The 42781-nt window shown below is 44.2% G+C and carries 38 protein-coding genes and 2 pseudogenes; 32 read left to right on the top strand and 8 right to left on the bottom strand.

The annotated features are described in order from the left end of the window. A partial coding sequence (locus JCM15548_RS14215; protein ID WP_262487077.1) for a ketopantoate reductase family protein occupies window positions 1–647 on the bottom strand: 647 nt, incomplete at its 3' end. An 8-nt stretch (window positions 648–655) separates the two neighbouring features. Next, window positions 656–919, bottom strand: a complete 264-nt coding sequence (locus tag JCM15548_RS25700) for a ketopantoate reductase family protein (RefSeq protein WP_262487076.1) — start codon at window positions 917–919, stop codon at window positions 656–658. Window positions 920–1380: 461 nt separating this feature from the next. On the opposite strand from JCM15548_RS25700, the gene JCM15548_RS14210 reads away from it, so the two are divergent. The 7 genes and pseudogenes from JCM15548_RS14210 to tssR all read left to right on the top strand — a co-directional run bounded on the left by JCM15548_RS14210 (window position 1381) and on the right by tssR (window position 8843). After that, window positions 1381–2232 (top strand): TssN family type VI secretion system protein, encoded by an 852-nt coding sequence (locus JCM15548_RS14210; RefSeq protein WP_062126726.1) that lies wholly within the window; start codon window positions 1381–1383, stop codon window positions 2230–2232. A 30-nt stretch (window positions 2233–2262) separates the two neighbouring features. Next, window positions 2263–3288 (top strand): hypothetical protein, encoded by a 1026-nt coding sequence (locus tag JCM15548_RS14205; RefSeq protein ID WP_227625849.1) that lies wholly within the window; start codon window positions 2263–2265, stop codon window positions 3286–3288. Window positions 3289–3408: 120 nt separating this feature from the next. Further along, window positions 3409–4389, top strand: a complete 981-nt coding sequence (locus JCM15548_RS14200; protein WP_062126722.1) for a type VI secretion system baseplate subunit TssG — start codon at window positions 3409–3411, stop codon at window positions 4387–4389. Continuing rightward, window positions 4379–4891 (top strand): type VI secretion system TssO, encoded by a 513-nt coding sequence (tssO, locus tag JCM15548_RS14195; protein WP_062126720.1) that lies wholly within the window; start codon window positions 4379–4381, stop codon window positions 4889–4891. Before JCM15548_RS14200 ends, tssO begins: the two co-directional genes overlap by 11 nt. 11 nt (window positions 4892–4902) lie before the next feature. Further along, window positions 4903–5405, top strand: a pseudogene (locus JCM15548_RS26385) (type VI secretion system transmembrane protein TssO). A gap of 116 nt (window positions 5406–5521) precedes the next feature. Continuing rightward, entirely contained in the window at window positions 5522–6439 is a 918-nt protein-coding gene (locus tag JCM15548_RS14185) for a PKD domain-containing protein (protein WP_062126713.1), read from the top strand. Continuing rightward, window positions 6426–8843, top strand: a complete 2418-nt coding sequence (gene tssR, locus JCM15548_RS14180; RefSeq protein ID WP_062126711.1) for a type VI secretion system protein TssR domain-containing protein — start codon at window positions 6426–6428, stop codon at window positions 8841–8843. Before JCM15548_RS14185 ends, tssR begins: the two co-directional genes overlap by 14 nt. 100 nt (window positions 8844–8943) lie before the next feature. On the opposite strand, the gene JCM15548_RS14175 is transcribed toward tssR, so the two are convergent. The 5 genes from JCM15548_RS14175 to tssD all read right to left on the bottom strand — a co-directional run bounded on the left by JCM15548_RS14175 (window position 8944) and on the right by tssD (window position 14317). Further along, window positions 8944–10926 (bottom strand): AAA family ATPase, encoded by a 1983-nt coding sequence (locus JCM15548_RS14175; protein ID WP_227625848.1) that lies wholly within the window; start codon window positions 10924–10926, stop codon window positions 8944–8946. After that, entirely contained in the window at window positions 10919–11440 is a 522-nt protein-coding gene (locus JCM15548_RS24230) for a Clp protease N-terminal domain-containing protein (RefSeq protein WP_227625847.1), read from the bottom strand. Before JCM15548_RS24230 ends, JCM15548_RS14175 begins: the two co-directional genes overlap by 8 nt. A 90-nt stretch (window positions 11441–11530) precedes the next feature. Then, window positions 11531–12913, bottom strand: a complete 1383-nt coding sequence (locus tag JCM15548_RS14170) for a DUF5458 family protein (RefSeq protein ID WP_227625846.1) — start codon at window positions 12911–12913, stop codon at window positions 11531–11533. A gap of 183 nt (window positions 12914–13096) precedes the next feature. Further along, window positions 13097–13543: a hypothetical protein gene (locus JCM15548_RS14165; protein WP_062126708.1), complete on the bottom strand. Its 447-nt coding sequence runs from the start codon at window positions 13541–13543 to the stop codon at window positions 13097–13099. 384 nt (window positions 13544–13927) lie between these two features. Then, window positions 13928–14317 (bottom strand): type VI secretion system tube protein TssD, encoded by a 390-nt coding sequence (tssD, locus tag JCM15548_RS14160; RefSeq protein ID WP_062126705.1) that lies wholly within the window; start codon window positions 14315–14317, stop codon window positions 13928–13930. Between the two features lie 452 nt (window positions 14318–14769). Here tssD and JCM15548_RS14155 point away from each other — a divergent pair, with 452 nt between their 5' ends. From JCM15548_RS14155 to JCM15548_RS14140, 4 genes are all read left to right on the top strand, one after another. Continuing rightward, a complete protein-coding gene (locus JCM15548_RS14155; RefSeq protein ID WP_062126702.1) occupies window positions 14770–15213 on the top strand; it encodes a GPW/gp25 family protein in 444 nt (147 codons plus the stop codon). Window positions 15214–15259: 46 nt separating this feature from the next. After that, window positions 15260–17104 carry a type VI secretion system baseplate subunit TssF gene (locus JCM15548_RS14150; protein WP_062126699.1) on the top strand — a complete coding sequence of 615 codons (1845 nt, stop codon included), beginning with the start codon at window positions 15260–15262 and terminating at the stop codon, window positions 17102–17104. 205 nt (window positions 17105–17309) lie between these two features. Continuing rightward, window positions 17310–17648, top strand: a complete 339-nt coding sequence (locus JCM15548_RS14145) for a type II toxin-antitoxin system HigB family toxin (RefSeq protein WP_062126732.1) — start codon at window positions 17310–17312, stop codon at window positions 17646–17648. A gap of 1 nt (window position 17649) precedes the next feature. Beyond that, window positions 17650–18210, top strand: a complete 561-nt coding sequence (locus JCM15548_RS14140; RefSeq protein WP_062126696.1) for a helix-turn-helix domain-containing protein — start codon at window positions 17650–17652, stop codon at window positions 18208–18210. A gap of 20 nt (window positions 18211–18230) precedes the next feature. On the opposite strand, the gene JCM15548_RS14135 is transcribed toward JCM15548_RS14140, so the two are convergent. Further along, window positions 18231–18632 carry a hypothetical protein gene (locus tag JCM15548_RS14135; protein WP_157482778.1) on the bottom strand — a complete coding sequence of 134 codons (402 nt, stop codon included), beginning with the start codon at window positions 18630–18632 and terminating at the stop codon, window positions 18231–18233. Between the two features lie 386 nt (window positions 18633–19018). Here JCM15548_RS14135 and JCM15548_RS14130 point away from each other — a divergent pair, with 386 nt between their 5' ends. The 21 genes and pseudogenes from JCM15548_RS14130 (at window position 19019) to JCM15548_RS26380 (ending at window position 42138) form a co-directional block, all read left to right on the top strand. Further along, window positions 19019–19783: an ABC transporter ATP-binding protein gene (locus JCM15548_RS14130; protein ID WP_227625845.1), complete on the top strand. Its 765-nt coding sequence runs from the start codon at window positions 19019–19021 to the stop codon at window positions 19781–19783. A 115-nt stretch (window positions 19784–19898) separates the two neighbouring features. Further along, window positions 19899–20927, top strand: a complete 1029-nt coding sequence (locus JCM15548_RS14125) for an ABC transporter permease (RefSeq protein WP_062126690.1) — start codon at window positions 19899–19901, stop codon at window positions 20925–20927. A 14-nt stretch (window positions 20928–20941) separates the two neighbouring features. Then, a complete protein-coding gene (locus JCM15548_RS14120) occupies window positions 20942–22693 on the top strand; it encodes a M1 aminopeptidase family protein (RefSeq protein WP_062126687.1) in 1752 nt (583 codons plus the stop codon). After that, window positions 22690–23238: a golvesin C-terminal-like domain-containing protein gene (locus JCM15548_RS14115; protein WP_062126684.1), complete on the top strand. Its 549-nt coding sequence runs from the start codon at window positions 22690–22692 to the stop codon at window positions 23236–23238. The genes JCM15548_RS14120 and JCM15548_RS14115 overlap by 4 nt, the downstream gene beginning before the upstream one ends. A gap of 45 nt (window positions 23239–23283) precedes the next feature. After that, the gene (locus JCM15548_RS14110) at window positions 23284–24750 is read left to right on the top strand and encodes a TolC family protein (RefSeq protein ID WP_157482776.1); all 1467 of its coding nucleotides are present in this window, start codon (window positions 23284–23286) and stop codon (window positions 24748–24750) included. A gap of 38 nt (window positions 24751–24788) precedes the next feature. Next, window positions 24789–25751, top strand: coding sequence for an efflux RND transporter periplasmic adaptor subunit (locus tag JCM15548_RS14105; RefSeq protein WP_162198250.1), 963 nt, complete (start codon window positions 24789–24791; stop codon window positions 25749–25751). Then, window positions 25679–25843, top strand: a complete 165-nt coding sequence (locus JCM15548_RS26740; protein ID WP_500778318.1) for a permuted SH3 domain-containing protein — start codon at window positions 25679–25681, stop codon at window positions 25841–25843. Before JCM15548_RS14105 ends, JCM15548_RS26740 begins: the two co-directional genes overlap by 73 nt. Window positions 25844–25872: 29 nt before the next feature. Then, the gene (locus JCM15548_RS14100; RefSeq protein WP_062126673.1) at window positions 25873–28821 is read left to right on the top strand and encodes an efflux RND transporter permease subunit; all 2949 of its coding nucleotides are present in this window, start codon (window positions 25873–25875) and stop codon (window positions 28819–28821) included. A 121-nt stretch (window positions 28822–28942) separates the two neighbouring features. Continuing rightward, window positions 28943–33315, top strand: a pseudogene (locus JCM15548_RS14095) (efflux RND transporter permease subunit). Beyond that, a complete protein-coding gene (locus JCM15548_RS21735) occupies window positions 33309–33668 on the top strand; it encodes a hypothetical protein (RefSeq protein WP_062126663.1) in 360 nt (119 codons plus the stop codon). The pseudogene JCM15548_RS14095 and the gene JCM15548_RS21735 overlap by 7 nt, the downstream one beginning before the upstream one ends. Beyond that, window positions 33652–34395 carry a hypothetical protein gene (locus tag JCM15548_RS14080; RefSeq protein WP_062126661.1) on the top strand — a complete coding sequence of 248 codons (744 nt, stop codon included), beginning with the start codon at window positions 33652–33654 and terminating at the stop codon, window positions 34393–34395. The genes JCM15548_RS21735 and JCM15548_RS14080 overlap by 17 nt, the downstream gene beginning before the upstream one ends. Before the next feature lie 234 nt (window positions 34396–34629). After that, window positions 34630–35121 carry a hypothetical protein gene (locus JCM15548_RS24225; RefSeq protein ID WP_227625844.1) on the top strand — a complete coding sequence of 164 codons (492 nt, stop codon included), beginning with the start codon at window positions 34630–34632 and terminating at the stop codon, window positions 35119–35121. 15 nt (window positions 35122–35136) lie between these two features. Then, window positions 35137–36840: a S41 family peptidase gene (locus JCM15548_RS14075; protein ID WP_227625843.1), complete on the top strand. Its 1704-nt coding sequence runs from the start codon at window positions 35137–35139 to the stop codon at window positions 36838–36840. A 216-nt stretch (window positions 36841–37056) separates the two neighbouring features. Continuing rightward, complete coding sequence (locus JCM15548_RS14070) at window positions 37057–37575, top strand: hypothetical protein (protein WP_062126659.1); 519 nt, start codon at window positions 37057–37059, stop codon at window positions 37573–37575. 191 nt (window positions 37576–37766) lie between these two features. Further along, window positions 37767–38768 (top strand): FISUMP domain-containing protein, encoded by a 1002-nt coding sequence (locus tag JCM15548_RS14065; RefSeq protein WP_083985155.1) that lies wholly within the window; start codon window positions 37767–37769, stop codon window positions 38766–38768. Between the two features lie 162 nt (window positions 38769–38930). Next, window positions 38931–39554 (top strand): hypothetical protein, encoded by a 624-nt coding sequence (locus tag JCM15548_RS14060; protein WP_062126652.1) that lies wholly within the window; start codon window positions 38931–38933, stop codon window positions 39552–39554. A gap of 197 nt (window positions 39555–39751) precedes the next feature. Beyond that, the gene (locus JCM15548_RS21185; RefSeq protein ID WP_083985154.1) at window positions 39752–40678 is read left to right on the top strand and encodes a GNAT family N-acetyltransferase; all 927 of its coding nucleotides are present in this window, start codon (window positions 39752–39754) and stop codon (window positions 40676–40678) included. 121 nt (window positions 40679–40799) lie between these two features. Then, complete coding sequence (locus JCM15548_RS14050; RefSeq protein ID WP_062126648.1) at window positions 40800–41132, top strand: hypothetical protein; 333 nt, start codon at window positions 40800–40802, stop codon at window positions 41130–41132. Window positions 41133–41156: 24 nt separating this feature from the next. Beyond that, window positions 41157–41477 (top strand): nucleotidyltransferase domain-containing protein, encoded by a 321-nt coding sequence (locus JCM15548_RS14045; RefSeq protein ID WP_062126644.1) that lies wholly within the window; start codon window positions 41157–41159, stop codon window positions 41475–41477. Beyond that, window positions 41449–41784, top strand: coding sequence for a HepT-like ribonuclease domain-containing protein (locus JCM15548_RS14040; RefSeq protein WP_062126642.1), 336 nt, complete (start codon window positions 41449–41451; stop codon window positions 41782–41784). Before JCM15548_RS14045 ends, JCM15548_RS14040 begins: the two co-directional genes overlap by 29 nt. Before the next feature lie 195 nt (window positions 41785–41979). Continuing rightward, a complete protein-coding gene (locus JCM15548_RS26380; protein ID WP_227625851.1) occupies window positions 41980–42138 on the top strand; it encodes a type II toxin-antitoxin system ParD family antitoxin in 159 nt (52 codons plus the stop codon). Window positions 42139–42781 lie beyond the last annotated feature (643 nt).

Genomic DNA, 42781 nt, shown 5'->3' with positions numbered 1-42781 from the left:
ATCTTCCTCGCCCGTTTCTCCATCAACAAAAGCGAATGATAAATGAAGCGGTTCACCGGCACATCCACCCCGGCCTTTTCAGCCAGCCGCACCACCGTACCGTTTTGATACTCCAGTTCAGAGGGCTTTCCCTCCCATATATCGCGTGTGAGCGACGAAGTGGAATCATAGGGGAAAGTATCAATAAAACCCATGGTCTTAGTCACAAAATCCGCTTCAATATTCACCCCTAAGGCACGGCCCACATCGGCCACCTCATCAAAAAGCCGATGCATCATGCTACGGGTTTCTTCGCACTCACGCACTTCCCCATAAGTAGCACGGGTCACTGCCAGCAGGGCACTGACACAAATAGAAATATACTTCTTCCACAATTCCGATTCAATATCATCGGCCAACTTAGATTTTATGTTGGAGGAGGTAAAAAGTTCCTGAAGCGGAAGTAAGCGCTCCCTTTGTGAGTTATCCGGCAAGCCAAAAACAATGGTGGGCTCCACAGCCACATGACTGATAACCCCCGGCGCCTCAATATAGCTAATAATGCGGCACAAGCCGCTCAGCACATTTTCGGCAGGGACAAAAGCCTTCAATTCGTCACTGGCCAGAACACCATTCTGCAAGGGAAGAACCAAGGTGTCCTTGTCCACAATTGACTTCAACAATGGCCCACCTCCCGCAATTGCCAGGCCTTAACAGCCAAAACAACCAGATCGGCCCGCCCACTTTTTTCAATATCACTCGTGGCCTTCACCTTGTCCAGATGAAAGTCGCCATTGATGCTTTTCACTTGTAAACCTTGACTATTCATAGCTTCCAGGTGCTTTCCCCTGGCAATAAAAGTCACATCATTTCCAGCTTGCGCCATCCGCGCCCCAAAATATCCGCCTACACCACCTGTTCCAATAATTGTAATTCGCATAATTTATTTTTTACCCGCTAATTTACGGTTTTTGTCCCTAATTAATGCCATGTATAATGCCTTACCGAAAAAACGGTTGATTTTTATTTTTTTTATAATGTCAATTTTATATATTTGACCCGTCAAACTATTATTTTCAATAAGAACGGGTTTATTGGTTGGAGAAGTCCAACTTAAAACCTGTTGTCAAACCAGTATTGTAACCCAAACCCAACGTTATGAAAACCGCCTTAGTATTGTACGGACTAAAGAAAAAATGTCGAAACGCGATATCTTTCCTCCCTTTTTCCCTTGAGACAAACAATCATTATACACCTTACCAAGAGAGCATTAATAATTATTTATAACACACAAATCATCTCTCGACTTGTTTCCTATACCAAAAAAGAGTCCTCTTTGATATAGAAATTCAAATTTGAAATTCATTATTTTGCAAGCAGACAACCTTAACCCAAAAAACCATGTCTTTGTTAACATTTTATTTATTATGGCCAATAGTTGGATTAATACTCCTGATTTCAGGGGTCTTCATTGCCAAAAAAATTAAAATTTCCAACAGGAAAAAGCTGTTGTTGTATATATTGGTGGCCCTACTTCTGATGACAGCCCCGGCTCTGTCGGGCTTCCTTCATGTCAACTTCATGCCTCACGCCTACCTTCTGATTGCTCTGTACGCCGGAATATTGGGCTATATTAATATCACCGTCATCCATAATCTTTTTAACGATAAACAACACTACGGCAAAGATATTTTTCTTTTCCTGCTGATCCTCCTGCCCGCTTACTGCCTGTTTGTCCTGATATTTAACCTCACCAACGAACTTCAATACGGAGTATGGGCAGGAAGCAGTTTGTTGGCTTTTATCTTTCCTTCCCTTTATTCCAAAACACATGCTTTATTTGTAACCATCCCGGCCGAGGTGTTCAAAATCTGGTACTACAAAAGCAAAGAAGATGACCTGGACGGATTAGACATCGATTATCATTCGCTGATTGTATTAGAGGTTGAATTAATGAAAAGGAAAGGCGACACTTACCCCGCCAGAATAAAAGCCAAAGCACCCGACCAAATGCCTTTTGGTATTTGGTTCAAGCGTTTGATCACCGACTATAATATTAAATCGCCCCTCTCGCCCATCAAACATTATTCTGATAATGACGACTTAGGATGGATCTTCTACTTCAAACCTTCCATTTTGAGGCCCAGAAAGTACATCGACTGCGATAGAACATTTCAATCCAACAAAATAAAAGAACGAAATACCATTATAGCGAAACGTGTAAAAAAACAAAACTCCACTCAAGCCCAATAAGTTATGAAAGAAGCCGCAAAAACGAAACTGGTGAATTGGCAAGACTGCATGAATGTATCAGCTCATCACTTTATGCAAACAGAAGATTATTTTCTCAATGCCATCAGGGAAACCGTGCACCAACATTTGAACAAACACAATTTTGGCCTTTTACCTGCACCAGCCAATTTACAGCAAACAGATGGCATACGTATCAGTGAACATCCAACAGGACATATTGAAATAAGGCTTTTGCATTGCAATGCCATCACCCAATCGGGTATTCGCATCAACTACCATCCCGGCGCAGAGAACTTTCTGGTTGAAACCCATGATCCCCAGAAAGACAAAGTCAAAGGCAGAGACAAGGAAATTAAACTCTGGGACATCATCCTGGCAGTAGATCCCTTTAAAAGAGTGCCAACCGGAGTGCCGAATGTCAATGAAACACCTCCCAGGCATCCGGATGCTGAAAAGGCTTTCTCTTTAGTGGTGGTACCCTCAGGCGAATTAGACACCATCGAGTTTGGGCAACACCATTTAATCATTGGACGGGTGCGGAAAAAATCAGACCAATACGAGGTCGACGGCAATTTTATCCCGCCCTGCACATCCATGAACAGTCATTTCGAACTAATTGACTATCACAACAAATTTGGCCATCAATTAATTGACATTGAAAGAAATTCAAAATCCATCATTGCCAAAATATACAGCCGATCCAATGAAACTAAACTGGCTGAAAACATTAAGTACATCTGCAACGATGTCCTGCGCTATTTAGCAGGCATCTATTTCAATTACCGTAATCTGGCCTTATACCAGGCTCCCATCCAAACGGTCAATTATGTTTCTTCCCTGGCCCATACCATTTTCATCAGCATTAACACCCTAAGCGGTCCCGAAAAGGAAGAGTTGCTTAATTATTTCTATGAATGGAGCGATGTCACACCCGGGTCATTTGAGGATCTATTGGCCAAATCGATGGAAATATTGTACGAACATGGGAATATCCGTGCCACCATGCTGGAAATCGATATCCTGCTGAGTTCCTCTCGGGTTTATGGAAAAAACTGAATCAACTCGAATACATCGGGCAACACAAGGAGAGCATTGTGGTTTCTGAGAGATCTCAATTTGAAGCACCCATCTCCAAAAAGGGCAGCGATTATAGCATTTTCGATTAGCACAACCGATATGAAACTAAAAAACGACACAAATCACAGGCAGCATATAAATACTTGTGAGACCGATTACAAGGCAGAAGTAATTGCCGGTCTGATGGTTGAACTAGGCCATTCGGCAGATAAACTATTGATTGTCCGCAAAGGCGCCGGAAAAAGAGGTGTATCCAAAGACATCGCTGAAGTGCACCATGGCAGGTATAAAAACACAAACACCTCCTTTGTACTGCACACCAACCGCAAAAGCCTTTATGACCATTTGCCGGAAGGCTTATTTCATCAATCATCCCATGCCCATGGAGAAAGATCAAAGGAATCGGTATTGGCGGATATGAACCGGCACAGGGCGGACGAATTTTTTATCAGGGACTTTTTCAGATTGTTTGAAACAGAAACGGACATCGTCCGGATTCTGACCCAGACCAGAGAGTTTCAATATGATAAGAAGAACAGCCACCACCTATACATCAACATCTATGATAGTTTCTGGCCCATCCTGAAACAGATGGAACTATCAAAGGCGGTACTGTTTATGAAAATGATTCCTTTGGTATCAAAAATCAGACTGAGCAAAATTGAGGTGGCTCAAGCGCTATCTCTGATATTGGATGTTCCCGTTCAAATCAGTTCAGACACACCAACAAAAATGGCAACCTTCCCCCTCTCACTACCAAACCTGGGAGAGGCCCGGTTAGGCCGCAACCTGATAGCGAAGGGAGATCATAGGAAGGCAACCAGAACGCTGAAGGTAAGGGTCGGACCAATAGCAACCAAAAACATGGAGGGCTTCATGGTTGGTCATCACAGTCATAATGTACTGGAATTGATTCTGGACAATTTGCTTCCTGCGAATAAGGAACGGCTCATCCAACTGGTTTCATCACCTGAGGCCAGTCACTTTTCTTTAATGGCTGACAAAGCCGAAAGAAAAGTCTTTCTGGGTATCAACACCTGGCTTCATACAACCCCTAAAACCCGAATCCATGCAAGCTAAAAACAAAAAAGAGGTAACTGCAGCCTGGCTGAAGTTTTCCCTAACACTCATTGTAACGGTCATATTGGCCATCACCATGTTCTATTGCTTTGTCCAGACCTCCGCCATAGAGCTCAGTGAAATCGAGAAAAAAAACCTGGAGTATGACCAAATTTACAGTCTCCAACTTGAAACAACGGCAAAAGTTGACACACTGGTCCATTTGATACAATTGCTCAACACCAACGAACGCATCAACGATGTGCTCTTACAGAATATGATCAGTAATAAAAAAATGAACTTGATCCATCACCTGGAGAAAATGCCCGAAAGAGACACCCGCGTATATAAAATGCTGGCCATGCAATTCAACACCTTTTTAAACGCCAAAGACTCGATACGGCTTTTAACCGTGGAGGAGCAGTTAGTAAGAGAAGATTTGATACAATGCATCAACAATAATAAAGTGGCAGCCCGCCAACTATCGATTGGTTCCGCCACATCCGGACTTGAACACCCGTAAAACAAATAGCTATGGAACAAATAAAACACATCAATAAGCGCGAACGCGTCATTGGCTTTATATATGTGTCACTCCTTTTCATGGTGGCGTGTGGCCTAAGTCTGTTCTTCCTTTTCAGACACCATCAGGAATTGTTGACCATTCCCGAAAAAGCCCTGATCATAAAAAAGATGGAACGCATACATCAGTTTCAGGACATCCAAACCCGTCAGGCTGCCATTTGTGACTCAGTATTCACAAAGATAGTCCGCTACAATCCAGCATTAATGCCAGTTACGAAGAAAACGATATCAAGTTTTTAATCAACGACATCAAAATCAGGTATGCCGACAATATTTGGGACAACAGGTATAAGGCCTTTTTGCATGTGTCTGATCTTTATGAATTGTTGTTGACAGACAAGAAAAAAACATGGACCATTGGTCAGAACATCAACAATTTCAGACAAAACCTCGAAGCCTGCGAAATTGGCCTCGAACAAAAAAATGAAGAACTCAATAAAATACGACACTAAACAAACCCTAACAACCCATGAACCCAAACAACCCCATCAACCCTATCACCCCTATCAGCCCTATCGACCTCTTAACCTATCGACCTATCGACCTATTAACCTAACAACCTAACAACATGTCAAAATACATCCACATCCTCATCCTATCCCTACTGACTTACTTGTTGGTATATGTCCTGTTTATTCGATCTTGCTCCCATGAGAGAGCCATAAAGGCCAGCCTTTCCGACACAGAGCTCCTGGTTAACGAACCCTTTATTTTCAAAGATAGCACCCGCGGAGCCAGCCACTGGAAGTGGGAATTTGGAAATGACGATCAATACCAAGTTCAACAAGGAGAATACGCCTTTAATCAACCCGGAAAATACCGAATTAAGCTCACCGTTGACCAAAAACATGAAAAATACTTTGTGGTCAACGTAACTAAAAAAAATGAAAGTGCGGACGACCGGAAAATAACAGTACTTGCGCCAACAATGGCCATACAAGACGAATACATTGTATTCAAATCGGAGGGTGCGGCCAATCTTTACCGATGGGAGTTTGGCGAAACGGGTCTCATCGACTCCAGAGAAAAAGACCCCATTTATGCTTATACTGAACCCGGGAGTTATGAGGTTTTGCTGACAACAGATAAAAACCATTACCCCATCCGGCATCAGATTGAAATAGTCTCCCGTTATAACGACAATGATTCGAGCGATGTTTTAACACTGATAGGCATCGATATTAAAAACAGACTTCAGGCATTGGCAGACGGAAAGCCCTTCAACAACAATTACAACTATGTATTATCCCGCTATCTGTGCAATGATCCTAACACGATGATCATTGTCAACAACAACAAATTCAATGATTTCTACTCCTACTGTCAGGGACTCAGAATAACTGGCCAAGCCAATAAAACAGCCATCGAAAATGTAGTGGTGGATACCAATGCAGATGAAAACACCTCCTGCCTGTCTGTTATATATGTCATGCAAAACGACCGTTTCAAAGGAAATAAAAACGAGGCTCCCCATGAAATACAATAAAACCTTCCTAATCTATATATTGGTGGCCATTGTCACCTTTTGCGCGTGTGGTCCGGTAAACAGACTGACCACTCTGGAGAAAACGCCGCGCGCCTATTCCATGAACTATTGTGCCACAGACATTAAAGCACCCAAATCCATATTGAACAATGCAGCATGGGTGGTCTATTCTGACCGGGAAAATAATGTGAGTTATCGCAAACCGGGCAGTAGGCACAAACAAAGCGAAATTGGATTTCTGGAGCCTTTTCTGGTCATCGGACAAAAAGGCGACTTCCTGCAGATCATCAAATACGATCCGGAAATCACTAAAGACGACCAATTAACAGACCACAAGGCTGCGGAGTATTATGGCTGGATTCACAAATCCAGATTAATTTTAAGTCCCAAAGGTTCAACCAACATGGCGAACAATCTTGCCAACAAACAGCTGATCACCTTAACCGATACCACCACACTTCAACATCCTGCGAACTTTTTTTCAGGTGATTCGGTGAAGCTGTATAAGGATCCCCATTTGCGATTGGAGGGTCGCCTGGTGGCCTTGCATGAAGTGGTTTATCTGCTGAAATATTCGGACGACCAAAAGCGGGTCTTAATCGCCCGCAGGTCAGAACTAACGCCAGAGGACGCAGAAACAGACGTTTTGGGTTGGGTGAGCAAAAAATTAATTCAGAGCATTGGTCAACAATTGTTCTGGGACATGACAGCCGTTCTAAAAAACGAAAAGCGTGACGATTTAAACTATGTAAAACCCCCTGCCCTCCAATTCAACCCGGTTTATGACCGAAACTCTGTGGAAGGGAAAAAAGTGATTGAATCTGGCCTGCTCGCCCCCTTGGTCGATAAAAGCGATAATTATGTTTTCAACGTCAACGGAAAGGCCATAACTTACAACCAAAGTCAAACCATTGAGGCCAATCTGAAACGTCTGAACATTGTGTTTGTTATAGAAGCAGGAGAAGTCACATATGACCAATTCCCAACCCTGGTAAATGCCGTTCAAAATATGCAGACCACTTTTGAAGAAAACGAGCGTCGCTTCAACTATCAATTTGGTTCCGTGATATCCATGACAAAAAACGATACGGTTCCGGTGGTCCATTCAGCGCCTCTTCATCATGAATTTCCAAGGGTTTTGGAAACACTCATCGACAGGTCGGCCAACATGGAAGCCTACACACCCTTGTCCAGCGAGCATGCATGGAAGGGACTAAAAGAAGCCACGAACCTTCTAAGGAACGAAACTGAGGCCACGAACATCATTCTCCTACTTGGGGAAACGGGCAATCATCTGGAATGGCCCGATGCGGAAATAAAACAGCGGCTGTCGGCCACCAACTGTCGGCTCCTGGGACTCCAGATGTATTCAGGAAGCCCTAATTTCTACAACAACTTTGTATTGCAAATTTCTCAGATCATCGAGGGCTACGCGAATAACCTGTCAGAAAAGAAAAAATCCATCATTCTTTTCCCCAACCAATTACGGGAGGAAAATGCTTTTAAGGAAGACGGAAAAAATGCATACATGTTGAATTTTCCGGATAGAAGCATGACACAGGGCGGCATCGTATTCCCTGAAAAGGAAGAGCGGCTGGCACTGGAAGTCATCACATCCTCCATTGATACCTTCCTGCTTCAGATTAAAGCAGATAACCTTGGTCTGATCAACAACCTGCACGCAGCTTTCAACACATTTGGCAGCCACCGCGATAAATACGATTCGCTTCTGGTAAAGACGTTTCAATTCTATCCTGAAAACAACAACCTGCATGTCTTCAAAGAGCATTTTGAAACCTTGCCAGGTTGGTTCAAGACCGAACAAGTTGAAACAAGTCTGACCGATCTGCCATACCACTTACTGGTATCTGGCGTGGAATTTGACAATCTCATCTCCTTCATGGAGAAGTTAACCGCCTTTAAAGTGGAGAAGAAAGAAAAGCGCCCCCTATTCTTTAGGACTAAAAAAACCAAAAGCACTGAACCCGAGAGTTGTGATTGCGCCATTCTAACCGATAGCAGAGGATACGATGAAGAAACCGGGACTGATATAAAATGGAAATACCGCTCCACAAAAAAGATTCGAAAAGAGATACAAGAAATACTACTGACAGAGTTGCGGCAAAACAGCTACGAACAAAAAAAGAAGCGGGTGCTCAAAAAATACACCCTTAAGCAAGCACTCAATACCATCACCCATTCACCCAACGTGTTTGACACCTCCAATCCGGTAACCATCAAGAGCTTGTCGAAAAAAAAGAAAATATCCGACGCGCGTCTGGAGCTGCTTCTGGAATATTTCAATGTCAAGAAAAACGATATCGAAAACAGCATCTCCGATAAAAACAAATTCATTTCATTGGAGCAGGAATACTTCTGGATAAACAGCATACATCTGCCCTAAACCACCTGTCTTCCCGGTCGATTCATGCCTTTGCCGGACGCAACCAAAAACAATGGGCGGTCTATAACAGACCGCCCATTGTTTTTGTCCTTCCTTTAATCTAGTTCGCGACCACCGCCTCTTCCACTTTGACATCCCAATGCAGTTCACCTGTAGCATCTACATCCACGTAAAGACAACCCCCACGCTTCAGTTGACCGCCAATCAAAAAACGTGAAATGGGCCGCCTGATGTAGTTACGAATAACCCCCGCCACTTGTCGGGCACCATACTTGGGCGTAAACCCCTTATTGGCCAGCATTTTTCGGGCATCCTCTGACATTTTCAATTCTATCCCCTGACGCTGAAGCAATTCCGAAACACCCTTCAGCTGAATATCAAATATTTTCATCAAAACCGCTTCCGTTATCGGATAAAAAGGAACAATTTCGGACAAGCGGGCCAGAAACTCGGGACGGAAGTATTCCCCCATCACATCCATCATTTGGATGGTGGTCGGATTTTTTCCCTCCTCTTTTTGTTTGAGTAACCATTGACTGCCAACATTGGATGTAAAAAGTATAATCGCATTCGAAAAATCTCCTTCTTTTCCCAGACGGTCGTGCAATTTCCCTTCGTCCATAACCTGCAAAAAAATATCATAGACAGAACTGTGCGCTTTTTCAATTTCGTCGAAGAGCACAACGGCATAAGGCTGTTGACGGATTTTATTAACCAGCATACCCCCTTCCTCATAGCCTACATATCCGGGGGGGGCCCCGTATAACAAGGCGGCTGAGTGTTCTTCCTTAAACTCAGACATATCAAAACGAATCATCGCTTTCTCATCGTTGAACAGTGCTTCGGCCAAAGCCTTGGCCAACTCCGTTTTTCCGGTACCGGTTGGTCCTAAAAGAAAAAATGAACCAATGGGCTGACCGGGCTTGTTCATCCCGCTGCGCGATTCAAGGATGGCATCAACCAGAGACTTTAAAGCCGTATCCTGTCCCACAACCCGGCGCCTGAGTAATTCTTCCATATTCAACAAGCGCTCCTTCTCTCCCGATTGAATTTTCCCTATGGGAATACCTGTTTTATTCGAAATAATGGCCGCCATTTCATGCGTCGTCACCTTAGAAATTTTCTCCCCTGTAAAAAGACGCAGGGTGTCCAGAGCCTGGTTCAGATACTTGAACCAGGCCTCGCTGCTATCTATCTCTTTCGTATCCGTTTCGCTGATAATAACCCCCAACAGAACCGGACTCAACTTGCTTTGCAACGAAAGGTGCAATAGGCGAAGTTCATTGACCAGCTCCTCCTCTGCCTTATCGAAACTACCCTCCAATTCGGCCAACCTGCCTGTCAATTCAGCCACATCACCAACAGCGGTTTCATTGATCATTTTCACGGCCGACATGGTGCGGTCCAATAAATCAATGGCTGCATCCGGTAGCTTTCGGTCCTTCACATAGCGCTTGGCCAACCGAATGCCTTCTATCACCGACGCATGGTCTACTTTTAACCCATGAAAATCAGAATACCTGCCAATGACCGAAGCGACCATACCAGCAGCCACATCCACCGTCGGTTCCTGAAGGGCCAGCACCTCAAAGCGCCTGTTGAAAGCCTGGTCGGGCTCAATTATCTTCCGGTACTCGTCCACCGAAGTCGCACCAATTACCGTTAAATCGCCACGTGAAAGTTCCGGTTTAAGTATGCCTCCTGCACCACTGTTGCCTTGTTTTACATCCAATAAGGTATGTATGTCATCAATAAAAAGGATGGCCCTGTTTACGCGGCGTATCTCCTTAATAATGCCTTTCAGTCGGTCTTCAATTTCCCCTTTATAAGTGGCACCCGCCACCAATGAGCCTGTATCCAGCTCAAAAATAACAGCTCCTTCGAGATAGGAAGGTACATTTTGATGAACAATATCAAAGGCCAGACCATCCACCAGAGCGGTTTTTCCAACGCCGGAATCACCCGTTATGAGAACATTGGGGCGACTGTGGCGACCAAGTATTTCAATCATCATTCGGCTTTCACTGTCACGTCCCACGATGGCCCCAATGTGGCCCTCGCTGGCCAAAGCCGTTTTATCCATGCAGTATTTGAGCAAGGAAGTCATGGGCCCCACTGCCCATCATGCCATCCTCCATTCCTTGAGAAGCTACCGATTGCCTGGTTTCCCTGGCCGAAAAGTACAACTCATGTATTTCATTCTCCCGTATGGGAAAACTTTTGAGGTGACTGGCTTCAAAACCAATCCCTGGTTTTGAAAGAGCCGCCAGCACACAAATGGGGTTGACCTCTAACAAGCCTAGTTTTAACCGGACGTTATCAGACTCTTCAAACACAACAGCAATTTCGGGCGAAGCAACAATCTCGGCCGACACCCCCGCCTTGGGCACCTCATCCATTCTTACCTCAGCCCATTCCTCCAGATACTCCAGATCCTTATCCAAATTTCGAATAAATCCGTGCATCCCAATCTCTTTGTGCAACAAAGCTTTCAGTAAATGAGCCGGCGTGTAACAGCCATTTCCATACTCACGCGAAATCCCCTGAGCAATGCGGATGGCTGTTTTAACAGATTCATTAAGATTAAGAAAATCCATTATGTAGTTTTTAATAGAAAGTCATTAAGATGCCAATAGCTGATGACCGGTTTCAGGCATCAGCTATTGGCATTTGAATAGTATACATCATTAACCCTGCTCGTAGTCGCTGTTCCAGGTAGCACCATCATCCCCTTTTATGCCATCCAGTTTGATCACAAAACTTTTGGCCGGAAAATAAGGGGTTAAATGGATGTCCAAAAAGATGCGGTCCTTTTGATTCGGATCCTGCTCAAAGCGAAGAATTTTAAACTTCTCAATTAAGCGATCCGGTCCCTGCACCCCATCCAAAAACTTAACAATTTGCAAACGAAGATCGCGTTCGGTTTTGGTACTCCAATTCTCAAAAGACCGGCGGTTTAAAAAATCGAACAACACTTTGGTGATGTAGTCAAAAACGCGCACCACAGAATAAGTCTGCAGGCCCAAATTATCCCCGTTAAACAATGTTTTGGCTGAAAAGGCCATTACTTTACCGTACTCATTGACCATGGGGATGAGGCCCATCTTCTCCAGCTGAGATATTTCACTCTTCTTTAGCTGGAAAACCACGCCATCCACTTCGTTGATACCGCCATACTTTTTACCTGCCGTTACCTGCGACATCAATGTTTTATGCACCTTTCCGGCCAGGGCTGCAGAAGGTGAAACACGCAAATCATCCTCTTCTCCAAGCTCTTTATAAGCACCTCTGCCAATGAGCCAGTTGCAGGCCATGGTGGTGTTACTTTTAAAGGTATCCCCTCCTGCCAGGTTGGACAAAAAGAACATTTCCACCACATCATCCGGTTTGTCCAGATCCGCGAAATCAGTGAACAACATGACCTTGTTGTCATGGGCAATTTTCGACCATTTTTCCACTACCTTATTAGAGCCCATATACCCTGGGATGGCCAAAATGGAGTAATTCATTCGCAAATCCAGTTTGTCAAAATTCTGCTTCAATTCAGCAGCCACAAAATCAATAAATCGGGAATTGTCCAAATCTGTTATTTGCTCGGGAGCTGCATTTACAATGGTTAAATTGGAAAGTTTATCAAGTTCGGTGTTTTTGTAGAACAACATCACCGCACGATACGATTTTTCAAGATCGCGAACTGAATTAATGGCCTTCAACTGGTTCTCCTGCAGCTTCCCTGTGACCGAGGCTCCTTTGGTTTTTGAGGTTTCCAGCATTTCAGTAACAGAATTGGAATTGCTGAGCAATTCAATCCACAAATCAATATTATTTTTTAGATGATCTCTTTCCGATGCTTTTTGCTCATCGGTTAAAAAGATTTTCTTCCGGGCTTTTCGCTCCGGATTAAGATTTTGTATGCCATCCACCGAAGATTCCAGGAAATTAAATCCCCCAAAACGGGAAAGTTCATGTATCGATTCGGTTAAAATATCCTGATTGGGCTTGGGTGCATCTGCGACCATCACCTCAGGTGTTTGATTGTTTTCTGCTTGTTGAATTTTTTCGCTTGCCATAGTCAAAATTATTTAAGTCATATTCTATTTTATTTAATATTTATCCTGTCCGAAAAGAAACACTACTTCCCCCATGCAAACAAATGCATAATTATGCATTTATATGTTTGAAGACCTATCGAAAGTTCTGACTAACATATTAAAATATTATTATATATAAACGCACAAGAAATAAAATGAAGTTTATTGGCCTAATTCCTTTCGAAGCTCTGTCAAGGCTTGAATGAAAGCATTTTTAGAAACAGGATCTTCCAGTGCTTTTTGCAAAACTTTATTGGTCCGTAATTGCTTGACCAATGATTCGTAGAAATCCTTTTGCTGGTTGAGCGATCTCAGAAACTGGCTTTGGCCGGTCATGTTTTTCACACCAAAATCACCTACATTTCCAAACTTAAAGTTCTCCTTAACCGTTTGACCGCTTTCATCTTCAAACTCCACATTAACATTTGGCTTGAAATGAGCAAAAACATCTTCAATGGTATTCAATTTATCAACGGACTCGGGGTTGACGGGATCGTCTGCCGTTAATTTTTCAACAAGTAGTGTTCGGTTTTCAGGAATATCAGCAATTCCTTCGGCAGCATCAATTTTTACTTCATTGCCACCAATTTCGTAATCCAGGATTCCCATAATAAAGGTTTTATATTTCAATCAAAAGTCAGATTGAAAAGGGTTAATTAAAATAGGAGCTGCCCCAACAGATTATTCTGTACAAAGAGAATCCAAATCACCTTATTTAATCCTTACAATTACAAAAAGCATAGAGCCATCAATAAGTGACATGCCAATCAACCACACCTTGTTTTGGAAGGCATTAATTTCATCGCACCGGGTTAAAGATCAAGGTTTTTTGAGCTCTGCGAAATAAATCAGCATCTAAAGAAACCAACAAATAACGCATTAAAATGATGGAGACAGCCTCCCTGCTAAAAAATCAACAGCGAAAAACTGTCATTCTTGTCAGCGCCACCAAAAAGTATCCGCATACAATGGATAACGCGCAAGTGCCAAATATTACTTCGGCCAATTTTGCTCAAACTGAGCACCACCCATCTTCAGTACCTGGGCAGACACAGTAAATGAGGTGGTCATGGGACGTGACCCGACAATATCAATGGATTCATCAAATTCAACGATGTAACCATTTTCCCAAATCAATTCCTTCATCTTGGCTTCTTCATCGCCCTTCTTGAAAACGATGCTGCCCGAAATGGGCTTGAATTGATTAACCATCTGCTCAAGTATGGATGTATCCTCGGTTGACTCAACCTTAACACGGATTTTTCCACCATAAACATTGGAGGCTGGACGTCCCTTGGTATCCACATCTCTTTCTAATTTGTAGTCGCAATCCAGCACGTCATACTCTTTGCCGGCTAGCTGCAATGATGCTCTAAAAGCCATAAATTCTAAATTTTAAATTAAACATACAATTGAAATTATTACGTAGGCCTGGTAATACAAAACAAATACCAACAGACACCCTGCATTCAACCACATTTATTATCATAATCATTATTTATTAACAATAACAGAAAGTATTGCCATAAAAAAACGGATGTCTATTTTCAAATTCAGGTCAAAATTAGTGATAATATTCATAGGAATGAAAATTTTTATTTAACTTTGTACAGAATAGTTCAAAAAAATGAAGACAAATATTTATAAACTCAAATAAAATTATGTAAAACAGTAAACATTTTTTAAAAGCATAAGAAGGAGGAATTTCCCCACCAGACTGGTGAATCGGCGGGATTAATATCCCCTATACTTTCCTTCAAATTCTTTAAAAAATCAAGCCAAACGGCATCAAAACTTTTGCCCCAAATAAATACAACCTTAAATACCCTAAGTAAATGCATACCACCTATTACAAAACCCCCTTGAAGCTAAAGTCCTTTTTCGAGGACAACAATACCCAGTTAGCGCATTGCTCATTGTTGGAATCCATAGACCAAAACATTGAGTTGATTCTTACAACTTGTCCGGGAGAACACGGCTTCAATACCGACTTTGGCTGCAAAATATGGGAAATGGATTTTGAACGTGTGCTTTCAAAAAGCAAATGGGAAGAAGACTTTTCGGTACATATTGAACAGGCGGTAAAGGAGAACGAAAAGCGTTTAACCAATTTAAAGATAAAAATAATGATGCGCGATGTGCAATGGGAAGACGGTATTTCTCAAACAACTACCATCCGCAAAAAGGTCGATGTAATTATCCTGGGAAATATTGGAGAGACCGGTCAGAACTGCGGATTCAAATATTCCCTGTTTATGGGCCCCCTGGCCTCCGATTAAAAATATTCACTTAATAAATTTTAACCCAACTCAAACCATCCCCCCTATGAATCAATACGGCTATACCAAAGAAAACATTAAAAACAGAATGTATAAAAGGGCTGCAGCTCTTTGGGACATCAGAGATGTCGACAATCTTGACCCTATTGTGAAACTCATGATCGAATCTCTGGCCAGTGAGGTTTTTGGGCTATCAGGAGAAATGCAGGATATGGAAGGACGCCTGCTAAGCAAAATGGCCAACGAGTTAACCCCCACAGCCATGGCTACTGCCATGCCTGCTCATGCCATTGTTCATGCCACCTCCACAGGCAATGAAACACCCATAGACGGCAAAACCGAATTTCACTACAAGAACCCGGCCTTCATGCAAAAGCATGGGTTAAAAAGGTTGGTTTTTTCTCCGGTTGTCAACACCAGACTCGTTCAGGCAAAAGTCGGGTATTTTATTGCAGACGGAGACCTATATGCACTCAATGCCAAAATGATGAAAGACAAAATAGCACGTCCCCATCAAAAGCTGCCACTTTTCAACAACAGTATCTGGATTGGGTTAAACATCGCCAAGGAAGTCGCCTCCATCAACCACCTCTCCTTTTATTTCGATTTTCCATATATCGAAAACAAAGAAAACTACTTCCACCTCCTTCCCTACACCAAATGGTCGCTCAAGGGAGAACCACTCACGACGGAAGCCGGCATATATCAAACAAAACCCGGAAACAAAAATGCCGACCGGGCATTTTTGGACAACTATGACATCCTGTCAAAAATTGATAAAGACATCACAGCCCTGTACAATCAACGCTACATTACGATCCATCAACCCATTGACAACACCAAAAACAACCAGTCCATCCTTCCGGCTGAAGTGGCAGACATGTACTCAAAGGAAATAAATGAGGTGATTCAAAAACCCCTCATCTGGATAAAAGTTGAATTTCCACCCTACTATACCAATAAGGAGATCAGTGAAGTCTTCGTGAGCTGCAACGCTGTTCCTACAGCCAATAAATACCTCCATGAAACCGAACATCAAATCGATCCATTCAACACCATTCTACCATTACCCAAATATAAAAATGAAGCTTTTCTAACCATCGAAATGGTTTCGGATGAAAGAGGCAAAATATATTTCGAAGAACACGCCAAAAACTTTCATGAATCAATTAATGGCACCTATGCCATTCGTCGCGGAGGAGCAGAAAGATTCAACAGCACCGATGCCCGACAATTTTTGATACGTCTGCTGGATTTATTGCGTGATGAAAGCGTCGCTTTCACCAATGTTGAAAGAGATACACTGGATCAAAACACGAACAGTCTGATAAAGCAAATCAACCATCTCGAACACAAAATAAACCTGAACAACGATAAGGAGGAAGTTCCCAATTACCTGATTATTGACCATAAAGAAGCCAGTCAAATTTTGGTATTGGCAAAATTCTGGCTGACCAACGGTCCCATAGCCAACGGACTTAATGCCGCAGAGCCATTGAGCTATAATGGATATGACGACATTGACAAAACCGACATCATGTTTCTGTCGGCCTCGAAGGGGGGCAAAAACGCACCTGATGAACTCAGCAAAACGCGTCTATTTAAAAACACCCTCATCTCAAAAGGATCCATTTACTCTTCCGAGGATATTTCCTCCTACTGTTTGGCCCAATATGGCCACCTCATTACAAAAGTAGAGGTCAAAAAAGGCTACGACATCGGATCCGGCCCCCAGGAAGGACTCATCAGCACCATTGACGTTTACCTTAAACTGAAACCCCATACCGACCTCGACGAACAAAACGAAATCAGATACAACCTCATTTCAGGACTCAAATACAATGCCCCCGATGATTTCAATTTCAGATTGTTCATTATATCGACCCCCTAGAAAGGATAGTTGCTACCTTAATTTAGGTAATGCATACAACTGTAATGGTGATACGGCAGAGACCATGGAGATGAATGTTCAATATGCTGATTGGATGAAGTTATCGATTTAAACGGGTCTATCAAGACCTTTGTTTGAAAAACGAATAGCAGTTTCATAATTAATGGAACTTATTTCTTATGTTTACGTTATAATTACAAGTATTTTGGAATTATTAAGGAAGAACAAACTGGTAAAACTTAAAACCAAGAATCGTGGCAATACAAAATTGATCAAAGCGATTGATCAATTAATTTCTGATATTGAAAAAGCTAATTGGACAAAACAGACTGAGATTAAGGAAGTCCGACACGATGCCGATTGTGTCCATAGCGACGGATTTTTCTTTTTTGATATATATATTCATCGTACAATGATTCTGATAGTGTTTGAGGCTAACGAGGCGACTGTTATCTGGACAGGCTCACATGATGAGTATGTTGCAACCTTTAAAGATAATAAGGCAACGATTGAAAAATGGTTGCGTTTTCAAAAACTAATTTAAAATGGAAAAATTTTCGATACAAAATATACAGAAGATTGTTTCGCTCAATAGTGAACTTGATCTTGAAAAAGCATCATCCTTATATCTAAGACTTCGGGTTTTAGCAAAAGAAGATAAATCATATGAGGCTGTTCGCAAACATTTGCGCAAACTGATTTCAGATTATGAAGAAAAGAATTGGTCGGATGAAAACAGTATCACAGATAATCAAATAAGGGAGAGCGATTTAGCCGAAGTAATTGTACAAGCTGAAAATGAGTTTTATCAAAAAAGGAAAGGACTGATTAAAGCTAAATTAAAAGGTGCCGGATTAAATCAAAATGACTTGGCGAAAATTCTTGAACATAGAAAAGGGTATATGTCGGAGCTGATTAACGGACTACGACCGTTTTCTAAAGAGGATTTAGTTGTAATCAACAGATTGTTCAAAATAAAATTTGAGGATTTAATCCCTGCATTCATACAGCCAGAAAGAGCTTCACATATAAAAAAAACCTTAGAGTCTTTATCAAGTAATAAAATTAAGCTGACAACAAAGGATTTTGATTTACAAAAGGCTTGATACCGGATTTAATTTTCATGTCAATGGGCTTCATTTTCCAATTCAGCCATTCTGTTTTCAAGATAGGACAACCTGGATTGTTTTTCTATTGAAAATGATTGGGTGTCTTTAATGATAAATTCTAGCAAGAAGCGCGATTTCTGATAATACTCGAGACTTTTGTTATAATTCTTTTGAGCGTAAAACAATTCTGCTTGGGAATAAATCAGTTCTGATAATATTTCTAAATGACCGTTTGTATAATTATGTTCTTGCACAAGACTGTCAGTTAATTGATTCAAGGGGATTTTGTCAAAAAATCCAGCATCTTGTTTTAATAAATCCTGATAAGCATGATCGATGGATTGAGATGCCCTTTTATAATCGCCTTTTCTGATTAGCCCAAGTATACCAGCTACTAATTCGGCCAGCATCTCAATCATTCTTAGTATGTAATCTCTCTGATACATTATTCAAAATCTTATTTGTTATTTTACCAATATAGCCACCTGCACCCACTTTTGTAAAGGAAGACGAAGCGAGTTTCCGGAATGGGTGTCCAAATGATTCCAGAATTTGAAGCGAGGCATCATCTCTTGGCATTCTTCAGAAACCTGCATTAATCTGCCACTGAAGCATCATTAAAAATACAAAAGTCTTCATCAAGTTTAACCAAAAAATAATATATTTGAATCAAATTGTCAAAAGCAGGCCCATTTAAACCAAATTAACCAGTCAAAACCCTAAAAACACCCCTTATGCCAATCCACCCCCACCAATTAGAGAAAATATCTCCAAAAGCTACATTAACCTTAATTCAGAATGTATTTTGGAACTAACCATAAACCATTTATATAAGATATACGACAATGGTCATCAGGCCTTGCGGGATATCAATCTGACCATTGGAGAGGGTATGTTTGGACTGCTCGGACCCAATGGGGCCGGCAAATCCACTCTCATGCGGATATTGGTGACGCTCCAGGCTGCCAGCTCGGGAGAGGTGATGGTCGATGGCTATTCGCTTTCCAAACATCGAAAAGAAATCCGGCAAATGATTGGTTATCTGCCGCAGGATTTTCGCTTTTTTCCGAAGTTAAAGTCCTGGGAGTTTCTGGATTATGCGGCTTCACTGGCGGGACTGAAAAACAAAAAGGAAAGACGCGCGGAAGTGGACCGTTTGCTGCATCAGGTGGGACTTATTCATGTGCGCGACCGCTTTGCCAATAAACTGTCGGGAGGCATGAAGCGCCGCCTGGGCATTGCTCAGGCGCTGATTGGCAACCCCAGATTGATTATAGTGGATGAGCCGACCACCGGACTTGATCCTGAAGAGCGCATCCGGTTCCGGAATATTTTAAGTCATCTGAGCAACAATGGCGTCATCATCATCCTGTCCACGCATATTGTGGCCGACATTTCCAGCACCTGCCGATCCATGGCCTTGTTGGATGAGGGGGAAGTGCATTATCAGGGAAGCCCGGATGAGTTTGTGAATCGGGCCAAAGGGATGGTCTGGCACGCCGATGTGGGTTTTGATGAATTGAAAACCATCAAAGAGAAATACCCGGTCATTACCACCATCCTTCGGTGAATGGATATGAGGTGGAGTTGATTGCCAGGGAAAAACCAGTACAAGGCGCCCGGATTATAGAACCCGGTCTGGAACACGCCTACGTCTGTTTTATGGAAAGGGGGATGTTGGTTAAATGAACGATCAATGGTACCATATCTCCCGGATAGGGAATTTTGAAGCCCGCATACTTTGGCGCAGCTGGCTGTTCCGGGTATTTGCCATACTCATCCTCAGCCTGCTCATCTTTTTCGACCTCTTTGGGGTGTTGGGACTGGCTGGATCGGGCTCCTGGCCGGGACGACATATACCCGGCAACATTGCCTACATGAACTTTTTTCTTTTCACGGTCGGGCAGGTCATTATCGCCTCTTTTTTATCGGCTGATTTTCTGGGACGCGAGAAGAAAATGGATACCACGGAAGTGTTTTATACCCGTCCGGTATCCAACCTGCAATATGTACTGGGAAAAACCTGGGGGGCATTAATGGTGTTCACCGGGCTCAATATGGTTGTGATGCTACTGGCCATGCTGGTATCCCTCCTTTCACCTGACACCACCTTTGTCCTTGCCACTTTCTTCTTTTATTTGCTGGTCTATTCCCTGCCCTCTCTCCTGTTCATTCTGGGCTTCTCCTTTGTACTGATGGTCGTGGTTCGCAACCAGGCCGTCACCTTCGTACTGGTGCTTGGATTTGGCGCTACGGTGCTGTTTTATCTGCAAAACAAGCATTGGGGTGTTTGGGACTTTATGGGCTTTTATTTACCGGCCCAATATTCCGGTTTTTCCGGATTCAGTCATTTGCGTGAAATCTTCATGCAACGGGCTACTTTTGTATTACTGGGTATTTTGGGCATTTTGCTGACGGCCTTTTTCCTTCCGCGTCTCCCCGGCACCCGGCACCGATCAGTTTATCTGGTTATTTTTAGTGCCTTAGCGCTAAGCGGAGCCGTATTTTTGGTGTACACCACCGTTTCAACCGGTTTCAAAGGTCAGAAACTGAGGGAGCAGATTCGGCAACAGGAAAGCCTCTTGCCTGCTTGGCCGGAATCCCTCATAGACTCGTGTCACCTGAACATTCATCATCGGGGGGATGTGCTCGAATGTGAAGCCATTTTAAAAATGGCGCATCCGCAACAAAGTGATTCCATACGGATGCTTTAAACGCCGGATTTCAGGTGGAGGCGATTTTCGTCAACGAAAATCCGGCCGGGTTCACCCACCATCTGGGATTGCTCTCGGTGGCGACGGATGGACTCACAAGAGACCGTGATTCCCTCTTGCATTGTCGGATAAAATATCGGGGCGCACCCGATCAATCATCCATATATCCCTATGTCAGTGAAGAGGACCGACAGCTGCTCAACCGTTTTGATCCCTTGGTGGCCGGTAAAGAATACGCTTTTGTCCAGTCCGACTTCCTGTTACTAACCCGCGAGGCAGGCTGGTATCCGGTGGTGGCCTGGCGCAACTACCGTCAACAGGCCGCCTTCACTTCCTATTCCCTGCAATTTTCCTCCAGCCATAACTTGCAGGTATTTTCGCAGGGAAGGGGCCATCAACAGGAAGGCACCACCTATTTTGAAAACGACCAGCCCTTGAATGCCCTAACCCTTTTGTCGGGCGAGTACTCGGTCGATTCATTGGTGGTGGATGGCATAGAATACCAATTGGGGGTGCATACCCACAATTTACTGCTTCAAAATAATTTTGACCAGATTGGGGATACCCTTCCGGCACTCATTCGTGACTTGAAAAGCCATTACGAACGAAATCTGAAACTGGAATATCCCTTCAGGCGACTAAAAATCATGGAGGTACCCACCCATTTTTTCACCTACCTGCAAAACTGGACCACCGCCACGGATCATATTCAGCCCGAATTCATTTTGCTGCCCGAATATGGCGGGGGACAATGGTTTTTGAATGTGGGCAGAACCCGCAAGGAATTTGAAGATGAAGCCAAACAGCAGGGAGAAGAACCCAATGAGCAGGAGGTACAGGCACGTATGTTTGTGACTCTGGCCGGCAATGCCTTTGTGTTCCCGGGATGGCAAATTATTGATCGGGGACAGGAAATAAAAAACAATCCCGGCGGCTGGAACCGCGTTCAGGTTTTCCCGCTGTATGTCCACCATGCCTACCAAATACAGGAAGAAGGATGGCCGGTTTTCCAAATCATGCTCGAAGAAGCTCTGCGCAATAAGGCGCGTAAAGGAGAAGTCGACGTGTGGCGTTTAAACCGCGACCAGTACATGGGCCTTTTGGCGCTTAAAAAGAAAAGCCTGTCGCAATGGATGGCACAAGCCACGGCCGATGACACCATTGCACGCATTTTACAGTTAAGGGGCATCCAATTCTTTAAAGAAATATCCGCGCTTTCCCCAACAGGTGATTTTACCGAGGAACTAAAAGCGTCGTTTGTGGACCGGAAATTTCAAGTCAGCCACCCGTCCGGATGGCTCCGGCATGTTCAAGTGTCCTTCAACGCCTATGAGAAATACCAAAACATTCAGAAGGGGGATCAGCTTCCGGCCTTTGAATTTGGTTGGGTTCGAACGTCAGAATTGACCGGAAACGGAAAAAATCAATACCTGGTGTCACTGGATGTGTCCAATGTGGGGGGCACAGATGGCATACTGGATGCGCAAACGACCTTTTTGGACCTGTCGGAAAACCGAAACCAATCGTATTCCCAATGGATGTACCAGAAAATGGACAGCGAAAGCAATGAGGACAAACGATTGCATTTGATACCGGCCGGCACCAAAGTGCGGATCGATATGCTCTTCGACCAACTGCCGCGTCAACTGACCATCTTCACCGGGATAGCTCAAAACATTCCGCCCGTTAAAACATTCGATTTGCGGAATTTCGACAAGGGGGTCGGTCCCCTGCACAAGAGGGGGTCCATTTTATCGATTCGGTGAAAGAGCGCACCCTCCCCCAAAACGAAATCATCATCGACAATGAAGATCCGGGATTTTCCATAGCCAGCAGCGAAGAGGTCAAAACGCTCAAGGAGTGGTTGTTAAAACGGGAACGCGGACGCGCTCAGGCCTACAGCTTTTTTGAGAGTCACAATCCGAAACCGGTATGGACCACCACTTTGGGGGAAAACTATCATGGCGGATTTTTGCAGTCGGCTGTTTTAAAAGCGGCCGGAAATGGAGATGACCTTGCCCGGTGGCAATGTCAGTTGCCCGAAGAAGGCATTTATGAAGTCCAGGTCTATATCCCCCGCCACATGAACGTGGGATGGAGACACAGAAACTCAAAGGGAGGTTTTCATTACGAAATCCTTCATGCCAATGGCATTGAAGAGGTGGAAACACCACCGGTCCGGGAAAAGAATGGCTGGGTTTCTCTGGGGCACTATTTTTTCAATCAGGGTGAAGCCGCTGTGGAACTATCGGACAAAACAGATTTTCCCTACGTGGCTGCCGATGCCGTTAAGTGGGTAAAAACAAAGTAAACGACATGCAAAAACCAATCAACAATACACTTAAATCCTAAGCAAATGATGAGATTATTGATCCTCCTGATCCTTTCCCGGGGTTTTATCTCCCTAACAGATGCACAGGAAATTTTAAGCCTTAAAAATGCCCTGGAAATCGCCAGGATGGAAAGTCCGGAGATTCAAAAAGCCCGCTTAAACCTGACACAGAACCGGGAATTATTGATTGCCAGACGCGCCTCTCTTAAATCCAGTTTCCGGCTGAGTCTGACCCCCTTTCAATACCACAACAACCGGCAGTACAACGAAACGCTTTCTGAATGGTACAACTATGAGAGCATGAGCAGTTACGGATCATTCACCGTGCAACAGCCCATTGTGCTGACCGATGGAACCATCTCCCTGACCAACCGGCTCACGTATCAGGATTCAGAAAGCACCAGTTCTTTTAGTGGGCCCCCGACATCCGTGTTTAACAACCAGCTGTCGTTGCGACTGAATCAGCCCATTTTCACCTACAACCGCACCAAACTGGAGCTTAAGGAGCTGGAATACAATCTTGAAAACGCTGAAATCAACTACGCCTTGCAGGATCTCAGTCTCGAACGTTCAGTATCGAGTGCCTTTTATCAGGTTTATGAGGCACAAATGGCCCTCAATACGTCGCGGGAGGATTTTGAAAACCGCTCAGAAAGCCTGAATATTGTGCAGAACAAAGTAGATGCCGGTTTGGTGGCCCGTGAGGAGCTGTTCCAGGCCGAAGTCGATTGGATGACCAGCCGGTCCAATTACCAGGACCGGGAAGTGGAACTGGCCAACCTTAAAGATCGCTTTAAGCAATTGTTGGGTTTAGATCTGGAACAAGACCTTCAGGTGAAGGCCGAAGTCAACGTTAATCCGGTGCAGGTGGATTTGAACGATGCCCTGGACCGTGCTTCGGGTAACCGTCTGGAATTGCGACAACGCCAGATTGATATTGAAACAGGGCGCTTTGACATGATTCGCACCAACGCCACCAATGAGTTTTATGGAAACATTGGGGTGGATGTGGGATTGTTTGGGCAAGATGAAGAGCTGGTCAATGTTTTTGACCAACCTACCGGCAATCAAACCATTGGCTTTTCACTTGAAATACCGCTGTGGGACTGGGGCGAGAAAAAAGCACGCAAGAGAGCTGTGGAAGCTGCTCAGCACATCCGGGAAATAAATCTGGAAGACGAACGAATAAGGATCGCCCTCTCGGTGCGCCAGTTGCACCGAAATTTGAACAATCTGCTGACGCAGATTGAAATCGCCGGTAAAAACCTCGAAAATGCAGAGCTGACGTATGCTATCAACCTTGAGAAATATAAAAACGGAGACCTCACAAGTATGGATCTCAATCTGTATCAGAACCAGCTGACCGGGAAGAAAACCGACCTCATCCGGGCCCGCATCAGCTATAAACTGGAATTGCTGAACCTCAAAATACAGACCCTCTATGATTATGAAGCAAGCGTAAGCGTTGTCCCTGAAATGCAGTATTATTGAGAACTCCGACCGAAAATCATTTAATGAACCATCGTATTATGAAACCAATCCTTGTTGTCACTTTATTTTTAATGGTCCTGGCTGCCTGCCAGAATCGCAGTTCAAGATTCAATATGGACGTGGCCGTTGATGTCACGGTCCAGACCGTTTCGGCCGGACCGGTCAGAGAAATGGTGACTGTTACCGGTGATCTGATGCCGGCGGCATCCGTCACCCTGAAAAACGAGATGAGCGGGACTTATCTTCTGCAGAATAACCCGGCCACAGGACAACCTTTTAAAATGGGCGACCCGGTGGATAAGGGCATGGTGGTTATAAAACTGGAAGACAAGGCTTACCGTAACACCACCAACATTGAGGGAGAAAGAATCAATCTGGAAATCGCCGAACAGGAATATGAAAAACACCAGGCCTTGTTTGAGAAAGGGGGCGTGACCCGTCGCGAATTGGTCAATGCCGAAAAAAATCTGGTCACCGCCCGCAAAACCTATGAAAACGCTCAGCTAAATCTGGATAAAATGTCGGTCAAAGCCCCCTTCAACGGAGTGATCACTGCCCTCCCCTATTATTCGCAAGACGTTAAGATTGAGCAGGGGCAGGAAATGGTAGGAATCATGGATTTCGACCAACTGGTTTTGGACATCACTCTGCCTGCCCAGGCCTTTGGAAAAGTAGTCGCCGGTCAGGAAGCCCTCATCACCAATTATGCCGCCTCCTCAGATACCATAGAGGGCGTCGTCACCCAGTTATCGCCCGTATTAAACGTTGAAACACGTTCCTTCAAAGGCCGCATGTCGGTCACCAACCATAACCAGTTGCTGCGCCCCGGCATGTTTGTCAATGCGGACATTGTGGTGCAACAAAAGGACAGCGTACTAACGGTGCCCCCCGAAGTGTGCTGTCGCAAATGGGGGGTCGCTTCGTTTACATCATTGAAGGAGAAACCGCCAAAAAACGAATCGTACAAACGGGACTGGAAACCAAGGACCGCATGGAAATAGTGGATGGCATTGAAGCCGGAGAGCAGGTCGTAGTGAAAGGTTTTGAGACACTCAGGGATGGTTCAAAGGTTAAGATTGCGGACAAAAGATAGCCATTGAAAAGCATTGCAAATAAAAAATAATGAGAAGTTTACCCCGTTTTTCCATCAAAAACCCCGTCACCGTATCCATGCTGGTACTGGCCGTTCTGTTGCTGGGTTTTATCTCCTTTTCCCGTCTGGGCACCAACCTCATGCCGGAAATCGACAACCCACGCTTGTTCGTAGAAATTGATGCCGGCGAACGACCGCCTGCCGAAATCGAAAAACAGCTCGTGATGCCCATTGAGGCATTGATCGTGCGACAAAAAGGGGTGGTCAATGTGGGCTCCCACATCATGTCGGGCCAGGCCCGCATCACCATTTCCTATGCCTGGCAAAATGAAATGGACCAGGCTTTTTTGGAATTACAAAAAGTACTGGCACCCTATGCTACCCGCAACGATGTAGAAGAGCTGACCATTTCGAGGTACAATCCCAATGCCGACCCGGTGGTTCAGCTGGCGCTGTCCGACTCTTCAGGAAAAAACCTAAATCAATTGCGCTTGCTGGTCCACAACGTCCTCCGTCCCCAACTGGTACGCCTCGAGGGCGTAGCCGATGTGGCCCTGGCAGGCGAGCGGGAACTGGTGGTGGAGGTGCAGACCAATGCCGAACAGCTGCTCGCCTATGGCGTGACCTTATCCCAGGTGGCCAATACCATACAAAGCTTCAACCAGAATGTGAGCGGTGGTTACATTGAGGAAAAGGGACAGCGTTTCGTGGTGAGAGGCAGCAGCGCCATCACCCGTCCCTCTGATCTGGACGATCTGGTCATTAAAATGGCCGGAAGTAACCCAAACGCCGGTCGGGCCGGCTCACCGGTATTCCTGAAGGACGTGGCCTACATCGAAGTGCTGGAAGGCCGGCCTTCCAGCATTGTGCGCATGAATGGCCAGGAATGTCTCGGACTCTATATCTACAAAGAGAACCGCTACAACACCGTAGAAATGGTGGGTGCCGTGTTTGATGCCCTCGATGATTTCACCCGCAACCATCCCGGTGTCCATTTGAGCATCGTCGAAAATCAGGGCGAATTCATAGAGGCCTCCATTTCTGAAGTCAGTGACAGCGCTCTGCTCGGCATCTTTTTCGCCATTGTGGTGCTGTTTCTCTTCCTAAGAAACTGGGGAGCTACCCTTGTGGTCAGCATGGCCATTCCCCTGTCGGTCGTGGCCACCTTCGGCCTCATGTATTTCAACGACCTCACCCTCAATTTAATGACACTGGGCGGTCTGGCTCTGGGAGCCGGAATGCTGGTGGACAATGCCATCATTGTCCTCGAAAACATCTACCGGCACCTCGAATTGGGAAAGCCGGTCAAAGAAGCCGCCATTGAAGGAGCAGGTGAAGTCGGCGGGGCCATTATGGCCTCCACCCTGACCACCGTCGTGGTTTTTCTGCCCATCGTCTATTTACAGGGCATATCCGGAGAATTCTTTAAGGACCAGGCGTGGACAGTGGCCTTCAGTCTCTTCTGCTCTCTGGCCGTGGCCCTCATGGTGGTTCCCCTGCTAAGCACCAAACTGATCCGGCACAAGCGCCGTCCCACCACCCGTCAGCCCATGAAATCCGAATTTTATCAGAACCTCTTGCTGAAGGCATTGAACCATAAAGTCTGGGTGCTTGGTCTCGCCCTCCTGCTCATGGCCGGCAGTTATGCCCTGCTCCCGGTGATCGGCTCCTCCTTCCTCCCCGTAGCCGCCTCAGATGAGCTGGAAATAAACATCACTTTACCGGCCGGCATGCGCCTGCAGCGCACCAATGAGACCCTGGCCTCCATGGAACGCTCCATCCGGCAATTGTTATCCCCCGAAGATCTGAAATGGATCTATTCACATGCCGGTCCCTCCGTGGCCGGCTCCGACCAAAGCTTTACGCGCAGTGAGCATGAAGGCTTCATGAAACTGGCCTTTTCTGAAGACGCCGCATTTATACCCGGAGAGCTGGTGCTACAACTGGACAGCCTGTTTACCGGTGTTCCCGGATTGGAGGTACAATACAGCCAGACCGAACCCGCCCTTCAGGCACTGGCCGGTGATGACGACGCCCCCTTTGTCCTCGAAGTCCGCGGACCAGACATGGACCAATTGCAATCCCTTACGGCAGAAATCGGAGAACGGCTGCGACAGTCGCCCGACCTGCTGAATGTGTCCACCTCCTTCGAAGAGGAAGCCCCGGAAATAGACATCCGCATCGACTGCCTGAAGGCGGGCATGCTGGGCCTCGATATCCCGGGCATCATCTCACAGGTACAGGCCGCCTTGCAGGAGCAGGAAGCAGGTTCACTGGAACAGTATGGCGACCGCACAGCCATCCAGGTCGCCGGTGAAGACCTGTCCATTCGCGATCTGCAGTCCCTTAAAATACTTCAGAACGACCAGACCTATCTGCTCAGTGAACTGGCTGAGGTGGTGGTGGGCCGGGAACCCGGACAAATACTGCGCGACAACCAAAGCCGTGTGGGGAAAATCTATGCAGACGTCACCCGTCATAAGCCCTTCGACCAGGTGGTAGAGGATGCAGAAGCCTCCGTGGCATCCATCGGCCTGCCCGTCGGTTATAGCGCCCTGGTTACCGGAGATGAACAACGGCGTAAGGAATCCTTTTCACAACTATTTTTTGCGCTCATTCTTTCCGTGGTATTGGTTTACATGGTGATGGCTGCTCAGTTTGAGTCGCTCATCCATCCCTTTACCATTCTGTTGACCATCCCCCTGGCCGGAGTGGGCACCATCCTGGCCTTCTGGCTGTTGGGCACCTCCTTTAATGTGATGGCCTTCATCGGCGTGGTGATGCTGGGCGGTATAGCCGTGAATGATTCCATCATATTGGTAGATGCCATCAATCAGTATAAAATAGAAGGACTACCTCTAAGAGCATCCATTATGCAGGCGGCGCGGGATCGTCTCCGCCCCATTCTGATGACCTCCCTCACCACCATGCTGGCCCTGCTTCCGATGGCCCTGTCGATTGGAAGAAGTGCTCCTTAAGGTCGCCACTCGCCATTGCGGTGATTGCCGGACTCTTTACCTCAACGCTCCTCACGCTCGTGGTCATTCCAACGGTTTATGAACTGTTCGATCGGTCCGGACGCCAAGAAAAGAGCACGTTATGAGGCAGCTGACTCGCAGAAAAGTACTTGTAAGTATGCTCTTTGTCGCCCTCACCATGCTGGGCGTCATCAGTTACCGCTCCCTGCCCGTGGAGCTGATACCCGCCATGGAATTGCCCGTCCTTTTTATTCGTGTGATGGCACCTGTGGAGCGCGATCTTCAATATGTGGAACAAGAAGCCATTGTTCCGCTGGAAGGAGCTGCCGGTCGGCTCGACAAAGTCGAGAAAATTGAATCGCGCGTAACGGCCAGTGGCGGAATGGTATCGGTCTATTTTGCACAAAAGGCCGATATGCGTTACAGTTATCTCAAACTGAGCGAACAGGTGGACGCGGTCCGCAGTCGCCTGCCCGACGGGTTCATGGCTGAGGTGGTCCGTGTGGACATGGAGCAAATCAACACGGAATTTATGCAGATTCAGGTGAGCGGAGAAGGTGGTTCCAACCGCATCAGAACGCTGCTGGAGCAGGAAGTCAACGACCGTTTAATGGCCGTGGATGGTATCGCCTCCGTGCAGATTTTTGGCGGAAGGCAGAAGACCATCACCGTGACCCTCAACCGGAATGTCGTTGAAAGTCACGGACTCACCATGAACGATGTGCGACAGGAAATCCGGCAGGGTCAGCAGTCCAAAGTCTATGTAGGGGAAATAAGGGCGCACGACACCCGTTACTTTGTCAATGCAGGCGCCGAGTATTTGTCGCCGGCCGACATTGGGCAAATTGTTATCCGTCCGGAAGGCCCTCTTTTACTGTCCAACCTCGGGGAAATCAGTTACGGTTTGCGCGAGCCCGATTCCCACAGCCGGGTCAACGGACTGGATGTGGTCACCCTCTCACTGGTGCGCGAATCACAGGTGAACCTCATCGATCTTTCGGATAAAGTGAAAGATGAAATAGAACGCATCAACGCCGATTTTGAGGCCAAGGGCATCGCCCTTGACATCCAATTCAACAGTGCCGAAGAAATTGAAAGCAATATCGATCAAATCATCCAACTGGCATTGATTGGTGGCCTCCTGGCCATTTTTATGCTGTGGATTTTTCTGTCGAACCTCCCCTTGGTCGCTGTGGTGATGCTGGCCATGCCGGTTTCGGTTTTCGGCGCTTTTAACTTTTTCTATGCGGCCGACATCACCATCAACATGCTCACCCTAATTGGTTTGGCTCTGGCCATGGGCATGCTCATCGACAACGGAGTGGTGGTGATGGAGAACATCTACCGCATGGCCGGACGAGGCGGCAACGCCGAGGACGTCGTGGTCAAAGGCACCGCCCAGATTTGGCGGTCGGTCACCGCCGCCACCTTCACCACCATTGTGGTATTCGTCCCCTTTATCTTTGCCTCCAATCAAGTCCTGAGCGAGATAGCCCGCCACGTCAGTGTTTCCATTGTATCCACCCTCTTGGTATCTCTGGTCGTTTCTCTGGTATTGATTCCCACCATCGTGCATGCCATACTGCGTCGGCAGACCGGAGAGACATGGCGGCTCTCACGCCTGCCGCTGCACAATCATTTTGTTCAAATGTATGTGCAACTGCTAAAAGGCGGATTGCGCCATCCGGCCCGCCTGGTATTGGGCGGATTGGGTATCTTTTTCCTCGTGGCCTTTATTGCGTTTGCCTTCAGTATGGCCGGTAACAAACCCGTCGAAAGATCCAAAGTAGAAGTCAACATTGATATGTGGGAAGGCGCCACGCTCCAAAAAACAGATGAACTGGTCCGCACCATGGAAGAGCGCCTACAGGAACTGGAACTACCGGCCGATGTCATCAGCCAAATTTATGAGGATCGCGCTTTGCTGACCGTTGATGTGGATCAGGACCTGATGGCCCATCAGGACATGAGCCTGGCAGAAGTAAAATCCAAAGTCGAAGAAAAACTATCCGGCAACTGGCCCGGTGCTTCAGTGAGCTTTGACACCAGTGCCGATAGAGGTGGTGGTGGCGGCGGTGGCGGAGGAGCCTTGTCCATGCTGGGACTTGGAGACGAACAACGCAAAGTGCTGGTGACCGGAGAGAATTTTCAGGACATGCTTTATACGGCCAATGATTTAAGGAAGCTCATGGCAGAAAACCTCACCACCCTGAATGGCGTTTGGATTGAAGGCAACTGGCAACGACCGGAAGTCCTGCTCTCACTCAACCCTCTCTGGATGGGCATGAATGGCGTTCAGCCCATGCAGGTGGCTTCCCAATTGAGCACCCTGTCGCCCCAAACCAATTCGGGCGGAACCTTCAAAGCCGATGACCAGGAATACGAGATCATGCTCACCTACAACGAGCCCCTTGCAGATTCCCTGAAATCGGTCCGGGCACCCGACCTCGATGACCTGAAAGAAGTCAAAATCCGAACAGCCTCCGGTGAAACTGTCCCGCTGGAATTCTTTTCAGGGATGGCCATGAGAAGCAGTGTATCGCAATACAGTCGGGTCAACCAGGAAAAACAACTCGTCCTTCGCTTCAATCTCAAAAAAGAAGTGGAAAGTTCCCGCGATCTGGAAGCCCTGGCCCTGAAAGAAATAGAAGAACTCTTGTTAAGCTCCGGAACCGTTGAAGGTGTTACCGCCACCCTGCATAAAGAGGAAAAAACCAAAGAATATTACTTTCTGGCCAGCATGGCCATATTGCTCATATTCATGATTTTGGCCTCGGTCTTTGAGTCCTTTACCGCGCCTGTAGTCATGCTCTTTACCATCCCCCTGGCCGCCATCGGCTCCATGCTGGCCTTGCTCTTTACCGGAAATTCCCTGTTGAGTTTTAATTCCTTCATTGGCTTTTTAATCCTGTTTGGCGTGGTGGTCAACAATGGCATCCTGCTCATCGATTATGCCATGCAATTGCGGCGCTCCGGCGTCTCCGTCGTTCGCGCTTACATGGAAGCCGGCATGGCCAGATTACGGCCCATTCTTATTACCGCCGGCACCACCATCGTGGCCATGCTCCCCCTCAGTCTGGGAGAAGGTGAATACGTCGGCGCCCTGGGTGCCCCCTTCGCCATCACCGTCATCGGCGGACTATGCTTTAGTTCTGTGCTCACCCTCGTTCTGGTTCCGGCTTTCGGACTGGGACTGGAACAGTCGCTGAATTGGATCCGGTCGATCTCCACCCCCCTTAAAATCTCCCTGATCACCGTTTGGGTCCTTTTGTTTACCTGGATTTGGTGGGGAAGCTCCCTGTCCGTGCTCTGGCAACTCGTCACCACCGTACTCATCATGGCCGGTGTGCCATGGCTCCTGTGGTTTGTGCTCAACAGTCTCAAACGCGCCAACAGCCAACTCATTCCCGATGATCAAAGCATCCACATCACCATCCGCAATCTGGTAAAAGTTTACGGGCGCGACAACCGCTTCAAACGGGAGTGGAAACAACGGCTGCGACTGCGTCAGAAAATACAGGACCAGCCTTTGAATGCCCAGGCATTCAAAGCCGGACTCATCTGGCAAATCCCCCTTCTCCTGTTCTTTAGCTGGTTCTCCTTCATTTATGTCGAGACCGGTTTCTGGCAACTCTTTTTCTGGGTGCTCTACTATAATGTTCTCAGCAGCTATTTCAACACTTGGCACCAACGCTGGGTCCGCATTCAGTTGCCGGACCGACACATCCTCAACAACCAGCGCCTCTTAAAATATGTCCGTTACACATGGCGACTGGGCTACCCCGTCATGCTTCTCGTACTGATGCTGCAAAGCTGGGAGAGCACCGGCGGCGCCATTACCCTCTTTGTCCTTTGGTTGATCACCGGCACCATCCTGTACTCCAGTCGGAAAACCCGTACCGGTCAGCTGAACCCGGAAAACATCACCGGCAGAATGAAAGGCCTGCGCCGCCGTTTGGTCAAGTGGCTCATGGTAATATCTTTGGCAAAGCCCTCCAAGCCCCCTTTCAAAGCAGTCAAAGGCGTTTCCATAGAACTCACCAGCGGAATGATCGGATTGCTTGGTCCCAATGGAGCCGGCAAAACCACCGTGATGCGGACCCTTTGCGGCATACTGGACCAGAGCTATGGAAAAATTTTCATCAACGGTCACGATACATCCTGCACCGGGAAGAACTTCAGGGCCTCATCGGCTACCTGCCCCAGGAATTCGGCACCTATGAAAACATGACCGCCTGGGACTTCCTGAATTATCAGGGCATCCTCAAAAACATACTGGATAAAACCCTGCGCGAAGCGCGGGTTCAGTACGTTCTGGAATCCGTGCACATGTGGGATCGGCGTAACCATAAAATCGGCGCCTACTCCGGAGGCATGAAGCAGCGCATCGGCATCGCCATGATTTTGCTGCATCTGCCCCGCATATTGATAGTCGATGAGCCACTGCCGGCCTCGACCCGCGCGAGCGCATCCGTTTCCGCAACCTCTTGGTAGAGCTGAGTCGGGAACGCATTGTCGTATTCTCCACCCACATCATCGAAGACATTTCCAGTTCCTGCAACCAGGTAGCTGTCATGTCCGACGGCCACCTCCGCTATTGGGGCGAACCCCGAAACATGATGTCCATCGCCAATGGCAAAGTATGGCAGGTAGAAGTCAACCCCGGGGAAGTCGAAGCCATGACCCAACAATTTGTCGTCATCTATCACATGAAGCAGGGCGATAAAGTCCGACTCCGCTGCCTTTCCTCCGAAAAGCCCGACCACCGCGCCATAGAAGTAAAAGCCGTTTTAGAAGATTCCTATCTTTGGTTATTAAAAAAACAGGATCATGAGCAACACCAGTAAAACAACCTCCCTTAAGGCTCTGGCAGGCATCCTGCCAGACCTGATACGCTACAACATACGCGTCATATTCGGCAGTAAATTCATATATTTTCTGGGCGGCAGTCTCCTCTTCTTCTTCCTGATCACCGGCATCAGTCTGTTCTCCTCCTCCATACCCGATATGGGTTCCCTCTATTATCAGCTCCTCTTCCCCGCCTTGCTCCTCATCTTCTTCCCTACCGTTTATGGCATCCAGAACGATGAAGACGTGCGCATGCTGGAGATATTATTCAGCATTCCCAATTACCGTTTTAAAGTCTGGATGGTACGCATGCTCATCATCCTGCTCATGGTTTGGGGGGTTATTCTCTGTCTATCCCTGATGGATTATTTCCTATTGATGCAGCACAACATATTCCACCTTTCCCTGCAACTAATGATCCCCGTCACTTTTTTCGGAACCATGGGCTTCTTCTTCTCCACCATCATCCGCAACGGCCACGGCGCCGCCGTTGTCGTCATCCTTCTGGCCCTCATCGCCTGGTTCCTCCACGGCGCCTTCACCCACAACCCCTCCGCCCTCATCTGGAGCGTCTTCCTCAACCCCTTCGACATGCCCGATACCACCAGCCACCTCGTATGGGACCAGTCCGTATCCCGCAACCGCACCTATATGCTCGCAGCCTCCGTAATTGCAGTACTCTGGGGCCTGCTGAATCTACAGAAGAGAGAGCGGTTTATGAGGTGATGGTAAAGGAAATAATTTAGGCCTAAGCGCAATGCGGTTAAGAATACGTATGGCAATCATAAAAGACAGCGAAATCAATGAAAATAAACTTCCTATAATGAAATATAAATATTTAGCTCAAAGATTTGCAATTGCATCTTTACTAGCTGCAGGAGAAAATTTGAAAATATGGGATAACAGTTTAAAATGGCTAAAGCCATAACTAATTGAATTGCACAATACAAGATTTCACACATGAAACTGAAAATAATATTAACCACTATATTGACCATCACTGCATTAAGCTCACAATCTCAAAAGATTGAAAAGTATAATCTTGACTTTGAAATACAAGAGGATGAATCCAGTCTTTCAGAAGGATGGTTCAATTGGGGTACTTATGACCTAACCATAGATGACATAGCGCATTCTGGAAATAAATCTGGAAAAATCACTTCCACTGATAATGGTAGTTTTGGAAGCATGGCCTATAAGATTCCAGCCAATTATGTGGGTAATACAATAAAACTGGAAGGCTATATGAAAATCGAGAATGTAGAAAATGGGTTTGCAGGTTTATTATTGCGAATTGATGGAAACGGGAGTTCATTAGCATTTGACAATATGCAGAACCAAAACATTTCAGGAACAAAAGATTGGCAGAAATATAGCATCACTCTAACCTACCCTGATAAAGCAGAAAATATTTTTGTTGCAGGAATCTTAGTTGGTAAAGGAAAAGCCTAGTTTGACGATTTTATTGTGACAATTGATGGTGAAAACATTCAGACTTTAAACGAAGTTGAAAAGGAAGTGGCAAAAGCAACTCTTGATAAGGAGTTTGACAACGGTTCCTTACTTAATTTATCTCGGTTGACAAGAAAAAAAATTGAGAACCTGGTATTGTTGGGCAGAGTTTGGGGCTTTCTTAAATATTTCCATCCTGAAATTGGGAAAGGAAATTTCAATTGGGATTATGAGTTATTTAGATTCCTACCACATTACCTTGAAGTAAAAAACAACACAGAAAGGGACAGTCTTATCATCCATTGGATTGAGTCTTTAGGGCAATTAGAAAAATGTTCAAGTTGTAACTCAACAGATAAAAACGCTTTCATCAAACCTGATTTAAAATGGATTGAGAAACAAGGAGAAAATTTAAAAAACAAATTACTTAACGTATACAATAACCGTTCACAAGGCAAACATTATTATATAATATTGACTCAGAATGTTGGAAACCCTCAGTTTGAAAATGAAAACCCATATTCAAATATGTCTTATCCAGACGATGGGTTTAGGCTTTTATCTGTTTTCAGATATTGGAATATGATAAATTACTTTTTCCCCTATAAACACCTAACGGATAAGGACTGGGATACAACTTTGAGTGAATACATCCCGATTTTTCTCAACGCTAAAACCGAACTACAATATGAAATGGCTGCTATTCAGATTATAGGGGATATACAAGATACCCACGCTAATCTTTGGGAAGGAGCTGATAAAATTGATGAATGGAAAGGGGTTAACTATCCGCCTATACACGTTCGGTTCATAGAAAACCAATTGGTGGTAACGGATTATTACAACGAGGAATTAAGAACTGAAGTTGGAATAAGAACAGGCGATATAATTTCAAAGGTAAATGGCATGCCAATTGAAATAATTGTTGAAGAAAAATCTAGATATTATCCTGCTTCAAATACCCCAACAAGGCTAAGAGATATTTCCGCAGACATTTTACGCTCAAACTCAAACGAAATTGAAATTGAATTCTTTGGAGAAAATTCTAAGAAACAAAATAAGATACTGAAGCTCTATCCAAAAGACAGTCTCGACATTTTCCGTTGGTATAAAAAAAGTGATGACAAATCATTTAAATTGCTAGACAATAACATTGGATACGTTACTCTTCAAACCATCAAGGAAGATGATATTCCCCAAATAAAAAAAGAATTTAAAGACACTAAAGGAATTATTATCGACATACGGAACTATCCCGCATCTTTTGTTCCATTTAGCTTAGGCTCATACTTTGTTTCTTCTTCGACACCATTTGTGAAGTTTACAATTGCTAATGTTGACAATCCTGGTGAATTCAATTTCACAAACAATATAGAAATCCCAAGCCAGGGAATAACATACGGAGGAAAATTAGTTGTTATAGTTAATGAATTTACCCAAAGTCAGGCGGAATATACAGCAATGGCATTTAGAGCAGGTGACAATACTACAATCATTGGAAGCACAACTGCTGGTGCGGATGGAAATGTATCGAGAATTTCTCTGCCCGGTGGACTTAGGACATGGATATCAGGAATTGGTGTTAACTATCCCAACGCAAAAGAAACCCAAAGAGTTGGTATAATACCAGACATAGAAGTAAAACCAACTATCGAGGGAATAAGAACAGGTAAAGATGAACTACTTGAAAAAGCTGTTGAAATAATAATGAATGAATAACACTTATGGAGAATATAAAATATTGCATTCTAGTCATTAAAGAGTTTCTTTTTGCCCGCACCAGTTTTCCTAATGACAGACAATGACGACTCTCGCAATACCCAAAGCCTTGGCAGACTGCATATGGTTGCACGTGAGCCGTAATATTGCATCTGCATAGCATCCCATTAATGTTGACCTAAAATTGAAAAAAATAAATCAACCAAAATAAAAAAAATGAAGACCATTGGAATACTGGCATTATTAACTGTAATCACAGTAATTTCCATTTATGCAAAATCGAGCAATGATAACAAGGAAAAAATCGGTAAGAATTTCAAAAACATAAGTCATTATGGACAAAGGGATTTTATAAATATGGATTTGGGAGTAATTGGATATTTTCCCTCCAACACAGATTGGGAAAATATTGACAAAAAAATGGAAATAATTCCGTTAGATTCTCTTAGATATATTGATTCATTAGACATAAAAAAAATCGCAGATACATTATACATCAAGGTTTATTCTCAAAATCATGTCTACCAGAGCCAAAATGTATACTCGATTGCTGAAAACTCAAATACAAGTACCGATACGTTGATGATATTCAACATTAATTTCAACCTGGAAATGAAAGATATAATTTCCGATTCAGAGACATTTAGAGCCAAGGATTTCACAACCAACTACATTGTAAAATATAACATAGACGAAATGGATAAAAGAATAATAATAGACAAAAACTTCCGCTAGCACATAGGATTTACCGCACCTACATGCCCGCAGCCTCTGTAATTGCAGTACTCTGGGGCTTGCTGAATCTACAGAAAAGGGAGCGGTTTATGAGGTGATGGTAAAGGATATAATTTAGGATTAAGCGCAATTTAGTTAGGCATACATTTAGAAAAAAATAGTAATGAGTATTAATTATTGAATTTAGAAGAATGAAAAAACAAAACAATTTGATTTACCCATCCCTATTAATGAGCTTATTCTTAGTTTTTGCAAACAGCTGCGAAAAAGAGAATGATGAGATTACCGGACAACAGCACGTTCCGGTACTTGTCACTACAGAGGTAACAGATATTTCCCAAACAACAGCCACTGCTGGCGGGATAATAACTCTCGATGGCGGAGAACCAGTAACAGCACGTGGTGTTTGCTGGGGTACTACGGAAAGCCCAACTTTTAGCGACAGCAAAACCGAAGAGGGCACAGATGCTATTAGTTTTACAAGCAGCCTTACCAACCTAAAACCCAATACCAAATATTATGTAAGAGCATACGCTGCAAACAGTGAAGGTATGGGTTACGGATGTTCCGTGTCATTTACCACACAAGTGGGCGGCGATAACAAAAGTAGCTTTACGGACCCTCGCGATGGCAATATTTACCAGACCGTAACAATAGGCAAACAGGTATGGATGGTAGAAAATCTAAGATATTTGCCGAGTGTTGTGGGGGCTGAAACAGGCTCACTAACAACACCCTACTATTATGTTTATGATTATTATGGCACAAACCTAGAAGATGCTAAAGCAACAGCTAATTATGAAACTTATGGCGTTTTATATAATTGGGAGGCAGCCAAAGCAGCCTGCCCTGCTGGTTGGCATTTACCAAGCCATGCTGAGTGGATTGAATTGTCTGAATATTTAGGAGGAACCAGCGTTGCAGGTGGCAAACTGAAAGAATCCGGAACAGCTAATTGGTTTTGTCCAAACCTCCATGCAACAAACGAAACAGGTTTTACAGCCCTACCAGGAGGTTATCGTGATTACGGAGGTTTCAGCGGTATTGGCCGCAACGGAAACTTCTGGAGTGCCACAGAAAGCCGTGACGATGGCGTCTGGAACTTGAGCATGGCCTACGATTACAGCAAATTATTCATTAGTGAGTGGGGCAGTAAAGAATCTGGGTTTTATGTCCGTTGTGTAATGGATTAATAGCATAAAATTTAGACCTGGCTTTTTATAAACCAACATGCAATTTGATTTTGACTATTTAGACTTCAATCATCGTCATAGTCCTACATGCATGGTGGTTATGAATACGTTTGGCATAATATAAAACACGACAATAAACATTAATAAAATAAAACAAAACGAATGAAAATAATACTTTTTACAATTATCACAGGAATATCAATTTCATTGACATCTTGCGGACAAGTAGACCCGAATAAAAATATTGATGAAGGGAAAGTAGAAGAGAACATCTATACAAGTGAAGAAATTGGTTGGACAATCGAAATGCCGAAAGGGTGGACTGTAATCGATAAAGAAAAAACAAAAGAAATTAACGAAAAAGGAATTAAAGCTTTAGAAGAAACAATGGATGCTGAAATTGACTATAGCGGACTTAAAATCCTAATTTCATTAGAAAAAGACCTATTCAATAATTTTCAGTCAACTTCAGAGCCATTTATACTTGAGTATGAAGGAGAATGGGAAGAAAACAATGCAGCACTCAAAGAAATTATTTATACGACCTATTTAAACCAAGGTATAAAAACAGACTCGTCAGCAACAACAATTGAAAAAATTGACGGATTAGAGTTTCAGAAATATAGTTTTACGATTTACAGTCCAAAAGGTGAAGTTATTTTGAAACAATTAATGTTTAGCAGACTAATTAACGGTATGGACTTTGGAGTAATTATTAACTACAATAATGACAAAAACAGAGATGAACTGTTAAAAGTCTTTAGGAACTCGAAGTTTAAAAAGTAAAAAAAACGTGCAATATCAGCGAATTATAACTTATGGTCGTTCGTAGCCCCTAAACCTACATGCCCGCCATCCTCTGGGGCCTGCTGAACCTACAGAAAAGGGAACGCTTTATGAGGTGATGGCATAGTTATTATTTTTTGGTCTAAGCGCAATGCGGTTAAGAATAAGTATGGCAAACATAAAAGACAGCTAAATCAATGAAAATTAGAGAGTTTAAACTTGAAGATTTGAATATTTTGAGGGTGTGGTTAGAACAAAACTACATTCAAGAATTTTGGGGCGACCCGCAGGTTTGGATTAGAGAAATATCTGAAAATATTTGTATTGAATGGGTTAAATATTTCATGGTGGAATGTGACAAACCAATCGGTTTTCTGCAGTATTATGAAACAGACAAGGCGCCACAAGGAGAATGGTCGGATGAACCAATCGGAACCGTCGGAATTGATTATCTTATAGGAGATAGTGAATATTTAGGGAAAGGATATGGCACCGCAATCATTCTTTTATTGGTTGACTTCATTAAATCAAGCAACCAGTATGATTACGTTGTAGCAGATCCAATTAAAGGGAATGTATCATCCATCAAAGCGCTTGAAAAAAATGGTTTTAAACAAAACACGAATGGACTTTTTGGTTTGGATTTAACGAATACGGGAATAAAGATTTATAGAGCTTCCAAACAAGATGTCAGTATGATAACTCAGCTATTTAGAGACACGATACAAAATGTGAACTCAAAAGATTATCCAGAAGATGAAATAGAAGACTGGTCATCATGGTGGACTGACACCGACAAATGGCAGGAAAGAATAGAAGAACAGTATTTTATTAAAGCTATGATTGGAGATAAAATTGTTGGATTTAGCTCGTTAGCTTCGGATGGCTATCTTGATTTCATGTTTACCCATAAAGACTACCAAAGACATGGAGTTGCTGGTAATTTGTTAAGGAAAATTGAAAGAAAAGCCAAAGAACAAGGTAATGATTTGATATATTCAGATGTCAGCATTACAGCGAAAGGCTTTTTTGAAAGACATGGATTTATTGTTAAAAAGCGGCAATTCAAAAAGTCAAGAAACAAAGAATTGATAAATTTCAGGATGACAAAGACTATAAAATAACAGCACCAAATATCGAATGTAAAACATTTGCATAGTGCGTCATAGAGCATTTCAGCTCAGTGCCCACTGCCGGACTAGGGTTATGAATGCGTGATGGCGCATTAAAAATAAAACTGAAACCATGAGAAATGTATTGATTTTTTTAATATCGAGCATTGTATTTGCAGGTTGTGAAAAGCCAGAAGAGACCTACAAGGATTTTAAGGACTATCAAATCGCAGACATTGTACATTCCGAATTTCCACATTTACTCCCCCAACCTGTATATTTTGTAGGCGAATACCATCATTCTGACTCCATTTTCTTCATAAATAATATCGATGACTTCAATGAATTGATAACCAACAGGCGCTTAGAGTTTATACAGCCAATAGATTTCGATTCTCAAACGCTTGTTGGATCACTTTCGCAAAAAAAAGGAGAAGCAAGGTTTCTCTTTAAAGCATTATCCTAAAAAAAGTTGTATTTTTGGTTTACGATGAAAATAATAGATCAACATATTGAGCAGATTAATAGGCTTTGTGAAATAAACAAAGTCCGAGTTCTGTTTGCATTTGGCTCTGTAACGAATGACAGTTTTAATTCAGACAGTGATATCGATTTGTTGGTAGATATTGATGATAATGATCCGGTATCGTATGCTGACAAGTACTTTAACCTAAAGTTTCAACTAAAGGAAATTTTAAAGAGAGAAATCGACCTGTTAGAACAAAAGGCAATTAGAAACAAGTACCTGAAGAGCGAAATTGAAAGAACAAAAATTCAGATCTATGCAGAAAGAAATCCAAACCTGGCTTGAAGACATAAAGCAGTCAATAGAAGAAATTGATAGCTTTCTGCCCGAAACAAGACATTTCTTCGAGTTCCAGAAAGATTTGAAAACAAGAAAAGCGGTTGAAAGAAATATCGAAATAATTGGGGAAGCTGTAAATAGGATATTGCAATTTGACCCTGAGATACAAATAAGCCATGCTCGAAAAATTGTTGATACTCGTAACCGAATAATTCATGGCTATGACTCCGTATCCGAGGATATAATTTGGGCCATTGTGACAAGAGACCTTGGGCAACTTCAGAAAGAAATTAACTCCCTCTTAAATTACTGATAAACATGCTACAACACGCGTAATAATGCATTTACAGCAAGTTAAATTTACGGAAGAGTATTCTTAACGACCAGAAAATATCTACCAGGAAGATTAGCCACGCACCATATCGCTGGAAGTTATGTGGCATTCAAAAAAAAACAGACTTGACAGAAATACCAAAAATTGGTACATGTGAAGAAAAAATTCTTGATTATGAATAGAAACTCTTCAGTATCGTTAGGATGCTATTTTGACAGTTTTATTCAGAGTAGAATCTCGGCCGGAAGGTTTAAGAATGCAAGTGAAGTTGTTAGAGCAGGATTAAGACTGTTGGAAGAAGCGGAAAATAAAATAATTGTGCTTAAAGAATGAATTGATAGTGGAGTCGCTTCTGATTTTAATCCACAGAATCATTTGCAAAACCTAAAAGCACAAAAGAATCTGAATGATTAGATATAAATTCACAAATAAAGCGGTTGAAGATTTAACCAATATTTGGAAATTAAAAGGATACTTCCCGAGCAAATGGATCTAAAGAATACATTAAAACGAAAATAACAATATACCTTAATAATGAATTAAGTATAGAGTCCAGTCCATAGACCGCAACCGCACCTGCATGTTCGTAGCCTTCATAAGTGCTGTGCTTTAAGGCTTGCTCAATTTACAGAAGAGATAGCGGTTTATGAGGTGATGGCAGAAGCAAATTTTCGTGTGCTTGTTTTGAAAATGCTAAACAGCACGGACCCGATAAACAAAAAAATAATATCTTTATCTCAAAGTTTCCAAAAGCAAATTTATATCTATTAATCTCTAAACTTAGCTTATGGCACTACACTCCCCCCTTCAACCAAATATATTTTCAAAAGCTATTTACCCGTTAAATCAAACACATACAACATTTGGAGATTGAGCATTTAATAGTCCTAAACGCATCGCTGTAATGAATACGTTGTGCTTCATGGTGGGAGAGCTATATTAGAAAAACATTAATTTTAAAAATCTTTATGTAATT

The sequence above is a fragment of the Geofilum rubicundum JCM 15548 genome (genome assembly GCF_000974365.1).
GTDB classification, from domain to species: domain Bacteria; phylum Bacteroidota; class Bacteroidia; order Bacteroidales; family Marinilabiliaceae; genus Geofilum; species Geofilum rubicundum.
This window is presented reverse-complemented; position numbering and strand designations above follow the sequence as displayed.

What these genes read in the sequence shown, in the direction of transcription:
- JCM15548_RS25700 (WP_262487076.1), bottom strand. Translation starts at nt 919, where the DNA reads ATGCGAATTACAATTATTGGAACAGGTGGTGTAGGCGGATATTTTGGG.
- JCM15548_RS14210 (WP_062126726.1), top strand. Translation starts at nt 1,381, where the DNA reads ATGTCTTTGTTAACATTTTATTTATTATGGCCAATAGTTGGATTAATA.
- JCM15548_RS14200 (WP_062126722.1), top strand. Translation starts at nt 3,409, where the DNA reads ATGAAACTAAAAAACGACACAAATCACAGGCAGCATATAAATACTTGT.
- tssO (WP_062126720.1), top strand. Translation starts at nt 4,379, where the DNA reads ATGCAAGCTAAAAACAAAAAAGAGGTAACTGCAGCCTGGCTGAAGTTT.
- JCM15548_RS14185 (WP_062126713.1), top strand. Translation starts at nt 5,522, where the DNA reads ATGTCAAAATACATCCACATCCTCATCCTATCCCTACTGACTTACTTG.
- tssR (WP_062126711.1), top strand. Translation starts at nt 6,426, where the DNA reads ATGAAATACAATAAAACCTTCCTAATCTATATATTGGTGGCCATTGTC.
- JCM15548_RS14175 (WP_227625848.1), bottom strand. Translation starts at nt 10,926, where the DNA reads ATGGATAAAACGGCTTTGGCCAGCGAGGGCCACATTGGGGCCATCGTG.
- JCM15548_RS24230 (WP_227625847.1), bottom strand. Translation starts at nt 11,440, where the DNA reads ATGGATTTTCTTAATCTTAATGAATCTGTTAAAACAGCCATCCGCATT.
- JCM15548_RS14170 (WP_227625846.1), bottom strand. Translation starts at nt 12,913, where the DNA reads ATGGCAAGCGAAAAAATTCAACAAGCAGAAAACAATCAAACACCTGAG.
- JCM15548_RS14165 (WP_062126708.1), bottom strand. Translation starts at nt 13,543, where the DNA reads ATGGGAATCCTGGATTACGAAATTGGTGGCAATGAAGTAAAAATTGAT.
- tssD (WP_062126705.1), bottom strand. Translation starts at nt 14,317, where the DNA reads ATGGCTTTTAGAGCATCATTGCAGCTAGCCGGCAAAGAGTATGACGTG.
- JCM15548_RS14155 (WP_062126702.1), top strand. Translation starts at nt 14,770, where the DNA reads ATGCATACCACCTATTACAAAACCCCCTTGAAGCTAAAGTCCTTTTTC.
- JCM15548_RS14150 (WP_062126699.1), top strand. Translation starts at nt 15,260, where the DNA reads ATGAATCAATACGGCTATACCAAAGAAAACATTAAAAACAGAATGTAT.
- JCM15548_RS14140 (WP_062126696.1), top strand. Translation starts at nt 17,650, where the DNA reads ATGGAAAAATTTTCGATACAAAATATACAGAAGATTGTTTCGCTCAAT.
- JCM15548_RS14135 (WP_157482778.1), bottom strand. Translation starts at nt 18,632, where the DNA reads ATGATTGAGATGCTGGCCGAATTAGTAGCTGGTATACTTGGGCTAATC.
- JCM15548_RS14125 (WP_062126690.1), top strand. Translation starts at nt 19,899, where the DNA reads ATGAACGATCAATGGTACCATATCTCCCGGATAGGGAATTTTGAAGCC.
- JCM15548_RS14110 (WP_157482776.1), top strand. Translation starts at nt 23,284, where the DNA reads ATGATGAGATTATTGATCCTCCTGATCCTTTCCCGGGGTTTTATCTCC.
- JCM15548_RS14105 (WP_162198250.1), top strand. Translation starts at nt 24,789, where the DNA reads ATGAAACCAATCCTTGTTGTCACTTTATTTTTAATGGTCCTGGCTGCC.
- JCM15548_RS14100 (WP_062126673.1), top strand. Translation starts at nt 25,873, where the DNA reads ATGAGAAGTTTACCCCGTTTTTCCATCAAAAACCCCGTCACCGTATCC.
- JCM15548_RS14080 (WP_062126661.1), top strand. Translation starts at nt 33,652, where the DNA reads ATGAGCAACACCAGTAAAACAACCTCCCTTAAGGCTCTGGCAGGCATC.
- JCM15548_RS24225 (WP_227625844.1), top strand. Translation starts at nt 34,630, where the DNA reads ATGAAACTGAAAATAATATTAACCACTATATTGACCATCACTGCATTA.
- JCM15548_RS14070 (WP_062126659.1), top strand. Translation starts at nt 37,057, where the DNA reads ATGAAGACCATTGGAATACTGGCATTATTAACTGTAATCACAGTAATT.
- JCM15548_RS14065 (WP_083985155.1), top strand. Translation starts at nt 37,767, where the DNA reads ATGAAAAAACAAAACAATTTGATTTACCCATCCCTATTAATGAGCTTA.
- JCM15548_RS14060 (WP_062126652.1), top strand. Translation starts at nt 38,931, where the DNA reads ATGAAAATAATACTTTTTACAATTATCACAGGAATATCAATTTCATTG.
- JCM15548_RS21185 (WP_083985154.1), top strand. Translation starts at nt 39,752, where the DNA reads ATGAAAATTAGAGAGTTTAAACTTGAAGATTTGAATATTTTGAGGGTG.
- JCM15548_RS14050 (WP_062126648.1), top strand. Translation starts at nt 40,800, where the DNA reads ATGAGAAATGTATTGATTTTTTTAATATCGAGCATTGTATTTGCAGGT.
- JCM15548_RS14045 (WP_062126644.1), top strand. Translation starts at nt 41,157, where the DNA reads ATGAAAATAATAGATCAACATATTGAGCAGATTAATAGGCTTTGTGAA.
- JCM15548_RS14040 (WP_062126642.1), top strand. Translation starts at nt 41,449, where the DNA reads ATGCAGAAAGAAATCCAAACCTGGCTTGAAGACATAAAGCAGTCAATA.
- JCM15548_RS26380 (WP_227625851.1), top strand. Translation starts at nt 41,980, where the DNA reads ATGAATAGAAACTCTTCAGTATCGTTAGGATGCTATTTTGACAGTTTT.